The organism is Cupriavidus pauculus, from assembly GCF_003854935.1.
Lineage (GTDB): Bacteria > Pseudomonadota > Gammaproteobacteria > Burkholderiales > Burkholderiaceae > Cupriavidus > Cupriavidus pauculus_C.
This window is the reverse complement of the sequence record NZ_CP033969.1, coordinates 2,790,839-2,848,509: the sequence shown is the minus strand read 5'-3', so window position 1 is coordinate 2,848,509 and position 57,671 is coordinate 2,790,839. Positions and strand designations below refer to the sequence as shown.

Genomic DNA, 57,671 nt, shown 5'->3' with positions numbered 1-57,671 from the left:
TGCTATTACCGCCCTCGGAGCCGTTGCCACCTTCGGTGCCATTGCCGCCCTCTGAGCCGTTGCCACCCTCGGTGCCATTACCGCCCTCGGAGCCGTTGCCGCCCTCGGTGCCATTACCGCCCTCGGAGCCGTTGCCGCCCTCGGAGCCATTGCCGCCTTCGGTGCCATTGCCGCCTTCGGAGCCATTACCGCCCTCGGCGCCATTGCCGCCTTCGGTGCCATTACCGCCCTCGGAGCCATTACCACCTTCGGAGCCGTTGCCGCCTTCGGAGCCATTACCGCCCTCGGAGCCGTTACCACCTTCGGAGCCGTTACCACCTTCGGAGCCGTTACCGCCCTCGGAGCCGTTACCGCCTTCGGAGCCGTTGCCACCCTCGGAGCCATTGCCACCGTCGGAGCCGTTGCCACTCTCGGAGCCATTGCCACCCCCGGAGCCATTCCCACCCTCGGAGCCATTGCCACCCTCGGAGCCATTCCCACCCTCGGAGCCATTCCCACCCTCGGTCCCGTCATCCGGATCGTCGGCCCAGGCGTTGGTGTCGTCCAAGTTTGGCAGGTTCACCGTGCCGGCGCCGCGTTCGTTGACGATGGGGCGGTATCCGCCGACGCTGGTGCCGGTGTCCGAGCGGCCCTCGACGTTGATCGTCCCGTGCTGGCTGGCGGTCAGGATGGCGCTCGACTGCCGCGTGCCGAACTGCACCCCGTATCCGCTGCTGGATGTACCCGTGACATTGACGATGCGATTGCCGGAGACTGTGAGGCCGTTCCCGGCGATGTGCACGCCCGATCCTTGTATCGATGTACCGTGAATACTGCCCGTGCCGTTGCCATCGATGAAGAGCTGGGCCCCAGGCGCCACGTAGACCCCGGCGCCCCCGGTGGAGCGGCCGGTGATGTCCAGGATGCCATCGCCCATTTCGCCGTTGCTGTCGATGGCGACGTTGGTCATGATGGCCACGCCCGGGCCGAACTTCGCGCTGCCCTCCAGCGTCAGGCCGCCCACGTGGCGGATCGTGCCGCCGATGTAGACACCGGGGGTAAAGTTGCTGGATGATCGGGTCACGTCGCCCGCCGCGCTCAGGTGGCCGCCGGCGAGGTCGATGCTGCCGCCGTCGATGTGGACGCCGCCGTCCCGGTTGCCGATGCCGGCCCGGATGTCGAGATTCATATGGTGGCCGCTGGCCGTGATGTTGCCGGCCAGCAGGATGTCGCCATCGGCCAGCAGCGTCAGGTTGGCCGTGCGGCCGCCGGTCTTGACGATGTCGGCGCCGCGTTCCTGCGTGATGTTGCCCTTGACCGCGCCGGTGCCGGCGGTGGTGATCGTCACATCGGTGCCGCGGTTCAGGGCGTTGCTGATCGACGTGTTGCGGATGTTTGCCGTGCTGTTGGTTGTCCGAAACTCGTCCAGGTTGCCGGTATGGCCGGCATCCTCGCCCGTGCTGATCGTGATGTCCGTCGGGTCGATCAGCCACGCGCCGGCCTTGCCGTTGGGAGCGGTGGCGCTGATCGATCCGCGCACGTCCAGTCCGAGGCCGGACGTTTCGACAAAGCCGCCGTCGCCGTTGAGCGCGTCTGCCATGACGCTGGCGCCGTCGGCGACCTGTGTCAGGCTGGCGATCGTGACGCCGTCCTGGAGCAGGTTGGCCGTGGGTGTGCCGGACAGCTTGCCGAGGCTGTCGCCCCCAAGGATGACCTGACCGCCGGCGGCGTCGCCCGACGCGTCGATGGTGGCCTGGCCCAGCAGGCCCACGCGATGGCCGGCCAGCACCACGGTGCCGCCCCGGCCGCCCGGCGCGGTGTGCGAGGCGTCGATGCGGCCGGTCATGACCACGTCGCCGGTCTTGCCGGCGTCCGCCACGACCGTGCCGGCACGGATCACGCCGGACAGGTTCACCACGGTATTGAGCAGCGTGTCCTTGCCGCGCGCGGTAATCAGCACCGTGCCGTCCTGCGCGTGGATGTTGCCGCTGTTTTCCACCAGCGCGTTTGCGGTGGCGTCGTTGAGGACGAGGGAAATGCCCTGGCCGTTGTGCAGCGCCACCGTGGCGCTATCGCCGGCCGCCAGGACGATCTGACCGCCGTCGGCGGTGCGGATGTCTCCGGTATTCCGGACCTGATCGCCGACCAGGGTCACAAAACCCTGCGCGCGGATCGCGCCTTCATTGATGATGCCGGCGTGGGTGCCGGTGGCGCCCAGCACCAGCGAATTGCCGGCCATGAAGGCATTGGCGTCGATCGACTTGGTGGTGGCCAGCAGCGCGCCAACGTTGACCACGGCGCCCTTGCCGAACAGCACGCCGTTGGCGTTCTGGATCAGCACCTGGCCGTTGGCCAGCAGGGAACCATGGATATTGGAGGGCAGGCCGCCGATCACGCGGTTCAGCGCCTGGGCCTGCGCGTTGGGCTGGTTGAACTGGACCGTGTTGCCCTGGCCGACGTTGAAAGTGTTCCAGTCGATGACAGCACGCTGGCTGCCTTGATCGATGGTCATCGTATGGCCATTCGGCTGCGAGATCGTGGCCTGGCCGGCCACGACGTTGCCGTGCGTTGGCAGCGCCTGGGCGCGCGCCTCGCCGATGTCCCACGTCAGCAGTGCCAAGGCCACGGCCGTCATGGCCGAAACCACGCCCGGCGGCGCGCCGGAGGGGCTGTCGCCGCCCGCACCCGGTGCCTTGCCTTCGCCCCTGACGTTTTCCGCGACGGCGACAAGCATGCCAAGTCGCTTGCTGAAGATACGGCGATACCGATTCTTGTTCATATATATGTCACCCGACAAAGGTGTGACGTCGCGCGCCGCGTGGGCACGCCGCCCTGTGGCGGCGCCAACGGATTCCGAGGCTGAGCGTCGAACGTCGATGCATGGATGGCGGACGAGCCGCCCTAGCTCGGAATCGGGGCCACGTTCGCTAGCCGGGCCGCAGCGCCACGCGACTGTCGTGGCTGGCGGCGGGAAGGGGCTGCTTCGCTGTGTGGCGGTCGGGGATGACCGGGAAGAGGCTTCTGCGATTCCTTGGCGGCCAATGCTAAAAAGGCGGCCTGCCAGGGGAAATCGCAGAAACGCGAAATCACGGTTTACTTGCTGAAGGGCAAGGGAGGGGGACGGGGTGCCGGAGGATCGACACGCCTGCCTGGGAGAGCTGCGATGGCCGGGCAGGGCGGCGCGGCTGGTCTTCGTACCGGATGACCGTAAACGGCGATGTGCCGACGTCTTGCGACACCGGCACATCGGGTTACCACCGCTGTTATCTAGCCGGTGGTATCAGCGTACCGCGGCTCAGCTCGCGGGGCTGGCAGTGGCCGCGGCTTCGGGTGCCGTGCCGTTTTTCAGCCAGCCATGGCTCTTCACAACGTAGCGCTTGCCGTTCGGGGCACCGGCTTCGGTGTAGAAGAACTCGCGCGTCTCCATGTTCACCGCCAGATCGGCCTTGGTCTTGGTGACGGGGTCCTCGTAGACGAAGTGCTTGGTGCCGTTGGCGCCGTCCTGCAGGGTCAGGACCCGCTCGACCGTCCCGGTGCGTGTCTTCACCTGGACGATGGCAGTCGTGCCCTTCACCTCCACGGTGGCACCCGACATCAGCGCACCTTCCCACGCCTTGTCCTCATCGGACTCGACGGTCAGGGGCACCGGGGCATCGAGGTACCAGCTTGCGCCGGCCAGGTCGTCGATCACGTAGGCGAGGATACCGCCCGCGCCAACCGCGCCCAGGATCGCACCGGCCGTGGCACCCGAGTTGGAGCCACCCGAGCCCGAACCGCCTGAGCCGTCCGAACCACCGTCCGGCGTCTTGTCGCCGCCGTCGGAGCCGTTGCCACCGTTCGAGCCGTTACCGCCGTCGGAGCCATTGCCGTTGCCGTCGGGGCCGTTGCCGTTGCCGTCAGGTCCGTTGCCGTTACCGTCGGGACCGTTTCCGTTCCCATCGGGGCCGTTTCCGTTCCCATCGGGGCCGTTGCCATTGCCGTCCGGGCCGTTACCGTTTCCGTCCGGGCCATTGCCATTGCCGTCCGGGCCATTGCCGTTACCGTCGGGGCCATTGCCGTTACCGTCCGGGCCGTTGCCATTGCCGTCGGGACCGTTTCCGTTCCCATCGGGGCCGTTGCCGTTTCCGTCAGGGCCGTTGCCATTGCCGTCGGGACCGTTTCCGTTCCCATCGGGGCCGTTGCCGTTTCCGTCAGGGCCGTTGCCATTGCCATCGGGGCCATTGCCGTTCCCATCGGGGCCGTTGCCGTTTCCGTCAGGGCCATTGCCGTTGCCGTCGGGGCCATTGCCGTTCCCATCGGGGCCGTTGCCGTTACCGTCGGGACCGTTGCCGTTGCCGTCCGGGCCGTTACCGTTCCCATCGGGGCCGTTGCCATTGCCGTCCGGGCCGTTGCCGTTCCCGTCGGGACCGTTACCGTTCCCATCGGGGCCGTTGCCGTTTCCGTCCGGGCCGTTGCCGTTTCCGTCGGGACCGTTGCCGTTTCCGTCGGGACCGTTGCCGTTCCCATCCGGGCCGTTGCCGTTACCGTCGGGACCGTTGCCGTTACCGTCCGGGCCGTTGCCGTTCCCGTCCGGGCCGTTGCCGTTCCCATCGGGACCGTTACCGTTCCCATCGGGACCGTTGCCGTTACCGTCCGGGCCGTTACCGTTTCCGTCCGGGCCATTGCCATTGCCGTCCGGGCCATTGCCGTTACCGTCGGGACCGTTGCCGTTGCCGTCCGGGCCGTTGCCGTTTCCGTCCGGGCCATTGCCATTGCCGTCCGGGCCATTGCCGTTACCGTCGGGGCCATTGCCGTTACCGTCCGGGCCGTTGCCGTTACCGTCGGGACCGTTGCCGTTACCGTCGGGACCGTTGCCGTTACCGTCGGGACCGTTGCCGTTGCCGTCCGGGCCGTTACCGTTCCCATCGGGGCCGTTGCCATTGCCGTCCGGGCCGTTGCCGTTCCCGTCGGGACCGTTACCGTTCCCATCGGGGCCGTTGCCGTTTCCGTCCGGACCGTTGCCGTTTCCGTCGGGACCGTTGCCGTTCCCATCCGGGCCGTTGCCGTTACCGTCGGGACCGTTGCCGTTACCGTCCGGGCCGTTGCCGTTCCCATCGGGACCGTTGCCGTTACCGTCGGGACCGTTGCCGTTACCGTCCGGGCCGTTACCGTTTCCGTCCGGGCCATTGCCATTGCCGTCCGGGCCATTGCCGTTACCGTCGGGGCCATTGCCGTTACCGTCCGGGCCGTTGCCGTTACCGTCGGGACCGTTGCCGTTACCGTCGGGACCGTTGCCGTTGCCGTCCGGGCCGTTGCCGTTCCCATCGGGACCGTTGCCGTTCCCGTCGGGACCGTTGCCATTGCCGTCGGGACCGTTGCCGTTCCCATCGGGGCCATTGCCGTTACCGTCCGGGCCGTTGCCGTTCCCATCGGGGCCATTGCCATTGCCGTCCGGGCCATTACCGTTCCCGTCCGGGCCATTGCCGTTGCCGTCGGGGCCGTTGCCATTGCCGTCCGGGCCGTTACCGTTTCCGTCCGGGCCATTGCCGTTGCCGTCGGGGCCGTTGCCATTGCCGTCCGGGCCGTTGCCGTTCCCGTCGGGACCGTTGCCGTTACCGTCCGGGCCGTTGCCGTTCCCATCGGGGCCATTGCCATTGCCGTCCGGGCCGTTACCGTTTCCGTCCGGGCCATTGCCATTGCCGTCCGGGCCATTGCCGTTACCGTCGGGGCCATTGCCGTTACCGTCCGGGCCGTTGCCGTTACCGTCCGGGCCATTGCCGTTGCCGTCGGGGCCGTTGCCGTTACCGTCCGGGCCATTGCCGTTGCCGTCGGGGCCGTTGCCGTTCCCGTCGGGGCCGTTACCGTTGCCGTCCGGGCCATTGCCGTTGCCGTCGGGACCGTTGCCGTTCCCATCCGGGCCGTTGCCGTTACCGTCGGGACCGTTGCCGTTACCGTCCGGGCCGTTGCCGTTCCCATCGGGACCGTTGCCGTTACCGTCGGGACCGTTGCCGTTACCGTCCGGGCCATTGCCGTTACCGTCGGGGCCATTGCCGTTACCGTCCGGGCCGTTGCCGTTACCGTCGGGACCGTTGCCGTTGCCATCGGGACCGTTGCCATTGCCGTCCGGGCCGTTGCCGTTCCCGTCGGGACCGTTACCGTTGCCGTCGGGGCCGTTGCCGTTGCCGTCGGGGCCGTTGCCATTGCCGTCGGGACCGTTGCCGTTCCCATCGGGGCCGTTACCGTTCCCATCCGGGCCGTTGCCGTTACCGTCCGGGCCGTTGCCATTGCCGTCGGGGCCGTTACCGTTCCCATCGGGGCCGTTGCCATTGCCGTCGGGACCGTTGCCGTTCCCATCGGGGCCGTTACCGTTCCCATCCGGGCCGTTGCCGTTACCGTCAGGACCGTTGCCGTTACCGTCTGGGCCATTGCCGTTGCCGTCTGGGCCGTTGCCATTGCCGTCCGGGCCGTTACCATTCCCATCGGTGCCGTTGCCACCGCCGTTCGGCACGTATGGCCCGTCCAAGAGGTTGATATCACCGTTCTCCAGTTCCACCAGCCGGCCTTCGATCAGGTGATTGCGGCCTTCCGGCGCGTAGCCGATCAAGTTGCCGGTACCGTTTCCGCTTGCTGTGATCGTGCTGCCCGTTCCGACGCGCACCCCGGCGCCATACGTGCCGCTACCATTGGAGGTACCCGCAGCGTTCATGTTGGCGTTATCGGTGATGCTGACGTTGCCCTCGAAGTAGACCCCTTCGCGGTAACGGGAATTGCCGATAATCTCGGTCGTCGCGTTGCCTGACAAATTCAGCCCGCCATTGAACGCGATGCGCACGCCGGACCCGTTGACGGTGTCGGCGCGGGACGTGCCCGTAACGTTGATCCGAGCATCGTCAGTGGCGTTGATAACGGTCTGGACTCGCACACCGTCCTGGCTTCCCGAGTCGCCGGTCAAGTCGAGGGTAGCGTTGCCCGACATATTCAGGTTGCCTCGCCAAATCACCCCGCCAGTTCCTTCCCCCCGACCGTCGGCAGTCACCTTGCTGTTTCCAGACATGTTCCCGCTTCCGTCGACCACAGTCTCGGCCCAATTTCCAATCGTGCTATTGCCGCGCCCGCTGATATCAAGTGTCGCGTTATCGCTCAGGTCGTACCGGCTTCTGTAGAGCCAGACACCTGCCTCGCTGTTGGATGTGCCGTTAAGGTTGATCGCGGCATTGTCCGAAATGTTGAGTGAAGCTCCTGTGCCCCGGACGCCAAACGATCTGTTCGCGTTGCCCGCAACGTTGATGACGCCATTGCCGGAGGCCGACAAACTGAGGTTATCCAGGTGGACTCCGGAATACGAGTAACTCGTCGTATTGCCAGCTATGCTGACCGAGGCATTGTCGGTAACACTCAGTTTGCCGCGATGCATAATGCCGTCGAGGCTTGTGCTATCCCCGGTAAGGTCCAAGAACGAGTTTCCGGATATCTGAAGGTCGGCTCCTCTGTCGATATAAATACCAGACGCCGTACCGGAAGTGCCGTAGATAACGAGCGTGCCGCCTACTTGCGTCACGGTACCGTTCAGGTACACACCAGTGCTACCGCGGCTGAAGCCGGTGATGAAACCGCCGCCGATATTGGCCAGGTTGCCGTAGAAGACCACTCCGTTGCCAATAGAGGCGCTTGACGCATCCCCGTAAGTAATCAATCGTCCACCATTCAGATCGATGGTTCTGTTGCTTGCCTGGGTGACATTGCCATATCCGCCGCCCATCCCAGCGGTAAGGTTCAGGTTCAGCGCATCGGAGGTGGATGTGATATTGCCGTTGAGGGTAATCGATCCATTTGCCACCAGCGTGAGACTCGCCGCGCCGCCGCCGGTCTTTGTAATGTCGGCACCGGTGTTCTGCACGATGTTCCCGGTCGCCGTACCTGAGCTGCCCGTGGTGATCGTGACGTCGGTGCCTGCGTTCAGGGCGTCGTTGATGGACGTGTTGCGAACCGTGGCGGTGCTGCCCGTGGGCGTGAAGCCTCCCGAGACGCTACCGCTGTAGCCAGCATCGTTACCTGTGCCGATGGTGATGTTGGTCGGATCGATCAACCATTCGCCAGACTTGCCGTTCGGCGCTGAGGCAGTGATCGTGCCCTGGACGTTGAGGTCGTGGGCTGACGTCTCCACGAACCCACCGTCGCCATGCCGTGCACCGGCATCGACCCGGGCGTTGACACCCACCTGCGTGAAGTTGGCGAAGCCAGCACCGTCCTGCAGCAGCTTGCGAGCTTCCGTACCTTCGAGCTTGCCCAGCGAGTCACCACCAAGGATCACCTTGCCGCCGGCCGAGTCGCCCGAGGCGTCGATCGAGGCGCTGTCGAACAGGCCGACGCGGTCGCCAGCCAGTACCACCGTGCCGCCCTGGCCGCCATTGCGGTTCGAGGCGTCGATGCGGCCGGTCATGACCACGTCGCCGGTCTTGCCAGCATCGGCCACGACCGTGCCGGCGCGGACCACGCCGGACAGGTTCACCACCGTATTGAGCAGCGTGTCCTTGCCGCGCGCGGTAATGAGGACCGTGCCGTCTTGTGCATGGATGTTGCCGCTGTTTTCAGCCAGCGCGTTGGCGGTGGCGTCGTTGAGGACGAGGGAAATGCCCTGGCCGTTGTGCAGGGCCACCGTGGCGCTATCGCCAGCGGCCAGCAGGACTTGGCCGCCCGGGCCGGTCTTGATGTCGCCCGCGTTGCGGACCTGATCGCCCATGAAGGTCACGTAACCCTGGGCGTTGATGGAGCCTTCGTTGATGATGCCGGCCTGCGTGCCGGTGGCGCTCAGTGCCAGCGGGCTGCCGGCCATGAAGGCGTTGGAGTCGATGGATTTCGTCGTTGCGAGCAGCGAGCCGACGTTGACCACTGCGCCCCGGCCGAACAGCACGCCGTTGGCGTTCTGGATCAGCACCTGGCCGTTGGCGAGCAGCGAGCCGTGGATATTGGAGGGGAGGCCGCCGGTGACGCGGTTCAGCGCCTGGGCCTGTGCGTTGGGCTGGTTGAACTGGACCGTGTTGCCCTGGCCGATGCTGAAGCTGTTCCAGTCGATGACAGCGCGCTGGCTGCCCTGATTGATGGTCATCGTCGAGCCGTTGGGCTGCGAGATGGTGGCCTGACCGGCCACGACGTTGCCCTGGGTCGGCAGTCCTTGGGCACGGACTTCATCCATGTCCCAGGCAAACAGGGCGAGGGCGATGGCCGTCATCGCCGATACCACGCCCAGTTGGGGCGATGCCTCCGCAGCGGCGCCTTCCCCAGGCGCCTTGCCGCGGCTCTTCACATTTTCCGCTACGGCCACAAGCATGCCGAGATGCTTGCTGAATACGCGGCGATACCGATTCTTGTTCATGGTTGAAACCCAACAGAAGTTGCGACGTGACGCGGCTCGGCTCTGCCTTCAGTAAGGCGGCCGATGCAGGCGTCGTGCGTCAATTCATGGAACGCGAGTTGACCCGCTCTAGCTCGGGATCGGGGGGCGCGCTTACTTGAGTTGCCGCGCGGTCTGTGGTCGTACCGGGTCCCGCGATCTCCTTGATGGCAATGCTAGAAACCTGGGGAAGGGCGGGGAATCGTAGAAACACGAAACACGCAGCGGGGTTGCATGAGAATGTCGCAGCGTCGCGAAGCGACGGGGGTCTGCGCAGAGCCCGGTGAAATATTTCGTAGAACTACGATGACTCGGGAAGTGGAGTCGGGGGCCAACAGATTCTGATTGCCCCTCGGAAAAGGACGATGTGCCGACGTCTTTCGACACCGGCACATCGTTTTCCTACAGGCAGATGCTAGCTAGTAGCTTCTAGTTGAGAGCCCGCAATCAGCTTGCCGGAGCGGCAGCTTTTGAGGGCGTGCCGTTCTTCAGCCAGCCGTGGCTCTTCACGACGTATCGCTTGCCGTTCGGGGCACCGGCTTCGGTGTAGAAGAACTCGCGTGTCTCCATGTTCACCGCCAGATCGGCCTTGGTCTTGGTGACGGGGTCCTCGTAGACGAAGTGCTTGGTGCCGTTGGCGCCGTCCTGCAGGGTCAGGACCCGCTCGACCGTGCCGGTGCGTGTCTTCACCTGGACAATGGCAGTCGTGCCCTTCACCTCCACGGTGGCACCCGACATCAGCGCACCTCCCCACGCCTTGTCCTCGTCGGACTCGACGGTCAGGGGCACCGGGGCATCGAGGTACCAGCTTGCGTCGGCCAGGTCGTCGATCACGTAGGCAAGGATACCGCCTGCGCCAACCGCGCCCAGGATCGCACCGGCCGTGGCGCCCGAGTTGGAGCCACCCGAGCCCGAACCGCCTGAGCCGTCCGAACCACCGTCAGGCGTCTTGTCGCCGCCGTCGGAGCCGTTGCCACCGTTCGAGCCGTTACCACCGTCGGAGCCGTTGCCACCATCGGTGCCGTTGCCACCGTCAGTGCCATTGCCGCCGTCGGAGCCATTGCCACCGTCGGTGCCGTTGCCGCCGTCGGAGCCATTGCCACCATCGGAGCCGTTGCCACCGTCCGCGCCATTGCCACCGTCGGAGCCGTTGCCACCGTCGGAGCCGTTGCCACCGTCCGTGCCATTGCCACCGTCGGAGCCGTTGCCACCGTCGGAGCCGTTGCCACCGTCGGAGCCGTTGCCACCGTCGGAGCCGTTGCCACCGTCGGAGCCGTTGCCACCGTCGGAGCCGTTGCCACCGTCGGAGCCGTTGCCACCGTCGGAGCCGTTGCCACCGTCCGTGCCATTGCCACCGTCGGAGCCATTGCCGCCGTCGGTGCCGTTACCACCGTCGGAGCCGTTGCCACCGTCCGCGCCGTTACCGTCCGGGCCGTTGCCGTTGCCATCGGTAGGCGCGACGCGATCGCCGGTCAGGATGTGGATGGCACCGTTTCCGTTTACCCGCATGCGGCCTTCTAGCGCGTGGTCGCGGCCGTCGGGGGCGGCGCCCGTCAGGACGGCAGTACCGTTGCCGTTCACGGTAATGTTGCTGGTGGTGCCCACGCGCACGCCGATGCCCGCGTCACCGCCACCGCTGGAGGTGCCGGTAGCGTTCATGTAGGCGTTGTCGGTGATGTTGACGCCACCCTGGAAATGGACCCCTTCGCGGTACCGCGAATCGCCAGTGATGTCGGTCTTCACGTTTCCAGAGAGATTCAGGCTGGAGTTGGATGCGAAGCGCACGCCGGCTGAGGTGGCGGTGTTGGCGCGCGACGTGCCCGAAACGTTGATTCGAGCATCGTCAGTGGCGTTGATGACGGTTTGGATCAGTACGCCGTCCTGGGTATCCGACTGGCCGGTCATGTCGACGGTCGCGTTTCCCGACATATTCAACGTACCTTGCCAACGTACACCGGCGGCCTTGGGTCCGTCGCCGTTGACTGTCAGCTTGCTGTCTCCGGACATGGATCCTTGGCCAAGGATAGCCACGCCGGCCCATTCGGGATTCGTTCCGTTACCGCTGCCGCTGAGATTCAGCGTGGCGTTGTTCTGAAGGTCATACCGAAGTGTGTCGAACCATATGCCTGACTCGTTGTTCGATGTACCGGTGAGGTTCACCGCGCCGTTGTCCGAGATATTGATAGACGTCGGACCGCAGGCTCGAATACCTTCCGCGTAGTTGCCTACGCCGGTAATGTTGACGACCCCGTTGCCCGAGACCGAGATGCTGCTGGTCGCGTAATTGCCACCCAGGATCGTCACGGCTTGCGAGTCGATTCCTGAGCCCGTGGAGCGGCCTTCGATATCCAGCGAGGCGTTGTTGTTGACTGTAATCTTGAGCGTGTTGAGACGAATGCCCGAGTACAAATTGCCCGTCGTGTTGCCAATCAAGCTGACGGCGGCATCATCATTGAGGGTAAGAACGCCGCGGTGCATGATGCCGTCGTAGCCGCCACCGTCCCCATTGATGACCAGTTGCGAGCCTCCGGAGATCGTAAGGTTGGATCCGTTGTCAATATAGATGCCGGTCTGCGAGCGGGAACTGCCATAGATGGAGAGGCTGCCACCCACCTGCGTCAGGGCGGTGTTCATATACACGCCAATGCTGCCGGCGCTAAAGCCCGTAATGGTGCCGCCGCCGATATTTGCCAGGGTGCCGCTTATGTTGATGGCATGGCCGCTTGAGGCGCTTGTCGTGTCCCCGTACGCCGTTAACCGTCCGCCATTCAAGTCGATGGTTCTGCCGCTTGCTTGGAAAACGGTGCCATATCCGCCGCCCATCCCCGAGGTCAGATTCAGATTCAGCGCATCGGAGGTGGACGTGATATTGCCGTTGAGGGTAATCGATCTGTTTGCCACCAGCGTGAGATTCGCCGCGCCGCCGCCGGTCTTTGTAATGTCGGCACCGGCGCTCTGCACGATATTCCCGGCCGCCGTACCTGAGCTGGCCGTGGTGATCGTGACGTCGGTGCCTGCGTTCAGGGCGTCGTTGATGGACGTGTTGCGAACCGTGGCAGTGCTGCCCGTGGGCGTGAAGCCGCCCGAGACGCTACCGCTGTAGCCAGCATCGTTACCTGTGCCGATAGTGATATCGGTCGGATCGATCAACCATTCGCCAGACTTGCCGTTCGGCGTTGAGGCGGTCACCGTGCCTTGGACGTTGAGGTTGTGAGCCGAGGTTTCCACGAACCCGCCATCGCCATGCCGTGCACCGGCATCGACCCGCGCGTTAACGCCCACCTGCGTAAAGTTGGCGAAGCCAGCACCGTCCTGCAGCAGCTTGCGCGCTTCGGTGCCTTCCAGCTTGCCGAGCGAATCGCCACCAAGGATCACCTTGCCGCCAGCCGAGTCGCCCGAAGCGTCGATCGAGGCGCTGTCGAACAGGCCGACGCGGTCGCCGGCCAGTACCACCGTGCCGCCCTGGCCGCCGTTGCGGTTCGAGGCGTCGATGCTGCCGGTCATGACCACGTCGCCGGTCTTGCCGGCGTCGGCCACGACCGTGCCGGCGCGGACCACACCGGACAGGTTCACCACCGTGTTCAGCAGCGTGTCCTTGCCGCGCGCGGTAATGAGGACCGTGCCGTCTTGTGCATGGATGTTGCCGCTGTTTTCCGCCAGCGCGTTGGCGGTGGCGTCGTTGAGCACCAGCGAGATGCCCTGGCCGTTGTGCAGCGCGACCGTGGCGCTATCGCCAGCGGCCAGCAGGACTTGTCCGCCCGGGCCGGTCTTGATGTCGCCCGCGTTGCGGACCTGGTCGCCCATGAAGGTCACATAGCCTTGGGCGTTGATCGAACCTTCGTTGATGATGCCGGCCTGCGTGCCGGTGGCACTCAGTGCCAGCGGGCTGCCGGCCATGAAGGCGTTGGAGTCGATGGACTTGGTGGTGGCCAGCAGCGAGCCGACATTGACCACTGCGCCGCGTCCGAACAGCACGCCGTTGGCGTTCTGGATCAGCACCTGCCCGTTGGCGAGCAGCGAGCCGTGGATATTGGAGGGGAGCCCACCCGTGACGCGGTTCAGCGCCTGGGCCTGTGCGTTGGGCTGGTTGAACTGGACCGTGTTGCCCTGGCCGATGCTGAAGCTGTTCCAGTCGATGACAGCGCGCTGGCTGCCCTGATTGATCGTCATCGTCGAGCCGTTCGGCTGCGAGATGGTGGCCTGGCCAGCCACGACGTTGCCCTGGGTCGGCAGTCCTTGGGCACGGACCTCATCCATGTCCCAGGCAAACAGGGCGAGGGCGATGGCCGTCATCGCCGATACCACGCCCAGTTGGGGCGATGCCTCCGCGGCGCTGCCTTCACCCGGCGCCTTGCCGCGGCTCTTCACATTCTCCGCAACGGCCACAAGCATGCCGAGATGCTTGCTGAATACGCGGCGATACCGATTCTTGTTCATGGTTGAGAAACCCAACAGAAGTTGCAACGTGACGCGGCCCGGTTATGCCGCAGGAAGGCGCGGCCGAAGTGGGGTCATGCGTCAATTCATAAAGCGCGAGATGACTCGCTCTGGCTCGGGAATCCGGGGGGCGCGCTTGCTGAACATGCCGCGCGGGTTGTGGACGTACCTGGTCCCCGCGATTTCCTTGATGGCAATGCTAGGAATCTGGGTAGGGGCGGGGAATCGTAGAAATACGAAAGGTGCCTCCAAGTTGCGAGAAAAGACCTCGCCGTAGTCCACGGACAAGCTTCCGAACGACTCTCAGATGTACGAACTCGTAGAACTACGATGGAAATGGGAAGGGGAGGCGAAGAAGGGCGACGCCGACCGTCTCAGGAAACGGCCGACGCGCGTGCGCAAGGCGGGGAATGCAGAGCGCCCGGCAGAACCGGGCGCGGAACCGGACCGACGGGCGATCTGGTAATCAGACGATCAAGCGATCAGACGATCAAGCGATGGAACGTTCAGTAGGCGATCTTGGCGCTCAGGCTGATGGCGCGCGGATCGGCCGGCTGGATGTAGTTCTCGTACTGGAAGCCCCAATAGCGCTTGTTGGTCAGGTTGGTCAGCGCGGCGCGCAGCGTCAGGTCCTTGCCGGCCACGCGCGTGTTGTACGTGGCGCCGAGGTTGAACACCGTGTAGCCGCCCAGCGTGGCCGTGTTGGAGGCGTTGAGCTTGGTCGGGCCGGTGTACTTGCCATCCACGCCTACTTTCAGGCCCGGCACGAACGGTACGCGGTATGCCACGCGGCCGGTCAGCAGGAAGTTGGGCGCGCCCGCCACGCGGTTGCCGATGTTGGTGTCGCCCTCGGTGTACTCGCTATGCAGCAGCATCGTACTTCCGCCAATTTCCCACTGCGATCCGATGCGCGACGACGCGGCCAGTTCCAGGCCCTGGTAGACCGACTGGCCGTCCTGCACGAACGACGGCAGCACGCCGGCGCCGTTGTCGCGCGTGAATTCGCTGCGGCGCTCGATGCGGAACAGCGCGGCCGTGGCGTTCCACTTGCCCTGGTCGGTCTTCACGCCCACTTCGTACTGGCGGCTCTTGGCCGGGGTCAGGCCCTGGCCGGCATTGAGGTAGGTGCTGCCCACCACGCCGCCGCCGTCGAACGATTCCACGTAGCTGCCGTAGAACGTGGTAGACGCCCACGGCTTGTACATCAGCGCGGCCGTCGGCGAGACCAGGCCGTTCTTGGTGTAGCTGGTGTTGCCCACGCCGTTGGCGTTGTAGCTGTTCTGCTCGAAGTTGGTCACGCGCAGGCCGGCCAGCACCGACCACTGGTCGTTCAGGTGCATGGTGTCGCTGACGAACGCGGCCTTCTGCGTGGTATCGCCGGCGCGGTACTTCTGGAATGCGGTCTGGCTCCAGTAGACGCCCGTGTACGGGCCGTAGATGTTGCCGTCGGCCAGCGAGAAGTTGTTGTAAGCGTTGCTGCTGAAGCGGTCGATCTGCTTCTGCCAGCTCAGGCCGGCCACCAGTTCGTGGCGGAAGATGCCGGTGCGGAACTTGCCCTCGACCATCGTCGTCCAGTTGCTGAACTGCTGGCTTTCGGCGCCGTCGTAGCGCGAGCTGGTGTAGTCGCCCGATGCATCGGTCAGGAACAGCGTGGTCTCGTTGCGGCTGCGGGACTGCTTGCTGAAGCTGTAGCTGGTGCTGACCGTCCAGTCCGGGTTCAGGTTGTAGCGCAGGCCGGTCTGGTAGAACTGCAGATTCGAGTAGAAGTGCGTGTCCGGGCCGCCCAGCAGGCCGCCGCGGCCGCTGATGACGCCGGGAAGCTGGCCGTTGGTGATGCCGCCGGTATAGAACGACGGCGTGGCGCCCCACGTGTTGCGGTCCTGGTAGATGCCGTCGAACGTCCAGGTCAGGTCGCGCGTGATACGGGCGTCCAGGCCCAGCGACACCGAGTTGCGGTTCAGCCCGACGGCGTTGGACGGCTTGCCTTCCTCGTGCGTCAGGTTCAGGCGGTAGCCGAACATGTTGTCGGGGCCGGCGCGGCCGCCCACGTCCACGTGCTCGCTCCAGACGTGCGACGAACGGTAGCCCACTTCCACGCTGGCCGTGAACTGGTCGGTCGGACGCTTGGTGACGTAGTTGATGGTGCCGCCGGGGTTGCCAAAGCCGTACATGAAGCCGTTCGGGCCCTTCAGCAGCTCCACCTGCTCAAGCTGCTCGTAGGGCAGGGTCAGGCCATAGCTGATGAACGGCATGCCGTTGATCTTGTACGCGTTGCGCCAGTCCAGTTGCAGGCCGCGCACGGTGGTGTAGGCCGCCCAGGCGTTGTTGCCGTTGCTGTTGTCCGAGACCGAGGCGTCGTTGAAGAACACGTCGCCGATCTTGGCCACCTGGCGGTCGGCCATGTCCTCGCTGCCCACCACGGTCGTCGAGAACGGCGTGTCGAGCTGCGTGCGGCTGCCCAGCGCGCCGCCCGACGCCTTCTTCTGCAGTTGGGGGCCGACGTCGACATCCTGCCGCGCGCTCACGGTCACCGACGGCAGCGCCTGGTCGGCGGGCGCCGTCTGGGCCAGCACGGTGCCGCACAGCGGAAAACCGGCCAGCACGGCGGCACGGGCAAAAGCGGCGATGGGACGAACGCGCGAAGGCGCGGAAGGCCGGCGGCGGGCCGGCGACGGGCAGGACGTCATGACAGGAATGGCTCTTATTGGAAATGTAGACACAAATGCGAACGATTCGCATTTGTGTGGCAGGGCGGAATAATGCGGCCCCGGCCATTGAGGCGTCAAGCGCCGCGCGGGTCGGGCGCCGTTTCCAGGCCGTTTTGGTGTGTTATTTCCAACAGATGGCCGTGTCGATACGATTTCGACACATTGTTGCGGCGACGATCAACAATGCTTGAATGCGTCGATATGGCGTTAAAGCCACATCCACGCACAGATGCAAAGCCAACGACTACCGCGTCGGCGTCAGCGCCACCTCGATGGCATCCATCAGCTCCTGCAGCCGCAGCGGCTTGCCGCAGACCGCGTCGAAGCCCGATTCCATGGCGGCGCGGCGGTCCTGCTGCCGGGTGAACGCGGTCAGCGCCACGGCCGGCACGCGCGGCAGCACCTCCACGGCCTCGCGCACGCGGATCTCGCGGATCAGGTCGTTGCCGTCGCGGCCGGGCAGGCCGATGTCGCTGATGACGAGGTCGGGCACCGCCTGCTGCACGGCGTCCAGCGCCTCGTCGCAGTCGCGCGCCGTGCGCACCCGGGCGCCGTAGTCAACCAGGATGGCCGACAGCGCGGCGGCAGCGTCGGCGTCGTCTTCCACGATCAGCACGTCCAGCGCCGTCAGCGGCACCGACTGCTTGAGCGCCGGCTTTTCCTGGGCCGGCAGCATTTCGGCCGGCGCGGTCGGCATCAGCGGGATCACTACCTCGAAGGTGGCGCCCAGGCCCACGCCGGCGCTGGACGCCTGCACGGTGCCGCCATGCATCTCGGCCAGGTGCTTGACGATGGCCAGCCCCAGGCCCAGCCCGCCGTGCTTGCGCCGGTTGGCGTCCTCGCTCTGGGTAAAGCGGTCGAACAGCAGCGGCAGGAATTCCTGCGGAATGCCGCGGCCGTTGTCGATCACGCGCAGATGCAGGTTGTCGGCGTCCGACGACAGCTCGATCTGCACCGTGCCGTCCTCGGGCGAGAACTTGATTGCGTTGGACACCAGGTTCCACAGGATCTGCTGAAAGCGCGCGGCGTCCAGCCAGGCGGACATCGCCACGGTCGGCGCCAGCCGCAGGTCCAGCGTCACGTGGCGCTCGGCGGCCTGGGTCTGCATCGTGTCCACGGCGCTGCGCACCAGCTCGGGCAGGTTCACGCGCTCGCGTTCCAGCTTCATCTTGCCGACGTTCAGCATCGACACGTCGACCAGGTCGGCCACCAGCCGCCGCTGGATGGCGATGTTGCGCTCCACGGCGGCCAGCCCGCGGCGGCCTTCCTCGGAGTCGATATGGCGCGCCAGCACGTGGGTCCAGACGGAAATCACGTTGAGCGGGTTGCGCAGTTCGTGCGACAGGATGGCGATGAAGTCGTCCTTCATCCGGTTCAGCCGCTCCACGGCGGCCCGCGCGGCCTGTTCGCGCTCGATCAACTGCTCGCGCTGGCGTTCCAGGTTGACGTGGTCGGTGATGTTCGACACCACGGCCACCTTCACGCCGGTTTCCAGCACGGCGGAGATGCTCCATTCCAGGTGCATGGTCTCGCCGCGCGCGTCGCGCAGCGGGAACGTGCCCTGCCAGCCGGTCTGGCCCGTGTGGCCGGTGGCCTCGGCCACCTTCTCGCGGAACTCGGGCGGGGCGAACGCGGCCACGGGCTGGCCCACCAGCTCGGCCTCGGGCCGCCCCAGCATGGTCAGCATGGCCGGGTTGACGTCGACGAACCGCCCGGCCAGGTCCAGCGTGCAGATACCGCCGATGGCCTGGTGGTAGATCGCGCGGAAGCGGGCCTCGCTCTCGCGCATGGACCGCTCGGCCGCGCTGGCGCGCAGCAGCGACGCGATGGTAGCCACCAGCACGCCCGGCTCGGCCGGATGGATCAGGTAGGCGCTGGCGCCGGCGTCCAGCCCGCGCACCTTGTCGTAGTCGGCCACGTAGGTGGCGGACAGGTGCACCACGGGCACGGTGGCCGTCTCGGGCCGGCTGCGCAGCGAGCGGCAGACCTGGAAGCCGTCGATGTCGGGCAGGTTCACGTCCAAGACCACAGCCGACACGCTCAGGTCGGCCCGCTGCAGCGCCTCCTGGCCGCTCTCGGCCTCGATGGTGCGATAGCCGGCCGCCGTCAGCACGCGCACCGTGGCGTAGCGCGTGACCGGGTTGTCGTCCACCACCAGCACCAGCGGGCTGGCCTGGGGGGCGGGGCGGGTGTCGCGATGGTCATCCGGCATGGTGGTCTCCGGCGGCTGCCGCCGGCCGCGCCGGCAGTTCCAGGTCGGCGGCCGGGAACGTGGTGGGCAGCGTCACGAAGAAGCGCGATCCCACGCCCACCTGGCTCTCGAAGCCCACGTGGCCGCCCAGCAGTTCGGCCAGCCGCTTGGACAGCGCCAGGCCCAGGCCCGATCCCCGGTAGCGCCGCTGCAGCGGCGAATCGATCTGCACGAAATCCTGGAACACCTCGCAGTGAGATTCTGGCGGGATGCCGATGCCGGTATCGCGCACCGAGAACGTGATCGTGCCCGGCGCCTCGCAGGTGGCCGCGATGCGCACCTCGCCGCTGGGCGTGAACTTCAGCGCGTTGGAGATGTAGTTGCGCAGGATCTGCGACACCTTGCGGTCGTCGCTGAACAGCTTCGGCACGCCGTGCGGCTCCTCGAAGATCAGCGACACGTCGGGGTTGGTCAGCACGGGCTTGAACATGCCGCGCAGCGCGTCGAACAGCGCGACCATGTCGAACCAGGCGGGCGACACGTCCACGCGGCCCGCTTCCAGCCGGGCCAGGTCCAGCAGGTCGTTGACCATCTCGGCAAACTCGGCCGCCGTGTCGCGCACGAACTTGACCTGTTTTTCCTGCTCGGCCGTGAGCGGGCCGTCCACGCGGTCCATCAGCAGCCGCGTGATGCTCTGGATGGACACGATCGGGGTGCGGAACTCGTGGCTCATGTAGGCCAGGAAGCGGCTCTTCAGCTCGGTGGCCTGGCGTAGCTGCTCGGCCTGCATGTCGAGTTCGGAATAGAGCGCCACCACGCCCCGGTTGGTTTCCTCGATCTCGGCGCGCAGCGCCAGCACTTCCTGGTCGCGCGCGTCCAGCGCGGCGCGCAGCGCGGCGATGTCGTCCGGGGTGGCGCGCTGGGCGGGGTCGGAGGCGGGCATGTCTGGCATGGCGGGGAGGTTGTCTGGCAGCGTATCTGAAACGGTCATGGTCAGCGCTCCGCCCGGCGCACCACCACCACGGTGGCGTCGTCGCGGCCGCGGCTGAACTTCCACAGGACGAAGGCGGCCACGATGGCCGGGTCGCGCTGCAGCAGGGTGGGGTCGTCGAACTGCCAGCGCGACTGGATGCCGTCGGAGTGCAGCACCACCAGCGCGTGCTGCGGCCATTCCATTTCCTGCTCCTGCACGGCGCGCACGTGCAGGCCGGCCGTGCCGTTCTGGCTGATCAGCGTGCGGTCGCCGATGCCGGAGATCACGCGGCCGAGGATGTTGCCCGCGCCGGCAAAGCGCACGCGGTGGCTGTTGCGGTCGAGCCGGTAGGCGCCCACGGCGGCCCCGCGCGTGCCGCGCAGCGCGGCGTGGGCGCGTTCCACGTAGGCGCCCGGCGCGGCGCCGTGCCGGACGTCGAACAGGGTCAGCGCGGCCATGGCGGCGTCGGCGGCGTCGGGGCCGTGGCCCAGCCCGTCCACGACCACCACGTCGGCGCGGTCATCCTGCACGGCCACGCTCCAGCCGTCGCCGCTGACGCGCTCGCCCGGCGCGGCCAGGCAGACCGCGCCCACGGCAAAGCCGCCGTTGGGACGGCGCGGGCGGTCGCCGGGCTCGCGGTCGCGGTAGAAGCGGGCCAGGATCAGGCTGCCGTCGCCGGCGCGCGTATGGACGTCGAAGTCGTCGGCCATGCGGCGCACCGCGCCCAGGCCCTGGCCGGCGCTGCCAGCCGTGGAAAACCCGTCGCGCATGCACGCTTGCAGGTCGGCCATGCCGGGGCCGTCGTCGATCGACAGCAGCTCGATGGCCAGCGTGCCGGCCAGCTCGCGCGCGGCCAGCAGCAGGCGCCCGCCCGTGGCGTGGCGCAGCAGGTTGTTGCCCAACTCGTTGACGGCCAGCGCCAGCTTGCCGGCCTGCGTGGCGTCGAAACCCAGGCGGGTGGCCATCTCGGCGGCATGCCGCCGGGCCTCGCCCACGCGGCTGGGGTCGCCCATCGGCACGGCCAGGTGCGGCCCGTGGTTCCTACTTCCACCGAGTGATGCTGACACAGGTTCCCTCGCCAACTTGAGTCCGGATCTGGAAGTCGTTGACCAGCCGGCGCGCGCCGGACAGGCCCATGCCCAGCCCGCCGCCCGAGGTCCACCCGTCGACGAGCGCCTGCTCGACGTCGGGAATGCCCGGGCCCCGGTCCTCGAAATGCAGGCGCAGCCCGCGCCGCATGCCCTCGGTCAGCAGCTCCCAGCGCATTTCGCCGCCGCCGCCGTACACCATCGTGTTGCGGGCCAGCTCGCTGGCCGCCGTAATCATCTTAGTCTGCTCCACCAGCGAGAACTTCAGCTGCGACGTCAGGGTGCGCACCACGGCGCGGGCCTGGACGATGTCGCGTTCGTCGCGGATGGGGGCGCTACCGGTCTGGGCAAGGTCGGTCGTCACGTCAGGCCACCTGCGCGGCGGCATCCAGCATCGCCATCCCGCGCTCCACGTTGAGCGCGGTCTTCACGCCGCCGAGCGACAGGCCCAGCTCTACCAGCGTGATGGCCACGGCGGGGCGGATGCCGACCACGACCGTGGTGGCGCCGAGAATACGGCTGATGTCCGAGATGCTCACCAGCATGCGGCCGATGAACGAGTCGACCATTTCCAGCGCCGAGACGTCGATCAGCACGCCGTGCGCGCCGGATTTCTCGACCATCGTCGCCAGGTCTTCCTGAAGCTGCAGGGCCGTCTGGTCCTGCATGTCGATCTGGATGGTCACGAGCAGGTTCTTGCCCATCCGCAAGATTGGAATGCGTTCCATGGCAGGGGTGGCGGCGATCAGTTGGCGTTGCGGGACACGATGTGACCGGACATGCGCATGGCGGTGCCCAGCGCGTCGGCCAGCGTCGATTTGGTGATGATTCCCTGCAGGTCGATGCCCAGGTGCACGATGGTCTGCGCAATCTGCGGCCGGATGCCGCTGATGATGCTCTCCGCGCCCATCAGGCGGATGGCCGTGACGGTCTTCATCAGGTGCTGGGCCACCAGCGTGTCCACGGTGGGCACGCCGGTGATGTCGATGATGGCCAGCGCCGAGCCGGTTTCCACCAGCCGTTCGAGCAGCGTTTCCATCACGATCTGGGCGCGGCTGCTGTCCAGCGTGCCGATCACGGGCACCGCCAGCACGCCGTCCCAGAGCTTGATCACGGGCGTGGACAGCTCCATCAGCTCGTGCTGCTGGCGCACGATGATGTCCTCGCGCGTCTTCTGGTAGGTGGAAACGGTCCACTGCGCCATGCGGTCGGCCAGCGACGACATCAGCCAGATCACGTCGATCTGGCCTTCCACGCCGCTCGACTGGCGCTGCAGCGCGTCGAAGATGGGCCGCTTGAGCGCCAGCACGAAGCCGCTCGTCACGTCGGCCGTCTCGCCCTGTGCCGCGCGGTTGCGCGACAGCGCGGCCAGCGCCTCGCGCAGTTCGGTCCAGGCGCCGGCGCTGAAGTTGCCCGGTTCGCCGTTCGCCCGCAGCCCGGCGTCCAGGGCGCGGAGGATGCCCTGCTGTTCGATCGCCACGTTCTGCGTCAGGCCGCGGCCTTCGGCATAGATGTGGTACTCCTCGGTCCAGCCACGCATGATGGTGTCTTGTTCCTGACGCAGGAGGTCGGCAAGACGCTGGTTTTCGGTGCGCATGGGCAGTTGCTCAGATGGGTTGGCTCGGATGGATGGAATATGGCCGACGCAAGGACCGCGCCGGCCGGAGATGAATCTCCCCATTCTAGGAGAGATTGATAGCTCACACTATCGGCGGGCGGCTGATTGACGGCGGATCAAAATTAAGCATATTGCGATGTCGATAGTAACCGGCGCCGGCCCGGCTGTGAGAAACCGCCGACACCGGAACGGGATTGGCCCGGCTGCCGCGTCCGGCCGGCGCGCCCTAGGCTGGGAGCATCGGGCAGGACACGGTGTTCGGGGGAGGGGCGAGCTTGGACTGGTTGGACGTACTGCAATGGCCGGCGATGGCCATCACGGTGCTGGCGACATGGCTGGTCGGCAGCGAGTCGGCGGGCCGCCGCAAGGCCGGGTTCTGGTGCTTCCTGGTCAGCAACGCGATGTGGGTGGGCTGGGGCTGGCACACCGGCGCCTGGGCGCTGGTGGTGCTGCAGTTTGCGCTGGCGGTGCTGAACATCCGCGGCCAGGCCAAGGCGGACAAGGCCGAGCGCGCCCGGCAGGGCGGCAAGGCGGACCGGGAGGGCGCGCCGGGCTAGCCGGCTGGTCGGGAACATGGCGGAGATGGCTTCAGACCTGATCGTGGCAAGGCCGGAGGGGCTGTACTGCCCGCCCGGCGACTTCTATATCGATCCCTGGCGGCCGGTGGCGCGCGCCGTCATCACCCACGCCCATTCGGACCACGCCCGGTTTGGCCACGGCAGCTACCTGTGCGCCGCGCCCGGCCGGGGCGTGCTGCTGGCCCGGCTGCCCGGCATCACGCTGGACACGCTGCCGTACGGCCAGCGCATTACCCACCACGGCGTCACGCTGAGCCTGCATCCGGCCGGCCATGTGCTGGGATCGGCGCAGGTGCGGCTCGAACACGGCGGGCGGGTCTGGGTGGCGTCCGGCGACTACAAGGTCGAGTTCGACGGCACCTGCGACGCGTTCGAGCCCGTGCGCTGCGACACCTTCATCACCGAAAGCACGTTCGGCCTGCCGATCTACCGCTGGCAGCGCCAGGCCACGCTGATGGCCGAGGTCTTCGACTGGTGGCAGGCCAACGCGGCAGCCGGGCGTGCCAGCGTGCTCTATTGCTATGCGTTCGGCAAGGCGCAGCGGCTGCTGCACGGGCTGCTGCGCCACGCCGGGGCGGACCTGGCCATGCCGGGCTCCATCGTGCTGCACGGGGCGATGACCAGCCTGACACGCGCTTATGCCGACGCCGGCGTGGCGCTGCCGCCCACCATGACCACGGCCGATCTGCCCGCGCGCAGCCCGGCCCTGCGGCGCGCGCTGGTCGTGGCGCCGCCGTCGGCCCAGCGCTCCACCTGGCTGCGCCGCTTTGGCGATGCGTCCGACGCCTTTGCCAGCGGCTGGATGCAGTTGCGCGGCACCCGGCGCCGCCGGGGCGTGGATCGCGGCTTCGCGCTGTCCGACCATGCCGACTGGCCGGGCCTGCTGTCGGCCATCGGCGCCACCGGCGCCCAGCGCGTGATCGTGACGCACGGCAACGTGCCCGTGATGGTCCGCTACCTGTGCGAGCAGGGGCTGGACGCCCAGGGCTTTCGCACCGAATTCGGCGATGACGACGACGCCACCGGCGCCGCCGCCGAGCCGATGGAGCAGCGCGAGCCAAGCCAGTCGAGCCAGCCGGAGGCCGGGGAGGGCGCGGCATGAAGGCGTTTGCCGACCTGTACAGCGAACTGGACGGCACCACGTCCAGCAAGGCCAAGCTGGCCGCGCTGGCCGCCTATTTCCACCGGGCGCCGCCAGCCGATGCGGCCTGGGCCGTCTACTTCCTGGCCGGTGGCAAGCCGCGCCAGATCGTGCCCGTGGCCGCGCTGCGCGAGCTGGCCCAGCGCGCCGCGGCGCTGCCCGAATGGCTGTTCGAGGAAAGCTACCAGGCCGTGGGCGACCTGGCCGAGACCATCGCGCTGCTGCTGCCCGATGCCGAGCATGTCGATACGGCCGGGCTGGCCGAATGGGTCGAGCAGCGCCTGCTGCCGCTGCGCGGCCAGCCGCCCGACGTGCAGGCGGCGGCGCTGGACGCGCTGTGGCGGCCGCTGGACGCGCGCGGCCGGCTGGTGCTGTTCAAGCTGATCACGGGCAGCTTCCGCGTGGGGGTGTCGAAGCTGCTGGTCACGCGCGCGCTGGGCGAAGTGGCCGGCATCGATCCCAAGCGCGTGGCCGAGCGGCTGGTCGGCTACACCGACATTGCCCTGCGGCCCACGCCCGAGCGGTTCCAGGCGCTGGTGGCGCCGGACACCGGCGAGGGCGCCACGCTGCCGCGCGGCGGCCAGCCGTACCCGTTCTTCCTGGCCCATCCGCTGCAGGCCCCGGTCGATGAATTCGACACGCTGCTGGGCGCGCCGGGCCGCTGGCTGGTGGAATGGAAGTGGGACGGCATCCGCGCGCAGATGGTGCGGCGCCAGGGCCAGTCGTGGCTCTGGTCGCGCGGCGAGGAACTGATTACCGACCGCTTTCCGGAACTGGCCGAAGCCGCCGGCACGCTGCCCGAGGGCACCGTGATCGACGGCGAGATCATCGTCTGGATTGACGGCCGCGTGCAGCCGTTTGGCCTGCTGCAGCAACGGATTGGCCGCAAGACCGTGGGCGCCCGGCTGCTGCGTGACGCGCCGGCCATCCTGATGGCCTACGACCTGCTGGAATGGCAGGGCGAGGACTGGCGCGCCCGCCCGCAGGCCGAGCGCCGCGCGCAACTGGAGCGCGTGGTGGCCGCGCACATCCACCCCGCGCTGGAACTGAGCCCGCTGGTAGAGGCCGACGACTGGCCGCACTTCGCCCGGCTGCGCGAGACCTCGCGCGAGCTGGGCGTGGAAGGCTTCATGCTCAAGGCCGCCGACGCCGCCTACGGGGCCGGCCGCACGCGCGACGTCGGCATCTGGTGGAAGTGGAAGATCGACCCCTATACCGTCGACGCCGTGCTGATCTACGCCCAGCGCGGCCACGGCCGGCGCGCCAGCCTGTACACCGATTTCACGTTCGCGGTCTGGAACGCGCCGCCCGGCACGCCGGACCGCGCGCTGGTGCCGTTCGCCAAGGCGTACTCGGGGCTGACCGATGCCGAGATGCGCGAGGTGGACGCCATCGTGCGGCGCACCACCGTGGAATCGTTCGGCCCGGTGCGCAGCGTCACGCCGACGCAGGTCTTCGAGCTGGGCTTCGAAGGCATCGGGCGCAGCGGCCGGCACAAGAGCGGCATCGCGGTGCGTTTTCCGCGGATGCTGCGCTGGCGCACCGACAAGCCCGTGGAAGAGGCCGACACGCTGGCCACGCTGGAAGCGATGCTGCCGCCGGCCCCAGCCAAGGACGCCGCATGACCCCCCGCAAGCCTGCCCGCCCGGCGGCGGACCCGTCTTTCACGCCGGCGCCGCCCGTCGCGGAATCGCTGCCGGCGTTGTTCGCGGCCCGCAACTGGGAACCGTTCGCGTTCCAGCGCGAAGTCTGGGACGCCATCGTCCGTGGCCAGAGCGGGCTGCTGCACGCCACCACCGGCACCGGCAAGACCTACGCCGCCTGGCTGGGCGCCTTGCTGGCCTTTGCCGAGCCGCCGGCCCGCGCCGGCGCCGCGCCGCCCGGGCTGACCGTGCTGTGGCTGACGCCGATGCGTGCGCTGGCCGCCGATACCACGCGCGCGCTGCAGGCACCGCTGGCCGAACTGGGACTCGACTGGACCGTGCAGCTTCGCACCGGCGACACGGGCAGCAGCGAGCGCGCCGCGCAGGCGCGCCGGCTGCCGACCGCGCTGGTCACCACGCCCGAGAGCCTGTCGCTGCTGCTGACCCGCGCCGATGCCCGCGAGACGCTGGGCCGCGTGCGGCTGGTGGTCGTCGACGAATGGCACGAACTGATCGGCAGCAAGCGCGGCGTGCAGGTGCAGTTGGCGCTGGCGCGGCTGCACCGCTGGCAGCCCGACCTGCGCGTCTGGGGGCTGTCGGCCACGCTTGGCAACCTGGACCATGCGCGCGACGTGCTGCTGGCCGGCGTGCCCGAGGCCAGGCGGACGCTGGTGCACGGCCACACGCCCAAGACGCTGATCGTCGATACGCTGCTGCCGGACCGCGCCGGGCGCTTTCCGTGGGCCGGGCATCTTGGCCTGTCGATGCTGCCGCACGTGGTGCGCGAGCTGGACGAGAGCAGCACCACGCTGGTATTCCTGAACACGCGCTCGCAGGCCGAACTCTGGTACCAGGCGCTGCTGGACGCGCGGCCGGAATGGGCCGGCCAGATCGCGCTGCACCATGGCTCGCTGGACCGGGCCGTGCGCGAGTGGGTCGAAGTCAATCTCAAGAACGGCGCGCTGCGGGCCGTGGTCTGCACGTCCAGCCTGGACCTGGGCGTCGACTTCCTGCCGGTGGAGCGCGTGCTGCAGATCGGCTCGCCCAAGGGCGTGGCGCGGCTGCTGCAGCGGGCCGGGCGGTCGGGCCACGCGCCGGGCCGGGCGTCGCGCGTGACCGTGGTGCCGACCCACAGCCTGGAACTGGTCGAAGCGGTGGCGGCCCGCCGCGCCATCGAGGCCGGGCGGATCGAGGCGCGCGAATCGCCCGACAAGCCGCTCGACGTGCTGGTGCAGCACCTGGTGACCGTGGCGCTGGGCGGCGGCTTTGCGGCCGACGCGCTGCTGGACGAGGTGCGCCAGACCTGGGCCTACCGCGCGCTGACCGACGACGAATGGCGCTGGTGCCTGGATTTCGTGCGGCAGGGCGGACCGACGCTGTCGGCCTATCCCGACTACCGCCGCGCCATGCCCGACGACGACGGCATCTGGCGCGTGCCTGACGCGCGGCTGGCGCGGCGCCATCGCATGAGCGTGGGGACCATCGTCAGCGATGCGTCGATGCAGGTGCGGTTCTGGACGCGGGCGGGCAGCGGCGGGGCGTCGCTGGGCACGGTGGAGGAAGGCTTCATCGCGCGGCTGGCCCCGGGCGACTGCTTCCTGTTCGGCGGCCGGCTGCTGGAACTGGTGCGCGTGCAGGAGATGACGGCGTTCGTGCGCCGCGCCACGGGCAAGCGGGCGTCGGTGCCGCGCTGGAACGGCGGTAAGATGCCGCTGTCGACCGAGCTGGCCGAGGCCGTCGTCGCCACGCTCGACGACGTGCAGGCGGGCCGGCTGGACCCCGCGAGCACGCCGGAGCTGCCGCTGATCGCGCCCATCGTCGAACTGCAGGGGCGCTGGTCGGCGCTGCCATCGCCCCGCACGCTGCTGGCCGAGACGCTGCACTCGCGCGAGGGATGGCACCTGTTCCTGTACCCGTTCGCGGGGCGGTCGGTCCACCTGGGGCTGGGCAGCCTGCTGGCGTGGCGGCTGGGGCAGAAGGTGCCGGCGACGTTCTCGGTGGCGGTCAATGACTATGGGCTGGAACTGCTGGCGTCGGCGCCGCTGGACTGGGGCCGCTGGCTGCCCGAGGTGCTGGCCGAGGAACAGCAGCGCGACCTGGCGGCCGACGTGCTGGGCAGCCTCAACGCGGGCGAGCTGTCGCTGCGGCGTTTCCGGGAAATCGCCCGCGTGGCGGGGCTGATCTTCCAGGGCTATCCGGGCGCGCACCACAGCGCGCGGCAGTTGCAGGCATCGTCGAGCCTGTTCTACGAGGTGTTCCGCAAGCACGATCCGGACAACCTGCTGCTGGGCCAGGCCGAGCGCGAGGTGCTGATGCAGGAACTGGACGCCCACCGGCTGGCCGATACGCTGGCGCGGCTGGCGGCGCTGGAACTGGACCTGCGCCCGCTGCGGCGGCCGTCGCCGCTGTCGTTCCCACTGATCGTCGAGTTCCTGCGCGAGAAACTGAGCACCGAGAAGCTGGCCGACCGTATCGCCCGGATGCTGGCCGACCTGGAGCAGGCCGCCGCCGAGCCCGAGGCGGGCAAGTATCGCGGCCCGATGCATGACGTGGACGCCGCAACCGTGGCCGACACCGCGAAATTCGGCATGGCCGACCACGCCGGCCCGGCCGGGCCGCGCCGGCCGCGTCGCCCGCGCAAGCCGTCGAAACCGCTGCCGCTGCTATGACCCCGGAAGACGCAGGCGCCCAGGCCGTGCGGCTGGCCGGCGAGACGCTGTGGCTGCTGCCCGAGCACGCGGTCTGGTGGCCGGACGCCGCGATGCTGATGCTGGCCGACGTCCACATCGGCAAGGCCGCATCATTCCGCGCGCTCGGCCAGCCCGTGCCGCACGGCACCACGGCCGACAACCTGCGCCGGCTGCTGGACCTGACGCGCCAGTACCCGGTCCGCGACCTGGTCTTCCTGGGCGATTTCCTGCACGCCCGCGCCGCCCGCACGGCCGCCGTGGTGCTGGCCCTGCACGACTGGCGCCGCGCGCTGCCGACGCGGGTCCGCTGCACGCTGGTGCGCGGCAACCACGACACCCATGCTGGCGATCCGCCCGAAGGACTCGGCTTCGAGGTGGTCAGCGAACCGCTGATGGCCCCACCGTTCGCGCTGTGCCACGAACCGGACGCCCGGGCCGACGGGTACGTGCTGGCCGGCCACTTGCACCCGGCGTGCGTACTGCGCGGCCGCGGCAGCGACGTGCTGCGGCTGCCATGCTTCGTGGTCGGCGCTACGCGGATGATCCTGCCAGCGTTCGGCGCGTTCACCGGCCACGCGACAGTGCGCGCGGGGCAGGGGGAACGGATCTACGTAGTGGGCGATGGCCGGGTGTGGGGGTTGCCGGGGGGGTGATGGTGGGGCTGCGGCTGGATTTGCTGCTGTCTTGCTGCCCTCTCCAGCGTTGCGGGAGAGGGGTCGGGGGAGAGGGCTGGGCGGTTCAAATTGCGACTTGTCGGCAAGCAGAGCTTCGATGCCCTCTCCCCCAGCCCCTCTCCCGCAGGCGGGAGAGGGGAGACCACCGTCGCGGGAATTCGCCTTAACGCTCGATATCCCGCTGTCTTTCTCCCCTCTCCCGCGTTGCGGGAGAGGGGTCGGGGGAGAGGGCCGGGCGGTTCAAATTGCGACTTGTCGGCAAGCAGAGCTTCAACGCCCTCTCCCCCAGCCCCTCTCCCGCAGGCGGGAGAGGGGAGACAACAATCGCTGGCGTCAGGCATCGAGCTCGATGTCCCGCTGTCTTGAGACATCAATCGCCGGCATCAGGCTTAGCGCTCGATATCCCGCTGTCTTGCTCCCCTCTCCCGCGTTGCGGGAGAGGGGTCGGGGGAGAGGGCCGGGCGGTGCAAATTGCCCAGCCCGTCATCCGCCCCATCTCAATCCCCCATCATCACCTTCAGCAGCAAGTCCAGCTCCACCGGTTTCACCAGGTGCACGTCGAAGCCGGCGGCCTTGGTTTGTTCGCGGTCGGAGGCCTGGCCGAAGCCGGTCAGGGCGACGTAGCGGGTGTTGGCCAAGGCGGGCATGCCGCGCAGCGCGTGGATGACCGCGAAGCCGTCCATGCCGGGCATGGCCAGGTCGATCAGTGCCACGTCGGGGCGGACGCGGGCGGCGGCGTGGATGGCTTCCATGCCGTCGTAGGCGATGGTCACTTCGTGGCCGGACATTTCCAGCAGGATCGACATGCTGTCGGCGGCGTCGCGGTTGTCGTCCACCAGCAGCACGCGGCGCTTGCGGCCGGTGTGGACGCCGTCGCCGTCGCCCGTGGCCGGTGTTTCCGACGTGGCCGCCAGCGGCAGCCGCACCGTGAACGCGGCGCCCAGGCCGGGGCCCTCGCTGGTGGCGGCGATGGAGCCGCCGTGCATTTCCACGAGCGACCGGCACAGCGACAGCCCGATGCCCAGCCCGCCCTGCGCGGTGCTGCCGGGGCGGTCTTCCTGCACGAACAGGTTGAAGATCGATTCCAGCGCCGTGGGCGAGATGCCGCGGCCGCGGTCGATCACCTGGATCACCAGCGTGCGCATCCGGATCGACGCCGACACGGCGATCTGCGAGCCCGGCTGCGAGAACTTCGACGCATTGAGCAGCAGGTTCTGCATCACCTGGCTCAGCCGCGTGCGGTCGGCGTAGAGCGGCATGGGCGAGGCGTCGGTGGTCACGCTGACGGTCTGGGCCTTGGTGGCCAGCGCCGGCTCGGACGCCTCGATGCCCAGCGCGATGATCTCGCGCGCGTCCACCGACTCCAGCCGCAGGTCGATCTTGCCGGCGGCGATGCGGCCCACGTCCAGCAGGTCGTCGACGAGCCGGGTCAGGTGCGACATCTGCCGCTCCACCAGCCCCACGCTTTTCTGCATGGCCTCGGGGTCGTCGGCGCGCATCTGCATCACGGTCAGCGCGTTGCGGATCGGCGCCAGCGGATTGCGCAGTTCGTGCGAAAGCGTTGCCAGGAATTCGTTCATGCGCCGTTCCGATTGTTCCAGTTCCTCCAGCCGCTTGCGTTCGCTCATGTCGCGCGTGACCTTGGCGTAGCCGCGGAGCTGCCGGGATTCGTCATAGACGGCCGTGATCGTCACGTTGGCCCAGTACAGCGAGCCGTCCTTGCGCATGCGCCAGCCTTCGTCCTCGATGCGGCCCCGCTCGCGGGCGATGACCAGCTCGCGCCCGGGCTTGTCGGCGGCCACGTCGTCGGGCGGGTAGAACACCGAGAAATGCTGCCCGACGATCTCGTCGCGCCGGTAGCCGTTGATATACGACGCGCCCGCGTTCCAGCTCATGATGTGGCCGGCGGGGTCGAGCATGAAGATGGCGTAGTCCTTGACGCTGTCCACAAGCAGGCGCAGGGTTTCCTCGCTCTGGCGCAGCGCCTCGGCCGCGCGGCGCCGCTCGGTCATGTCGCGCGTGATCTTGCCGAAGCCGATCAGGTTGCCGTGCTCGTCGCGCAGCGCGGTGATGATGACGTTGGCCCAGAACTGGGTGCCGTCCTTGCGCACGCGCCAGCCTTCGTCCTCGAAGCGGCCCAGCCGCGCGGCGGCTTCGAGCTCCACGGCCGGCCAGTTGCGGGCGTTGGCCTCGTCGGTATAGAAACGCGAGAAATGCTGGCCGATGATCTCGTCGCGCTGGTAGCCCTTGATGCGGGCGGCACCGGCGTTCCAGCTTGCCACGTGGCCGGTGGCGTCGAGCGAGAAGATGGCGTAGTCGCTGATCGTTTCGACCAGCGTGCGGTAGGAGGCGGCATCGTCGCCAATGCCGCGCTGCGGCATGGGAGAGCGGGCAGAGCGGGACATGATCGGGTGTGCTGGCATGTCTCTGTGTGAGTTGCCGCAAGGATAACCCGATTGGCGTCGTACGAACGCTGCGGATGACAAATGTGTGGCGAATCGGCGGTCCGGCCAGGGGGGCGGGCGACAACTGGACGGTGCGGGCCGCCAGTCGGATAAAAGCTGACAGACCGGCGGCGGCCGTTGGGTTAGACTCCCACGATTCACTTCCCGGCAGCCGCGGTTCGCCCGTCCGGCGACGAGCGGCCGGGAGCCGCGCCCCCAGGAGACGCCCTGCATGTATGCCGAGTCCGCGCTTGACCGCCATCCGATCGACGTCTCCGGCGAGGCCGCCCCGGCTGGCGCCATTCCCGCGCCCCCGGCGGCCGCCGCGCCGGCCCCGCGCGACCTGCGCCGCGTGCCCATCCATCCCGATCACTGGTACCCGCTGGCCTGGTCCCGCGAACTGAAGGCCGGCCGCGCGCTGGGCGTGCGGTTTGCCGGCGACCCAATCGTGCTGGTACGCACCGCCACGGGCAAGGTGTTCGCGCTGGAAGACCGCTGCGCGCACCGCCAGGTGCCGCTGCATGCGGGCGTGGTGGACGGCGAGTCGATCCGATGCTGCTACCACGGCTGGACGTACGACTGCTCGGGCCGCTGCATCGACGTGCCGTACCTGGGCAAGGAACGCCTGCCCAACGGCGTGCGCGCCTATCCGTGCGAGGAACGCGCCGGCCTGATCTTCGTGTTCCCCGGCAACCCGGCGCTGGCCGATCCCCAGGCGCTGCCCGCGTTCGCATCGGTCGCGGACAAGCAGTACAAGACCCGCCGCCTGGGCCGCGAGGTCAAGTGTCACTATTCATTCATGCACGAGAACCTGATGGACATGAACCATCAGTTTCTGCATCGCAAGCAGATGGGGATGATGCGCGCGCGGTCGCTGGGCCGGCGGCGCGGCGAGGATTTCGTCGAGGTCGACTATGTGTTCGAGCGCGAGCGCGGCAAGCAGCCGGTGGGCGAGGCGCTGGTGTTCGGCAAGGACGGCGGCCAGAACAACAAGGACGTGATGACCGTGCGCACGAGCTACCCGTACCAGACGCTGCAGATCCGCTCGGGGTCGGGCACGCTGGTGATGGACCTGTGGATCACCTACGTGCCGCTGGACGCGGCGCAGCGCACCAATCGCACGTTTGGCCTGCTGTCGATCCGCCGCCCCGGCGTGCCGTTCGCGCTGGACCTGGCGTGGCCGCTGCTGGTCTGGTTCACCGAGCGGATCTTCAAGGAAGACCGCGAGATCGTGGAAATGGAGCAGGCCGCCCACGACAGCCAGGGCGAGGACCGCAACCACGAGGTCTTCCCGGTCATCAAGGACCTGCGCGACCTGCTGCGCGAGCGGGGCGCCCGCACCGTGATCCCGATCCAGCCGGTGGCGGCCGGGCAGCCCTGACACCCCGGGGCGCCCGCGCCGCCGTGGGCGTCAGGCTTCGGCCGTCTGGGCCAGCGTGGGGTAGTCGGTGTAGCCCTGGGCGCTGCCGCCGTACATCGTGGCCGGATTGACGTCGTTCAGCGCCGCGCCCTGGCGCAGCCGCTCCACGAGGTCAGGATTGGCGATGTAGGCACGGCCAAAGGCCACCGCATCGGCATCGCCCGAGGCCAGCACGGCCTGCGCGGCGTCCTGGTCGAACCCGTCGTTGGCGATGATCGCCCCGCCAAACGCGCGCTTGAGCTGCGGCAGCAGCGCGCCGTCTCCCCGCGTCTCCCGCACGAACAGGAACCCCAGCCCGCGCTGGCCCAGCGCCCGGGCCACGTAGCCGAAGGTCTCGGCCGGCTGGCTGTCGGCCATCGAATGGCTCGGCGAGCGCGGCGCCAGATGCACGCCCACGCGGTTCGGGCTCCACACGGCCGTGACCGCATCGGCCACTTCCAGCAGAATCCGGGCGCGGTTCTCGGTCGAGCCGCCATAGGCGTCGGTGCGGACGTTGCTGCCGTCCTGCAGGAACTGGTCGAGCAGGTAGCCGTTGGCCGCGTGGATCGTCACGCCATCAAAGCCGGCCGCCTTGGCATTGGCCGCCGCCCGGCCAAAATCGGCCACCACCTGGGCGATTTCTTCCACGGTCAGCGCGCGCGGCACCACGAACGGGCGCTGCGGGCGCAGCAGGCTGACGTTGCCGCCGGCCGCGATGGGGCTGGGCGCCACCGGCGTGCGGCCGTCGAGCAGGCTCGGGTCGGAAATGCGACCCACGTGCCACAACTGGGCCACGATCCGGCCGCCCGCGCGATGCACGGCGTCGGTGACGACCTTCCAGCCGGCCACCTGTTCGTCGGTCCACAGACCCGGCACGTTCTCGTAGCCGACGCCGTCGGGCGACACCGGCACCCCTTCGGAAATCAGCAGCCCGGCGCTGGCGCGCTGGGCGTAATACTCGGCCATCAGCGCGTTGGGTACGTGCACGGGCGCGGCGGCGCGCAGGCGCGTCAGCGGCGCCATCACGATACGGTTGGGCAGATGCAGGTCGCCAATCTGAAGCGGATCGAACAGGGTGGTCATAAGCTTATTCGGTTGGGCTATAAAGCTATCAAAATGCAAGTATCGAAAGCATAGCAGCGGGCGCTACCATGGCAATGGTGGTTTTGGTACAAGTCAGTTGTTGGCACTGGAACAATCACGGGAGAGCGCATGACGCATGTCACGCAGGCGGCGCCCGGCTGGCTAGGCCGGCCGCTGGCGATGTTGTTTGCGATGCTGATGGCCGCGTGCACGGGGCTGCCGCAGCGGCCCACGCTGGCACCGGAGACGGCGCTGCAGGACACCGGCGACACAGTGCTGGCACGCGGGCTGGCCCCGACGCTGGCCGAGCATCCGGGCCAGTCAGTGTTCTACCCGCTGCTGGCCGGCACCGACGCGCTGGCCATGCGCATCGCGCTGGCGCGCACGGCCCAGCGCAGCCTGGACATCCAGTACTACATCTTCGACGCCGACAACACGGGCCTCACGCTGCTGGCCGAGATCATGGCCGCGGCAGACCGGGGCGTGCGCGTGCGGGTGCTGCTCGACGACATCCACACCGGCGGGCAGGACAAGGCGCTGTCGGCCGTGGACGCCCATCCAAACGTCGAGGTGCGGCTGTTCAACCCGTTTGCCAGCCGGGGGCTGCGGCTGTTCGAGTACGTGACCGATTTCCGGCGCATCGACCGGCGCATGCACAACAAGTCGATGACGGCCGACAATCAGCTCACCATCGTCGGCGGACGCAATATCGGCGACCAGTACTACGGCGCGGCCGATACCGATTTCACCGACCTGGACCTGCTGGCGGGCGGGCCGGTGGTGCCGCAGGTATCGGGCGTGTTCGACGATTTCTGGAACAGCGAGGCCGTGTACCCGCTGTCGGCCCTGGCCACGCCGCTGTCCGGCGCCGAGGCGGCCACGCAGCAGCAGAAGCTGCGCACCTACCTGGACGAGCACGCCGTGGCGATGCGCGCCACGCCCTACGGCAAGTCGGTGCTGGAAACCGGCATCGTCCAGTTGATCCGCGAGAACCGCCTGACCGCATACCGCGGCCAGGCCACGGTAATCGCCGACCGCGCGGCCAAGGTACTGCACCCGCCCGAGGACGACTCGACCCACGCGATTCCCCAACTGGTCAGGTTCCTGGAGGGCGCCCAGCACGACCTGACGCTGATTTCGCCGTACTTCGTGCCGCCCAAGTCGGCCATGACGTGGCTGATCGGCATGCAGCAGCGCGGCGTGCAGGTGCGGATCCTGACCAATTCCTACGGCGCCACCGACGTCACCGCGGTCCACGCCGGCTACGCGCCCAAGCGCCGCGCGCTGCTCAAGGCGGGCGTCATCCTCTACGAGCTGAAGCCAACCGCCTACGCGGAACTGGCCAAGGAAAAAAAGCGCCACGGCCCGGGCGGCAGCAGCCGCGCCAGCCTGCACGCCAAGACCTATATGGTCGACCGGCACCAGTTGTTCATCGGCTCCCTGAACCTGGACCCGCGCTCCGCCCGGCTCAACACCGAGATGGGCATCGTCGTGGACAGCCGCGAACTGTGCGACATGCTGGGGCAGGGCGTGGACGACGCGCTGCTCGACGCGGCCTACCAGGTGGTGCTGGCCGACGACGGCGAGTCACTGCAATGGGTGACACGCGAAGGCGGGGTGCTGCGCACCTACGACCGCGAACCCGACATGAACGCCTGGGACAAGTTTAAGCAGGGCGTGCTAAGGATATTGCCGGTGGAGGAGGAGCTTTGACGGGACGCTGATGTTTTGCTCCCCTCTCCCGCGAGCGGGAGAGGGGTTGGGGGTGAGGGCAGGCGGTTCAAATTGCGGCCTGTCGGCAAGCAGAGCCTCAATGCCCTCTCCCCCGGCCCCTCTCCCACGTTGTGGGAGAGGGGAGAAAACCATCGCTGGCGTCAGGCTGCAGTGCCACCAAGCGGTCGAGGTCGAGCCGAAGCTGAGGTCTTGCTCCCCTCTCCCGCGAGCGGGAGAGGGGTTGGGGGAGAGGGCCGGCGGTCAAATTGCGACCTGTCGGCAAGCAGAGCCTCAATGCCCTCTCCCCCGGCCCCTCTCCCACGTTGTGGGAGAGGGGAGAAAACCAGTGGCATGACATTCGCCGGCGGCGTTTTTTTACTCCCCTCTCCCGCATGCGGGAGAGGGGTTGGGGGAGAGGGCAGGCGGTTCAAATTGCGACCTGTCGGCAAGCAGAGCCTCAATGCCCTCTCCCCCGGCCCCTCTCCCACGTTGTGGGAGAGGGGAGAAAACCGGCGGCATGACATTTGCCGGCGGCGTTTTTTTGCTCCCCTCTCCCGCATGCGGGAGAGGGGTTGGGGGTGAGGGCCGGCGGTTCAAATTGCGACCTGTCGGCAAGCAGCGCCTCAATGCCCTCACCCCCGGCCCCTCTCCCACGTTGTGGGAGAGGGGAGAAAACCGGCGGCATGACACACGCCACCGGCCTTCTCTCTCCCCAACAAGCCACCCCTCACCGATGCAGCAGTTCCCGGAATCCGGCGATCAGGCGGTGCATGTCGGCGGCGGTCAGTGCGCCCATTGTCGAGATGCGGAACAGTTGCGACGACAGCCCGCCCTGGCCGGCGTAGATGATGAAGCCGCGCGCCTTCAGGCCGTCGTGCAGTTGTTCGTAGGTCACGCCGGCGGGCAGCTTGTACGCGCGCAGCACCACCGATGACTGGGCGGCAGGCCACAGTGCCTCGATGCCCAGCGCGGCCAGGCCGGTGCGGACTTCCTCGGCCAGCGCGGCGTAGCGCTGGTGGCGCGCCTGCCAGCCGCCTTCGTCCTGGTGCTCGCGCAGCGCCTCCACCAGCGCGTAGAACGCATGCACCGACGGCGTGAACGGCGTGTTGCGCTGGTCCTGCTGGCGGGCGTAGCGGGCGATATCCAGGTAGTACGTGCGGCTGACCGCGTTGGCCAGCGCCGCGCGGCGCACGATGACGAACGCCGCGCCCGGCACGCCGTGCAGGCATTTGTTGGCCGTGGCGGCCACCGCGTCGATGTGGCCGCCGAAGTCGATGGCCTCGGCGCCGAAGCTGCTCACCGTATCGGCCAGCAGCCGCACGCCGCGCGCCTGGCACAGCCGGTCGATGGCGGGCAGGTCGTTCAGGCGGCCCGTGGTGGTCTCGTGGTGGATCACCGCCAGGTGCGTGATGGCCGGGTCGGCCGCCAGCGCCGCGTCGATGCGGGCCAGGTCGGGCGCCTCCATCCACTCGTGCTTCACCACCGTGTGCGGGATCTGGTACTGCGTGGCGATCTGGGCGATGCGCTCGCCATAGACGCCGTTCTGCACGATCAGCAGCTTGCCCTGCGCCGGCACCAGGCCGGCGATCATGCTTTCCAGCGCGGCCGTGCCGGAGCCGGTCATCAGCACCGCCGTCCAGACGGACGGGTCCAGCCCGTAGATGTCGATCAGCCGCGCGCGCGCTTCGTCCTGCAGGTCGAAGAACTCGCTTTCGCGGTGGCACAGGTCGGTTTGCAGCAGGCTCTGGCGGACGCGCTCGGACAGCGTCACCGGGCCGGGATTCAGAAGCAGCATGCGATTGGTCTCAAGCGTGATTCAGGCGTGGTTGGCGTTGCCCTGGTCGGCGCCGATCTGGCGCGCCAGGCGCGTCTTGACCTGCACCGGCGTCACCGACGGGCGGGGCAGGTCGTCCGGCGATCCGGGGCGCGTGCGCAGGCAGACGAAGGCGGGCCCCGACGTGGCCGTGGCCGCCTGGGCCAGCACCGTGTCCAGCAGGTCCAGGCTGTCGCCCTCGACGGCCGACGCATAGCCGCAGGCCGCCGCCACGCCGGCGAACGACACGTTGTGCGACACCGTCGCCTGGCCGCCCGTGGAATCGTGCGCATTGTTGTCCAGCAGCACGTGCGTGAGGTTGGCCGGCCCGTAGGCGCCCAGCGTGGCGAACACGCCCATGCGCATCAGCGCCGCGCCGTCGCCGTCCACGGCCACCACGCGCAGGTCCGGCCGCGCCAGCGCCAGGCCAAGCGCGAACGGCGTCAGGCAGCCCATCGAACCCACCATGTAGAGCTGGTTCGGCCGGTCATCGAGCGCGTACAGCTCACGGCCGCAGAAGCCCGTGGACGCCAGCACCACGGTCGAATCGACCGGCGTATGGGCGATGACCCGCTGCAGCGCCTGCTGGCGGCTCGGCAGCGTCGCCGCGCCGGTGCCGGCGTCGCGCGGCACCGCCTTCGGGCGGGCCACCGGCGGCGTCTGCGACGTCAGCGGGTAGGGCGCCACGCTGCCTTTCTGCATGACCAGCGCGTACGGCCGGCCGGTGGCGTCCATGTGGGCGATGGCCCGGTCGAGCGCCGGGCCCACGGCCTCGGCGTCGGTCGGAAACAGTTCCCACGGGATCTGCATCGTGTCCAGCATCTGCGGGGTGACCGGCCCCATCAGCGCGTGCTGGGGCTCGTCGGCGGCGCCGCCGGGCTGGCCGCGCCACGTCACGATCAGCAGTTGCGGCAGCCGGAACGTGTAGGTCAGCGACGTCAGCGGGCTCACGGCGTTGCCGAGCCCCGAGTTCTGCATCATCGTGATGCCGCGCACGCCGTTGCGCGCGCCCTGCGTCACGCCGGCGATGAACGCCACGGCGTCGCCCTCGTTGGCGGCCGACACGTAGTGCAGCGACGGGTCCTGTACCACGTAGTTGATGAACGGCGTCAGGTACGAGCAGGGCACGCCCGCGTACCACTGGAAACCGCGCTCGCGCGCGGCTTCCACGAACTGGACCGCCTCGATCATTGCGCGGCCTCGCCGCCGCCCACCGCGAACGGCGTCTGGCCGTGCGCGAAGTCGCCGGCCCGGCGGAAGTCGTCCAGGTCGTTCACACCGCGCCAGTGGCCGTGCACGTACTTGACCTCCACCTGCTCGCCGGCCGCGACCAGCGCGTTGAGCAGGTCGGGGATGTCGAGCTTGTCGAAGTCCGGCCGCTCGCGCAGTTCGGCCAGCAGCTTCTGCAGGCGCGCGCGGCCTTCGCCGCGCACGTTCATCAGGCCGATCCAGCGGCCGTGCGGCGCGTCGCCTGCCGGCACGTCGTCAGAAATCTTCTTGAGCACGATCTTCTGGCCGAACAGGTCGCGGTCGTCGGCGGCCGAGCACCACGCAAAGTCGCGCACGCTCTGGTTCGACGGCGTGGACTCGGACGAATCCACCACCACGCTGAACGGCGCGTCGGTTTCCAGCAGGTCGCGCAGGATGTAGCTGCGGAACAGCAGGTCGCCGTAGGCGATGACCGTGTCGTGCTGCAGCGCGTCGGCGGCGGCGGCCAGCGACGCCAGCTCGCCGGTCTCGGCATGGCGCTCGTTGCGCACCAGGTGGATGCCGGCCGCGTCGATGGCCTCGGCCTTGTAGCCGCCCACCACGGTGATGTCGTTGATGCCCTGGTTCTTGAAGCCGTCCACCAGCCAGCGCAGCAGCGGCTTGCCGGCCACCGGCAGCATGACCTTGGGCTTGTCCTCGGTCAGCGCCTCCAGGCCCTTGCCACGGCCCGCGGCCAGCACCACGGCCGACCCCGGCGCCTGGCCGCCGGTCAGGTAGATCTTCTCGGCCGCCGAATACTCGTCGGCATCCTGCAGGCGGAAGATCTCGTTGACCGTGGCGATGCGGTCTTCCACGTTGACCAGCGTCTGGTTCTCGTAGATGTCCTTCGCCACGGCCTGCATGCCGGACGCCGCCACGCGGATCAGGTGGTTGGCCCAGATGATCAGGCTGATGCCGGCACGGCGGAACACGTCGGTCGGCGTGCTGTAGTACTTGGTCGGCACGATCACCAGCGGGCAGCGGTTGCCCCATTCGCGCGCGAACGTGACGATCTCGTCGGCCTTCGACAGCTTGCTGTGGATCAGGATCGCGTCGGCGCCAGCCTGGTGGTACGCCTCGGCGCGGCGCAGTGCCTCTTCCATGCCCCAGCCGGCGATCAGCGCTTCCACGCGGGCGACGATCGAGAAATCGTCGTCCGCCTGCGAATCCTTGCCGGCCTTGATCTTGCCGCAGAACTCGTCGATGTCGGCCAGCGGCTGCTGCTCGCCGCCGATGAAGCTGTTGGTCTTCGGGAAGATCTTGTCTTCGATGCAGACGCCGGCAATGCCGCGCTGCTCCAGCTTGCGCACCAGGCGGCGCACGTTGTTGAAGTTGCCGTAGCCGGTGTCGCCGTCCAGCAGGATCGGCAGGTCGCTGGCGTCGGCCATGAACTCAAGGTTGTCCACCACCTGGGTCCAGCTTGCCTCGTTGTTGTCGCGCACGCCGAACTGGGCAGAGATGGCCAGGCCCGAGGCCCAGATGCCCTTGAAGCCGGCCTCGCGCACGATCCGCGCGGACAGGCCGTTGTGGGCTTCCATGATGAATTCGAGTTCGTCGGACAGCAGCATCCGGCGCAGGCGCGCGGCGCGCGACAGCGGGGCGGAGGTGGCGGAGCCGAGCAGGTTCGGGTCGATGGCGTTCATTGTGCGATTCCTACAGGCAGAAGTTGGGGCAGGACTTCTTCGGCGGCGCGAGCCACGTCGCCGGGAAAATCGATTTCGATCCAGGGCGCGCCGGTCACGTCGGCGGTGTCGAACACGTGCGACCGCTCCAGCAGCAGGTCACGGACGGCTTCCTCGTGCGGCATGTTGGCGCGGCCCGAGTCCACGTAGCCCTGGACGATGGCGGCCAGGCGGCGGGCGCAGTCTTCGCGGAAGCGGAAGAAGCCCACCGATTCGCCGATGGTGTCGTATTCCAGGTCGGCCATGAGCTGCTTGCGCAGCTCCACGGGCACGCCGTCGCGCAGGCAGAGCTTGACGGGCTCGTCGCCGGCCTCGAAGTCGCGGTCGATCAGCAGCCGGTTGGCGGTCTCGCCGGCCACCAGCTTGGTCATGATGCGCTCGTCGTAGAGCACGTCGGCGTCCATCAGCAGCACGTCGCCGCCGCGCGTCATGGCGTCGGCCACGGTGTGCACGGTCAGCACGCTGCCCAGGTCGTAGCGCGGGTTGATGACGATTTCCAGATCGCGGCCCAGGCGGGCCAGTTCTTCCTTGACCTGGTCCGGCTCGAAGCCCAGCGCCAGCACCACCTCGGTCACGCCGGCGGCGTCCAGCAGGCGCAGGTGACGTTCCAGCAGCGTCAGGCCGTCAAAGCGCAACAGGCACTTGGGAAACTGCTTGCCCGGCTGTTGCTGGAGTCGCAGGCCCAGGCCCGCGGCAAGAATGATTGCTCGCATCAGGTTGTTCTCGTGATTTGTGGAAGAGCCGCTAGCCCCTGTCCGCCGACAGGGCCGTTGCGGCGCGACGGCGCTGGAACTTCCGTTCGCTGAAATGCAGGTACACCAGTCCGGGGATGCCAAGCACCAGCTCGCGCACGCGCTTGGCCAGCGACAGCGCCAGCGCGGCGTCCGGCGGCAGGCCCACCAGCGGGCCCAGCAGCAGGTAGCCGCCTTCCTGCGCGCCGAGCGAGCCCGGAATCGCAAACGCGGCGCCCCGGATGGCCTGGCCCACGCTTTCCAGCAGCAGCGCCTCGTGCCAGTTCACCGGATGCCCCAGGAAATGGAGGATCAGCCAGACCTCGCCCGTGCCGGCAATCCAGCCCAGCAGGTTAAGCGCGAAGCTGGCCGCGACCTTCTTGCGGTCGCGGTAGAGTTCCCGAATCGCACTGTCGACGGCATCGGCCCGCAGCGCCAGCCCGGCCCAGCGGCCCGGTTTGGCGCCCGGGGCGTCGGCATCGGCCTGGCGCTTGCCGAACAGCTTCTGGCCAATACGCATGACGCGGCCGAACATGCCGCGCCGCTGCAGCACGCAGAAGCCCAGCACGCAGGCGCCCAGCACGGCGGTGATGGCGATGACGGGGGTACGGTATTCGGACAGGTCGTCGTGGGCGCCGAACACGGCAATGCCGAGCAGCGCGAACAGCATCTGGGACAGCGCCTGGGTGGTGGTGCTGACCGTGATGGCCGCCGCCGCGTCGCGCATGCGCGCGCCCCGGTGGGCCAGGTAGCGCACCATCAGCACCGGGCCGCCGATCTGGCCGGCCGGCAGCAGGCTGTTGACGGCCTCGCCGGTCCAGCGCGCCTTGAGCGCGCTGCAGAACGACCCGTGGCGGGTCTTGCGGTCCAGCAGCACGGCAATGGCCCCGGCGTCCAGCGCCAGCGGCAGCAGGTGGAACGCGGCCACCACGGCCAGGCCCCAGCCGGCGGACATCAGCGTGGTGGTCACCGCGCCAAAGCCCTGCCACGCGAGCAGGCCGACAAACAGCGCCGCGCCTACCGACAGAAGGATGAAAGCTGCACGATTCACGCGGGGCCTGCTGACTTCCTGCCCAGCAGGCGCCGGAACACCTGCCGGAAGCCGAAGTACGCCACGGCGTCCTTCATGTTGGAGATCAGGCGCAGCCATGGCCGCATGCCCGGATCGGTCACGTACTCGAACGTCAGCGAGACGCGGATCTCGTTGGGGCCGGCCGGCGTGATGCGGTGGCGCAGCTTGTCGCCGTCGAACAGCACGATGCCGCCCGGCGGGATCTGGACCGAGCCCGGCTCGTCGGGCACGGCGGGGTTGCGCGTGTGGAGTTCGTAGTCCAGCCGGCAGGACGATTCGTCCAGCACGCCGATCAACAGCGTGTAGCGCCGGCCATCGTAATAGGACGTGTCGTAGTGCCAGCCGATATGGTCGCCCGGCCGCGTGTAGTAATAGAGCGCGTAGGCGTGGGGGTCGGACTCGGGGCAGACCTGGAGCTTGTCGCCGGTCACCTGTTCCAGCCAGCCGATCAGCGACTTCGAGCGGTACAGGTCGGCGATGAAAGGCGCCTTCTCGTCGATCGTGTGCCGGCTGACGCTGCCGCCCTGCTTGTGGCCGGGCAGGTAGTTGCGGTTCAGGCCCGACTGCAGCGCGCGGGCCAGCGCCACCAGTTGCGCGGTCTCGTCGGGGCCCAGGAAGCTGTCCAGGTAGAGGAAGGCGCCCTGGCGCTCGAAATCCTGGCGCAGCGCCGGGGTATCGAGCCGCGCCACCACGCCGGCCACGGCGGCGTCCGGGCGTCGCGCGGCCGGACGGGTGGCGGCGGGCTCGGCGTCGCGCGGTGCGGCGGGCGCGATGGCGATGTCGCCGGTAACTTGCTCTGGCATGTGGCTGCCTCAGTGATCAGGGGTAGTTGCGACGGGCTGCGGGCGCCGCATGACGCGCCAGTAATCGATGATGACCAGGACGGCAAACAGCGGGGCGCCGATGGAGGCCGCCGTCAGGAACGGGCCGATGCCGTCCGTCAGCGTCACCAGCGGCAGCAGGTACAGCACGTCCTCGGTCTCGAAGCCGCCGGCCGAAGCCTGCTTCGTGCCACTTTTTCCAACCCGCGATTCTATACGCATGCGCAGGAAGAAGATCAGCGCCACGGCCAGCCCGGCAATCGTGCCGCGCAGCACGGGGCCGAATGCCTCGGGCGCCGGGCCGGTGGCGGCCACGGCCATGCCAAAGCCGATGAACAGCAGGACGGTGATCAGCGCGTCGCTGGCCAGGTCGTAAAAGTGGCCGATCTTGCTCGATTTGCCGCTGATCCGCGCCAATTCGCCGTCGGTATGGTCGACGAAGTTGGACAGCACCACCAGCAGCGCGCCCCAGTTCGACCACGCGTAGCCGCCCTGGGCAATGCAGGCGATGCCGGCCACGCCGATCAGCAGGCGCAGCGTGGTCAGGTGGTTCGGGGTGACACGGGTATTCTTGAGCGGCCGTACCAGATGGCGGGCCAGGCGGGCATCCCAGGTGGACGGCAGGGGCGGTTCATCCGGGTATTTGGGGGATTTCGGGTTCATCCGTCAAAACAGGGCAGGGAGGGGCGGCGTGAGCACTTGGGCGCGCCAGGCGATGCGCAACACTACGCCTACGACGCCCGAATGACAAGTTCGCCAGAATACGCCCTTTCCCGCACCGCTGCAGCAGGCCAGGCCCCGGCGCGGTCACGTGGCGGGCCCCGGGGCGCGCAGCTTCGGATCGGTCCGATTGTGCCGCATTCGTCAGATCGGTTTAGATCGGCTACCGAAAAGATTGAATATCCGGCGCCACGCCGGCGCGCGAGCATAGGGCTTTTCGACTTGCCGGAGATGCCGCCATGGCCCGCCTTCGTCCGACCTGGTTCCGCACGCTGATTGCCACCGCCGCCCTGACCACCCTAACCACGCTGGCCGCCATGCCGCCCGCGCTGGCCGCCAGCCAGCCGGCGTCCGCGCCGCAGGCCAAGCTGCCGCCGGGCCCGGTGGCCGGGGCCAACATGCCGCTCAGCTATGTGAAGAACGTGGCCAAGGTGGCCTATATCTGGGGCTGGCCGATGGTGAACATCCACAACCGGCACCTGGTGTTCTCCAAGGTGCCGGAAAACGGCCTGGGCGACGGGGTGCTGCCCGTGGCGCCGCTGAACCGGCTGACCATGCTGACCGACTACATCAAGCCGGAAGAACGCGCGGTGGCCACGCCGAACCAGGACGTGGCGTACGGCTTCGGCATCCTGTCGCTGGCCAAGGAGCCGGCGGTGTTCCAGGTGCCGGACTTCGGCAACCGGTTCTGGGTCTACCAGCTAGGCGACCAGCGCACGGACACGCTGGGCGGCGTGGGGCGGATGTATGGCACCAAGCCGGGCTTCTATATGGTGGTGGGGCCGGACTGGAAGGGCAAGGTGCCGAAGGGCATCCGGGGCGTGTACCGGTCGCCGACCAATATCGCCTACATCATCCCGCGCGCGTTCCTGGACGACACCGCGCAGGACCGCGCCGCCATCCGTCCGCTGGTCAGCCAGATCGTGGCGTATCCGTTGTCCGAGTACGACGGCAAGGTGAAGACCAAGGACTGGACCAAGCTGCCGAATCTTTCCGACCCGGCCGGCGGCAAGCAGGGCAGCGGCGGCGAGACGCAGTGGGTCAAGCCCGAGGCGTTTTTCAAGGAACTGCCGATCATCCTGAAGGAAGTGCCGCCCCAGCGCGGCGAGGAAGCGTTGTACGCGTGGTTCCAGTCGCTGCTGGACGCGGCCGCCAAGGACCCGGCCGTTGCCGACGCGCTGACGCAGGCCGCAGTCGAGGCCGACAAGGAAATGATGCCGGAGATGCACCGCTACGCGAACGCGGGGGTGACGGTGGGCAATGGCTGGGTGGCGCCGATGAATGGCGCGGAGTTCGGCACCGACTACTACAGCCGCGCGGCAGCGGCCAAGGCTAATATCTTCGTCAATCCGCGACGCGAATCGGCGTACTTCGGCCAGGAATTCGATGCCGCCAAAGGCCGGCTGAACGGCGCCAATGCCTATACGATCACATTCCCGAAGGGCGGGCTGCCGCCCGTGAACGGCTTCTGGTCGCTGACGCTCTACGACGCCGCGCACTTCTTCGCGCCCAACGAGATCAACCGCTTCTCGCTGGGCACCAAGAACAAGGACCTCGTCTACAACCCGGACGGCTCGCTGACGCTCTACGTCCAGAACAAGAAGCCGGCCGCGGACAAGGTGGCCAACTGGCTGCCCGCCCCGACCGGCGACTTCGAACTGTTCATCCGCGCCTACTGGCCGAAGGCTGAAATCCTGCAGAACACGTGGTCGCCGCCGCCGGTGCAGAAGGTCAGCGCGAACTGATGGCGGGGGCCGTCGCCGGGCGCGACGGCCATCGCGGCATCAGGAACCGACCTTGAGCTGGCCGCCGCGGCCCAGGCCGCCCTTGACTTCCTGCGCCTTGTAGTTGCGCAGCGAGACGACCATGTTGTTGTAGGCGTCCATGAACGCGGCCACGGTGGCCTTGCCTTCCGGGGTCCGCGAGAAGCCGCCCAGGCCGCCCGCCGCACCGCCGCCGAACGCGCCCACGGCGGCGCCGAAGTTGGTCGCCGTGGCGTTGCCTTCCGAGATCGACAGTTGCACGCCCGAGCGGATGTCGAACATCGTCAGCGTCACGACCGACGCCTTGCTCTGCATCGCACCGCCCACCAGCGCACCGACGCTGCCGAACAGGCTGCCCACGCCGGCGGCCAGTTGGCCCGTGGAATCGTTGTCGATGATGATGGCCGGCTCCATGTAGTAGTCGGCGGCCACGCGCTGGCCCTTCTGCTGGCGCGAGCCGGCGCGGAATTCGCCCGAGTTGCGCTGCTTGTCGGTGATGTTCGACAGCTTGCTCTCGGTGCGGTTGTTGCCGACCGACGTGATCACGAAGCAGTTGGACTGCTGCACGGCCAGGCGGATCAGCGGCTCGATCGTCGTGATCTTGGTGGCGGCGCCAAAGCTGGCGTACCACTCCTTGCCCCGGCCGTCATCGACGGCCAGCGTGCCCAGCGGCTTGTCGCAGCGCTCCAGCGACGGGTTGGCGTTCACGCTGGCGGCACCGCCGGCCGCGCCGGTGGCGGCGGTGGGCGCCGTGCCGGTGCTGATGTGGCCACCGGCCGGGTTGGCACAGCCGGCCAGAACGAAAGACGTGGCCAGTACAGCCACGCTCAAAGCAGTCATCTTGGGCATGAAGTCGCGTCCTGTTGACGGAAAGGGATGGGAAGGGAATCGGTCGGGCAGGGCAGCCAGCGAGCGGCCGGGAGCCGCCCATGAGCCGCCCGTCAACGGGCCGGGTCTAGCGCTGGTACCAGCCGGACGGGCCCCATACCCAGTAGTACGGGTAGGTGGTGTACCAGGCGAACCATTGCTTGCGATAGGCGTCGCGCACCTGGTAGGCGGCCTGTTCGTCGCGCTTGGCGGCCTGTGCCTGCGGAATCAGGTCGCGCGCTTCCTTGCTGCCCTTGGCGGCGGCACGGGTCAGCCACGCCTCGGCCTCGGCCGGGTCCGGACCCATTTCCTCGAAACCCATCAGGTACAGGCGGCCCAGCGCCAACTGGGCTTCGGCGTGGCCGTTGTCGCCGGCCTTGCGCAGCCATTCCAGCGCCTGGTAGCTGTTGCGTTCCACGCCGTCGCCGCGCAGCAGGCGCAGGCCCAGGTCATAGGCGGCATTGGGATTGCGCGCGGCCACGTCGGCCAGCGCCTGCATGCGGCGCTCGGCCTCGGCGTCCACGGGCGATGTCTGGAACGTCGCCACGCGCCGGTCCTGCTCGGCACAGGTATTGCCCTGGCACAGGCGCACGGTCTGCGAGCGCGGCGCAAGCTGATCGGCAGCCGACTGCGATGCGCAGCCGGTCAGCGCGGCCATGGCCGCGAATGCCAAAGGAACCAGACGATTCATTCCCCACCCCGTCGAAAGTCGTTTTTTCTTGTCGTTCTGCAGCTTTTGCTGCTTCTGCTAAATCTGGGCTTTTGTAAGTAAAGCTTGCAGATTGTAACAGTATTGTATGGAGCGTTTGCAACACTTGATCGGCGATTTGGGAGCCGGGTGTTGCGTCTGCCGCACGTTTTTGGGGCGCCAGATGGCAAAAAAGCCACACCCCGAGGGATGCGGCACGTCTCGTCTCACCGCGAAGCAATGGGACCGGCCACGCGGTCAGCCGGGCATGGCAGGGGCGCCCGTCATTCGTTTTTTTCATGGGGAGAAAGGGTCAGGCCGAGCACGACCAGCGCGCTCTGAAGCTCATCGGCCAGCGCGCGGTCGGGCACGTCGTCAAGCCCGGCGAGCGTCGCGCCGATCCACGGGAGCCACCCATCGGGCGGGGCTATGGCATGGCCGGCCTGGCTTCTGGCCCGGAAGTGGCGCGCCACCCCGCTCAGCACGCGCCGGACGGGTTTGCGAACGGGCGGCGGCAGCGCTGGCAGCGCGCGCTGCAGGGTCAGCGCGCAGTAGCCGACCTGGAGTTCGGTAAAGCCGTCCGACGCCAGCCGGCCGCCGCTAGCGCCCAGGCGCGGCATCAACTGGCCGAGCCGGTCGAACATCCGCGCGCCCACGTGGCCGTGGCGGTCGGCGGCGCGCCATGTGGCGGCGCGCGCCAGGTCGTCCCAGCTTGCGCGGATCAGCCGCTGCGCGGCCACGTGGGCGCCGAATGGCCGCGCCAGCATCGCCCAGACCGGCGCGAACAGCATCGCCGCCGCGTTGGCCAGGCTGGTGTTGAACAGGCCGATGAAATTGGCGTCGTAGACCGCCTGCACGTTGGCGAATGACGCCGTGTTGACCGACAGCAGCATCGCCATCAGGTGGAAGCCGGGCCGCGTGATCAGCACGCCGATGCCCAGGTAGGGCACGGCAAGCATGCCGGCCAGCGCCTCGAAGGTCTGCGCGTGCGGCACCACCAGAAACAGGTAGCCCGACGAGATCAGCAGGCAGACCGCCGACCATCGCACGTACGATCGGGCGACCGGCCGGGGCGCGTCGATGGTCGCGAAGAAGCAGCAAGCGATGGCGGCCACCGCCACCGGCCCGCCGCCGTCTTCCCAGCCCGAGAAGATCCAGAGCAGCCCCGCGCAGAACACGGCCAGCCCGGCCGAGGCGGCGCCGAATGCGAGCATCACGTGGTCATGGCCCGCGCTAACCGGTTCGTCCGGTTCCGGGACCGGCGCTGATAGCCGGGCGTTGTCGATGCCGTCCTGCCACGCCGCGCAGGCGCGCATCAGCATGTCGCGCCGGGCGTCGAGGTGCCGGGCCGCGCGTTCGAGTTCGGCACGGGGCAGCGGCGGCGCGTCACACCGCAGCGCGCGCCGCACGACTTCCAGGCCCGACAGCACCGGCATCAGCCGCGACATGCTGGCACGCAGCGCCCGCGCGTGAGCCACCGCGTGGCGGCTTTCGGTATCGAACGACAGGTGGACGATCAACTGGTCGAGCGCCAGCATGTCGGCGGCCAGCCGGTGGCGGCTGGCCAGCGCGTGGGGATGGCCGGCGGCGATATCGGCGGCCCACGTGGCGGCATCGGCCAGCCAGACGCCAGCCCGCTCGCGCAGCGCCGGGGCCACCTTGGCCGGCAGCACGATGGCGCCGACCAGGCTGGCGCAGACGATGCCGATCACGATTTCCTCGATGCGGGCCACGGCAATGTCGAAGATGTCGGCCGGCTGCATCACGGCCGGCAGCGCGACAATCGGCAGCGTATAGGCGGCCAGCAGGAACACGTAGCTGCGCGGCGACCGCTGCAGCAGCGACAGGTAGACCAGCCCCGTAATCCACAGCGCGACGGCGCCGGTCAGCACGATGGGCATGTTCACAAGCTGCGGCACCGTGGCCACCGCCGCCGCCGCGCCCAGCACCGTGCCGGCCACGCGATAGGCGGCCTTGGAGCGCGTGGCGCCCGTGAGCGGGTGGGACACGAAGTAGACCGTCGCCATCGCCCAGTACGGACGCGGCAGGCCAAACCAGAGGGCGATATAGAGCGCCAGCATCGCGGCGGCAAAAGCCTTCAGCGAGAACAGCCACTGTCGGGTATGCGGCCAGCTAGCCATGTTCTTGGGCGCCGGCGGGACCGGCGGGGTGGGGGCGTTGGACGAGCAGTGTAGTCGCCTGCCGTCGATTCCGATCATGATTTAAAATTCCGCGTCTCAGTCGGAATATTCATGGAAAAGCCATGCCCATCGACATCCGCGCGCTGCGCTACTTCGTCGAAACCGCGCGCCTGAAGAGCTTTACCCAGGCGGCGGCGTCGCTCTACGTCACCCAGTCCACCATCAGCAAGATGGTCAAGCAGCTGGAGGACGAGGTGGGCCAGCCGCTGCTGATCCGCGAAGGCAAGTCGGTGCGGCTGACCGATGTGGGCCGGGTCGTGTACGACCGGGGACAGGAGGCGCTCGGCGTGGTCCACCGGCTGACGCTGGAGGTGCAGGATTTGTCGTCGCTCGGGCGCGGCCAGTTGACCGTGGGGATTCCGCCGATGGTCAACCTGTTCTTCTCGCCGGCGGTCAGCGCGTTCCGCAAGCGCTATCCGAACATCCAGCTGACGCTGTCGGAGCATGGCGGGCAGGTGGTGGAGCAGCACGTGGCGAACGGCGAGCTGGAAGTGGGCGCCACGGTGCTGCCCGGCGACAGCGGGCTGGCGCTGGAGGCGCGCCAGTTCGCCAAGTATCCGATCTGGGCAGTCGGCCCGCATCGTGCCGCATGGGCCAGCGGGCGCACGGTCACGCTGGAGGCGCTGCGCGACGAGCCGCTGGTGCTGCTGACCGACGAGTTCTCGCTGACGCGCAAGCTGCGGCAGGCATTCCGGGACGCCCGCATCGAGCCGCGCGTGGTGGCGCAGAGCGGGCACTGGGACTTCCTGGCATCGATGGCCGCCGCCGGACTGGGCACCACGTTCCTGCCCGAGCCGCTGCTGTCACGGCTGGAAGCGCGCGACAAGCTCGCCGTGGCCCGCCTGGCCGAGCCGACGATGGACTGGGTACTGGCCCACATCTGGCCACCCGGCCGCTACCTGTCGCACGCCGCCCGCGCGTGGCTGGATGTCTGCGAGGAGGTGATGGGGTAGGGGCTTTTTCGGGGATTTTTAGCTCCCCTCTCCCGCCTGCGGGAGAGGGGTTGGGGGAGAGGGCCGGCCGTTCAAATTGCGACCTGTCGGCAAGCAGAGCCTCAATGCCCTCTCCCCCGGCCCCTCTCCCACGTTGTGGGAGAGGGGAGAAAACCATCGGAACCGGGGCCGACAAAGCGTGGCAAATATAACGCCACCCCCTCACCGCGCCCGCAGCGCATCCACGATATTCAGCCGCGATGCCCGCAGCGCGGGCAGGAAGCCGCCGATCAGGCCCATGGCCATCGAGAACAGCAGGGTCTTGATGATGATGGCCGGCGTCAGCACGAAGCGGAACGACAGGTCGGCGAAGGTCTGGAAATTGGTGGTGGAGAACGACGCGAACTGCATCAGCGACGCGCAGAGCAAGCCGGCGATGCCGCCTACCAGCCCCAGCAGCACCGCCTCGATCAGGAAGGCCATCAGCACGTTGGCGCGCTGGAAGCCCAGCGCGCGCAGCGTGCCGATCTCGCCGACGCGGTTGGCCACGGACGCGTACATGGTGATCATCGCGCCGATCATGGCGGCCACCGAGAAGATCGTCGTCAGCGTCAGGCCCAGGATGTTGATGAACGCCGACAGCGCCCGGGACTGGTCGCTGTAGAACTGCTGCTCGCGCTTGGCTTCGTTGGCCAGCCGGGGGTCGACGTCGATGTCGGCGCGGAAGCGGTCGAAGGCGTCGGTGTTGGCCAGCCGCAGCACCATCGACGAATAGCCGGTGCGGCGGAACGATTGCATCAACTGGTCCACGTCGCCCCAGATCTCGGAGTCGAAACCGCTGCCGCCCGCGTCGAAATGGCCGACCACGGTCCAGTCGCGCTGGGCAAAGCGCAGGCGGTCGCCGATGCGCACGTTGCCGTAGCCCTTGGCGATGCTGCTGCCGACGATGATCTCGGACGAGCCGGGCTTGAACACGCGGCCCTCGGTCAGCCGCACCTGCGGGCGCAGCGGCACGCCCAGCGGCGACACGCCGCGGATCACCACGTTCGACGGCGTGGCCTGGCCGGTCTTGGTCAGCGATATCAGCACCACGGCCTCGCGGGAGGCCATCGGGCGGCCTTCGGGCGTCAGCGCGATCGACGGGTACATTTCCAGCGCGGCCGCCTGGTCGCGCGAGATGGCGCTCTGGATCTCGGTCTCGGCGCCCTTGCGGATGACCACGACGTTATCGCGCTCGCCGGTGGTCACCAGCGTCTGCTTGAGGCCCGCGTCGAGCATCAGCATCGTCGCAAAGACGAACACGACCAGCGCCAGCCCGCCGGCCGTCAGCGCCGTGGTCAGGCGCCGGGCCCAGACGTTGCGGGCGATGTAGTGGAGCGGAATGACCATGGCGTTCCGTCAGCCGATGGCCCGCAGGCCCTCGACGATGCGCACGCGCGCCGCCTGCACGGCCGGCACGATGGCGGCGGCCACGCCCACCACCAGCGCGCAGCCGGCCTGCATCGCCATGGTCTCGTGCGAGACCGTGAAGACCGGGAACACGCCGCCCACGGCCTGCTTGAAGAAGCGCGCCGCCGGGGGTGTCAGCAGCATGCCCAGCGCACCGCCAAACGCGCTGATGATCATCGATTCGCCAAACACCAGCAACGACAGGAAGCCGGGGCCGAAGCCCAGCGCCTTGAGCGTGGCGTACTCGGTGATCCGCTCGCGGGCGCTCATCGCCATGGCGTTGGCCATCACGGCCATCACGATGACGATCACCACGTACGACACCACGCGGATCGCCGCGATGATCTGGTTCGACATCGCCACGAAGCCAAGCTGGAACGCCTGCTCGGTCTCGGTCAGCGTCTCGGCCAGCGAGTTCTTGAAGACGTTGTCCACGGCGCGCGAGATGGCGGCGGCGTTGTCCGGGTTGTCCACGCCCAGCACGAACACGCCCACCTGGTCGGCCTGGCGGGGGTTCTTCTTGCGGACGGTCTCGTTCAGGTAGTCCCAGTGGAACACCATCTGGCGCGTGATGGTGCTCTCGTCGCGGCCTTCCATGATGCCGCGCACCACGAAGTCCCACGTGCCGGCGTAGATCGTGCCCTTGATCGGGATGACGTCGCCCACCTTGAAGCCGTACTGGTCAGCCAGCTGGCGGCCCACCAGCGCGCCGCGGCGGTCGCGCTGGTAGTCGGCGCGCTGCTCGGGCGGGACGATGAATTCGGGGTACAGGTCGAGATAGTTGTCGGACACGGCGAACTGGGCAAAGAAGTTCTTCGGGTCGCGGTAGACGCCGCCGAACCAGTTGGAGCGGGCCACCTGGGTGACGCCGTCGACGCCCTTGATCCGGTACTCGTAGTTCAGCGGCAGCGCAAAGGTCAGCGAGATCGCGTTGCGGGTCACCAGCCGCGCGTTCGACGCGGCCGAGGCGCCGGCGTACCAGGCATCGACCACGGTCTGCAGCAGGCCGTAGGCCAGCACGGCAATCACCAGGCCCAGCACGGTCAGCGCCGTGCGCAGCTTGTGGCGCATGGCGTTGCGGGCGATCAGCTTGGGCAGGTACATGGCGGGGACGTCAGCGGCGCGGCTCGGTCTGGATCAGTTCACCTTTCTCAAGGTGGACCAGCGACTTGGCGGCCTCGGCCGCGTGGGCGTCGTGCGTGACCATGATGATGGTCTTGCCGACGTCAGCGTTGAGCCGTTGCAGCATCGCCAGGATCTCGGTGGCCGACGTGCGGTCCAGGTCGCCGGTGGGTTCGTCGGCCACGATCAGCGTGGGGTCGGTGATCAGCGCGCGGGCAATGGCCACGCGCTGCTGCTGGCCGCCGGACAGTTCGGTGGGATAGTGGTCCATCCGGTCGGCCAGGCCGACCATGCCGAGCACCATTTCCACGCGCTCGCGGCGCTCGGCGCGGGTCAGGCGCGTGAGCATCAGCGGCAGTTCCACGTTCTCGTAGGCCGTCAGCACCGGCATCAGGTTGTAGAACTGGAAGATGAAACCGACGTGGGCCGCACGCCAGTCGGCCAGCGACGACTCGGGCAGGGTCGAGATATCCACCCCGTCCACCAGCAGCTCGCCGCTGTCGGGCCGGTCGATGCCGGCAATCAGGTTCAGCAGCGTGCTCTTGCCGGAGCCCGATGGGCCCATCAGCGCGATGAAGTCGCCGGCGGCGATGTCGAGCGAGATATCGGACAGCACCGGCACGGTCTGCGCGCCGCGCTGGTACGACTTGGCCAGGTGGCGGATCGAGACGAGCGGGGTAGGGGCCGCTCCGGCGGCGTGGGCTTCGGCCATGGCTTACTTCTTGGCGACGGTGACGCGGGCGCCGTCGGCCAGCTTGTCGCCGGGGGCCAGCACCACGGTGTCGCCGGGCTTGACGCCCTGCACGGCCACCAGTTCGCCGACCTTGGCACCGCGCGTGACTGGCACCTGGCGGGCCTTGCCGTCGGCCACCACGAACACCACCGGCTTGCCGTCGCGCTCGACCACGGCCGACGGCTGCACGGCGGTCAGCGGCTTGTTGTCCTCGGGCGGCACGGGCTTGGACAGGAACGCGATCTTGGCGCTCATGTCGGGCAGCACGCGCGCGTCGCGGTCGACAAAACGCACCTTGACCAGCACGGTGGCCTTGGAGCGGTCCACGGTTGGCACGATGCGCGACACGCGCCCGGCCATGCGCAGGTTCGGCAGCGCGTCCAGCAGGATTTCGCAGGGCTGCTCGACGGTGATCTTTGCGATGTTGGACTCGGCGACGTCGGCCTCCACCTCCAGCGTGTCCATGTCGGCAATCGTCACGATGGCGCCCTTGGTGTCGGCGGCGGCCGAGAACGGCGTGATGTTGTCGCCGACGTTGGCGTGCTTGATCAGCACCACGCCGTCGAACGGGGCGCGGATCACAGTCTGCTCGACCGAGACCTCGGCCGCCCGGGCGTTGGCCTTGGCCGACGTGATCGACGCCTGCGAGTTGTTGATCGACGCCCGCGCCTTGTTGAAGCGGGCCAGATCGGCGTCGTACTGCTGCCGGGAGATGGCCTTGGGCTCCAGCAGCATCTCCGACCGCTTCAGGTTGACCTCGGCATCGCGCAGTTCGGCCTGCTGGAGCTGCAGGTTGGCCTCGGCCACCTGCACCTGGGCGCGCGCCTGGGCGGCCGATGCCTCCACGTCGCGGCTTTCCACGCGGGCGATGATTTCGTCCTTTTTGACGCGCGAGCCTTCCAGCACGCCCAGCCATTCCAGCCGGCCCTGCGCCTTCGATGCCACGGCCGCCTTGCGCTGCGGCACCACGTAGCCGGTGGCGTTCAGCAGCGTGTAGTTCTGGGACGGATAGGCCGCGGAAACGGTGGTGGTTTCCACCGGCTGCGGGCCGGCCAGCCGGGCGCCGATGCCGATGGCCGCCAGCAGGATCACCGCGATGACCGCGTAGCGCACCCAGCGGCGGCGCCGGCGGGGCGCGGGCGCCATGGCGCTGCGGTCGATTTTCAGCTTGCTCAGGTCTTGATCGGCCAATTTGGGAACCGTTCGGTGGCGGTATGCACGAAAAGGCTCCCAGTATAGCGACTGGCCGCGGCGCTCAGGCGGGGCTAGAGGAGCTTGCCGGGATTCATGATGCCGCTGGGGTCGAACACCTGCTTGATGGCGCGCATCAGCCGCAGTTCGAGCGGGTCCTTGAGCGCCAGGAAGGCGTCGCGCTTGAGCTGGCCGACGCCGTGCTCGGCGCTGATGCTGCCGTCGTAGCGCGCCACTTCGTCCATCACCTCGTCGCTGACCGGCTTGCCTTCGCCCAGCGCCCATTTGGGGTCGGCTCCCAGCGGGCGCGACAGGTTGTAGTGCAGGTTGCCGTCGCCGAAATGGCCGAAGATGAACGGGCGGATGCCGGGGTGCCGGGCCTGCAGCCGGGCCTCCATCGACGCCATGAAGTCGGGAATCCGCTCGATCGGCAGCGATACGTCATGCTTCAGGTGCAGGCCGTCGGCGCGCTGGGCCTCGGAAATCTCTTCGCGCAGCCGCCACAGGCCCTGCAACTGGGCCAGCGACGCCGACACCGCCGCGTCCAGGCACAGCCCCTGTTCCAGCGCCTCGCCAATCACCGATTCCAGCAGCGCGTTGAGCACGTCTTCCGACGCCGTATCGGCGATTTCCAGCAGCACATAGGCCGGATAGCGCTCTGCAAACGGCGCCTGGACATTTTCGGCATGGGTCAGCACGAGGTCCAGGCAGGCACCGGTGAAGAACTCGTAGGCCTGCAACCGCGCCCCGCAGCGCGCGAACAGCAGCGAATAGAGTTCCAGCGCCTGCCGCGACGACTCCACGGCGGCCAGCACCACGGCGCGGGAATCGGCGCGCGGCGACAGGCGCAGCGCGGCGGCCGTGATGATGCCCAGCGTGCCTTCCGATCCGATCAGCAGTTGCTTGAGGTCGTAGCCGGTGTTGTCCTTGCGCAGCGTGCGCAGCCCGTGAAAGATCTCGCCGTTCGGCAGCACCGCTTCCACGCCCAGTACCAGCTCGCGCGTCATGCCGTAGCGCACGACGTTGACGCCGCCGGCGTTGGTCGCCAGATTGCCGCCGATCTGGCACGAATCCTCGGCCGCCAGCGACAGCGGGAACAGCCGGTCGTTTTCCTCGGCGGCGCGGCGCAGGTTGCCCAGGATGCAGCCGGCTTCGGCCACCATCGTGTTGGCAATCGTGTCGATCGAGCGAATCTTGTCCATGCGGTCCAGGCTGATCACGACGTTGGCCTGGCTGGCGTCGGGCGCGGCCCCGCCGCACAGGCCGGTATTGCCGCCGCGCGGCACCACGGGGACGCCGGCCTGCTGGCACAGCGCCAGCGCCTGGGCCACCTGTTCGGTGCTGCGCGGGCGCACCACGGCCTGCGCCTGGCCCTTGTAGAGACCGCGCCAGTCGGACAGCCAGGGCGCCACGGCGTCAGCGGCGGTGGCGACGATTTCGGGACCGAGGGCCTCGGTCAGGCGCTGGGCGAAGGGCGAGATGGACATCGTATTGCCTCTGAAACGGTAGGGAGACGGGGATTCAGGACTGGCGCAGCGGCAGGCCCAGGCGGCCGGCCGCGTTGCGCAGGTGTTCGGTGGCGCGCTGGCGGGCCAGATCGGCGTCGCGGGCGCGGATGGCGTCGAAGATCGCCACGTGTTCGCCGTGGACCCGGCCCGGCAGCCCCGGCTGGCGGCTGGAGTTGACGCGGGCGGTCCGCACGGCCTGGTGGAGCTGCAGGTTCATGTACTGCAGCAACTGCTGGTAATAGGGATTGTGGGTCGCCGTGGCGATGGCGATATGGAACTGGATGTCGGGCTCCACGCCAAGCTCGGCATCGTCCAGCCGCGCGGCAATGGCATCGAGCAGGGCGCCCATGCGCTGGAGGTCGGCGTCGGTCCGGTGGCGGGCCGCCATGGCTGCCGCCGCGCTCTCCAGGTCGATCCGCAACTCGAAGATCGCCGCCAGGTCCGTTGCATCGGCATGGCCGGCCAGCCGGAACCCGCTGTCGCTGACGCGCGAGCGGACGGTACTGCCCAGCCCCTGCCGGCTCTCGATCATGCCCTGCGACCGCAGATGCTCGGTCACCTCGCGGATCACGGCCGCGCTGACGCCGTAACGCTCGGCAAGCTGCTTGCCGGTAGGCAGCCGGGCGCCGACGGGAAACGTGCCGTCGGCAATCTCGCCACGCAGCTGCTGGATGACGCGCTCGGTCAGGGTGATGGGCCGTGTCTGCATAGGCCAGCACCTTACGCTTTTCTGGTTATATGAAAACTAGGGGTAAACGCTTAGATCGAAGGGGGCACCAAGGCGCAAGGCGCGCTCAGAGCTTGCCTTCCAGCGATTTCCGTTCGCGCCACATCTCCTGCACGAACGGGTCGGTGATGCCGTACAGGCCGTGGCCCTTACGCATGATGAGGTTGGTGGCCATCAGTTCGTTGACTACGGGCTGGGCCTCTTCGACCTTGACCTCGCGCCCGATGGCCTGGGAGTAGGCGGCGGCCGCGTCGGCCGAGAACAGGCCCCGGGCGTCGCCCTTGGCCGTGGCGATGCGGTCGAAGATGGCCGTCGCCAGGCCGCCCAACTGTTCCAGCTTCATCAGTTCGATATCGGCGGCGGCCGAGCGCAGCGTGTTGGCGATGACCGGCAGGTGCTCGTCGGGATTGCTGCCGTCGGGCAGGTGGAAATGCAGCTGGCGCAGCGCCTTGATCATCTCCTCGGGCCGGTTGCCGAGCGTGTGGAACGCCTGGATGGCCACGTCGAGCGAGGGCAGGGACGTAAAGCCCTCGGCGGCCAGCCGTTCCAGCAGGTAGGCCACGTAATCCTTGTCCAGCACCGGGTAGGCCACCGACGTGGCGCCCGTGAACGCCTGGTTGCGCCGGGCCGTCAGTTCGCCGACCAGCGCGCGGTGGGACCCGGTGCCGACGAAC

38 protein-coding genes (2 of these 38 running past the window's edge) are annotated in these 57,671 nt (G+C 68.3%); 9 read left to right on the top strand and 29 right to left on the bottom strand.

Annotation, left to right across the window (positions count from 1 at the left end; genetic code table 11):
* From EHF44_RS14560 to EHF44_RS14515, 10 genes are all read right to left on the bottom strand, one after another.
* A protein-coding gene (locus tag EHF44_RS14560; protein ID WP_253699854.1) for a filamentous hemagglutinin N-terminal domain-containing protein crosses the window boundary here: on the bottom strand, window positions 1-2,713 show its beginning. 2,717 nt of this gene lie to the left of the window's left edge; only the first 2,713 of its 5,430 coding nucleotides appear in the window; it begins with the start codon at window positions 2,711-2,713; the stop codon falls past the left edge of the window.
* A gap of 561 nt (window positions 2,714-3,274) precedes the next feature.
* Window positions 3,275-9,331, bottom strand: a complete 6,057-nt coding sequence (locus tag EHF44_RS14555; RefSeq protein WP_124685111.1) for a filamentous hemagglutinin N-terminal domain-containing protein — start codon at window positions 9,329-9,331, stop codon at window positions 3,275-3,277.
* Window positions 9,332-9,796: 465 nt separating this feature from the next.
* A complete protein-coding gene (locus EHF44_RS14550; RefSeq protein WP_124684314.1) occupies window positions 9,797-13,786 on the bottom strand; it encodes a two-partner secretion domain-containing protein in 3,990 nt (1,329 codons plus the stop codon).
* A 506-nt stretch (window positions 13,787-14,292) separates the two neighbouring features.
* Complete coding sequence (locus EHF44_RS14545) at window positions 14,293-16,473, bottom strand: TonB-dependent siderophore receptor (protein ID WP_124684313.1); 2,181 nt, start codon at window positions 16,471-16,473, stop codon at window positions 14,293-14,295.
* Window positions 16,474-16,738: 265 nt separating this feature from the next.
* Window positions 16,739-18,706, bottom strand: coding sequence for a hybrid sensor histidine kinase/response regulator (locus tag EHF44_RS14540; RefSeq protein WP_124684312.1), 1,968 nt, complete (start codon window positions 18,704-18,706; stop codon window positions 16,739-16,741).
* Window positions 18,696-19,628: a sensor histidine kinase gene (locus EHF44_RS14535; RefSeq protein ID WP_216643983.1), complete on the bottom strand. Its 933-nt coding sequence runs from the start codon at window positions 19,626-19,628 to the stop codon at window positions 18,696-18,698. The genes EHF44_RS14540 and EHF44_RS14535 overlap by 11 nt, the downstream gene beginning before the upstream one ends.
* A gap of 50 nt (window positions 19,629-19,678) precedes the next feature.
* Window positions 19,679-20,725, bottom strand: a complete 1,047-nt coding sequence (locus EHF44_RS14530; protein WP_253699852.1) for an ATP-binding SpoIIE family protein phosphatase — start codon at window positions 20,723-20,725, stop codon at window positions 19,679-19,681.
* Complete coding sequence (locus EHF44_RS14525; RefSeq protein ID WP_253699850.1) at window positions 20,700-21,110, bottom strand: anti-sigma regulatory factor; 411 nt, start codon at window positions 21,108-21,110, stop codon at window positions 20,700-20,702. The genes EHF44_RS14530 and EHF44_RS14525 overlap by 26 nt, the downstream gene beginning before the upstream one ends.
* A gap of 1 nt (window position 21,111) precedes the next feature.
* Window positions 21,112-21,474, bottom strand: a complete 363-nt coding sequence (locus EHF44_RS14520; protein WP_124684310.1) for an STAS domain-containing protein — start codon at window positions 21,472-21,474, stop codon at window positions 21,112-21,114.
* A gap of 17 nt (window positions 21,475-21,491) precedes the next feature.
* Entirely contained in the window at window positions 21,492-22,343 is an 852-nt protein-coding gene (locus EHF44_RS14515) for an STAS domain-containing protein (RefSeq protein ID WP_124684309.1), read from the bottom strand.
* 296 nt (window positions 22,344-22,639) lie between these two features.
* Here EHF44_RS14515 and EHF44_RS14510 point away from each other — a divergent pair, with 296 nt between their 5' ends.
* From EHF44_RS14510 to pdeM, 5 genes are read left to right on the top strand one after another with little or no spacing between them, the layout of a single operon-like run.
* A complete protein-coding gene (locus EHF44_RS14510; protein WP_124684308.1) occupies window positions 22,640-22,921 on the top strand; it encodes a hypothetical protein in 282 nt (93 codons plus the stop codon).
* A 16-nt stretch (window positions 22,922-22,937) separates the two neighbouring features.
* Window positions 22,938-24,044 carry a ligase-associated DNA damage response exonuclease gene (locus EHF44_RS14505; protein ID WP_124684307.1) on the top strand — a complete coding sequence of 369 codons (1,107 nt, stop codon included), beginning with the start codon at window positions 22,938-22,940 and terminating at the stop codon, window positions 24,042-24,044.
* Window positions 24,041-25,708 (top strand): ATP-dependent DNA ligase, encoded by a 1,668-nt coding sequence (locus EHF44_RS14500; protein ID WP_124684306.1) that lies wholly within the window; start codon window positions 24,041-24,043, stop codon window positions 25,706-25,708. Before EHF44_RS14505 ends, EHF44_RS14500 begins: the two co-directional genes overlap by 4 nt.
* Complete coding sequence (locus tag EHF44_RS14495; RefSeq protein WP_124684305.1) at window positions 25,705-28,395, top strand: ligase-associated DNA damage response DEXH box helicase; 2,691 nt, start codon at window positions 25,705-25,707, stop codon at window positions 28,393-28,395. Before EHF44_RS14500 ends, EHF44_RS14495 begins: the two co-directional genes overlap by 4 nt.
* Window positions 28,392-29,069: a ligase-associated DNA damage response endonuclease PdeM gene (gene pdeM / locus EHF44_RS14490; RefSeq protein ID WP_124684304.1), complete on the top strand. Its 678-nt coding sequence runs from the start codon at window positions 28,392-28,394 to the stop codon at window positions 29,067-29,069. The genes EHF44_RS14495 and pdeM overlap by 4 nt, the downstream gene beginning before the upstream one ends.
* 518 nt (window positions 29,070-29,587) lie before the next feature.
* On the opposite strand, the gene EHF44_RS14480 is transcribed toward pdeM, so the two are convergent.
* A complete protein-coding gene (locus tag EHF44_RS14480) occupies window positions 29,588-31,495 on the bottom strand; it encodes a PAS domain-containing hybrid sensor histidine kinase/response regulator (protein WP_253699848.1) in 1,908 nt (635 codons plus the stop codon).
* Window positions 31,496-31,766: 271 nt separating this feature from the next.
* On the opposite strand from EHF44_RS14480, the gene EHF44_RS14475 reads away from it, so the two are divergent.
* Window positions 31,767-32,915, top strand: coding sequence for an aromatic ring-hydroxylating oxygenase subunit alpha (locus EHF44_RS14475; RefSeq protein WP_124684302.1), 1,149 nt, complete (start codon window positions 31,767-31,769; stop codon window positions 32,913-32,915).
* A 30-nt stretch (window positions 32,916-32,945) separates the two neighbouring features.
* Here EHF44_RS14475 and EHF44_RS14470 read toward each other — a convergent pair whose 3' ends face one another.
* Window positions 32,946-34,016: an alkene reductase gene (locus tag EHF44_RS14470; protein WP_124684301.1), complete on the bottom strand. Its 1,071-nt coding sequence runs from the start codon at window positions 34,014-34,016 to the stop codon at window positions 32,946-32,948.
* A gap of 129 nt (window positions 34,017-34,145) precedes the next feature.
* On the opposite strand from EHF44_RS14470, the gene EHF44_RS14465 reads away from it, so the two are divergent.
* Entirely contained in the window at window positions 34,146-35,729 is a 1,584-nt protein-coding gene (locus tag EHF44_RS14465) for a phospholipase D family protein (RefSeq protein WP_124684300.1), read from the top strand.
* 727 nt (window positions 35,730-36,456) lie between these two features.
* On the opposite strand, the gene EHF44_RS14455 is transcribed toward EHF44_RS14465, so the two are convergent.
* Genes EHF44_RS14455 through EHF44_RS14425 form a run of 7 tightly spaced genes read right to left on the bottom strand, consistent with a single transcriptional unit; the run spans window position 36,457 to window position 43,759 of the window.
* The gene (locus EHF44_RS14455; RefSeq protein ID WP_124684298.1) at window positions 36,457-37,524 is read right to left on the bottom strand and encodes a 2-aminoethylphosphonate aminotransferase; all 1,068 of its coding nucleotides are present in this window, start codon (window positions 37,522-37,524) and stop codon (window positions 36,457-36,459) included.
* Window positions 37,525-37,545: 21 nt separating this feature from the next.
* On the bottom strand, window positions 37,546-38,733 hold the full coding sequence (gene aepY / locus EHF44_RS14450) for a phosphonopyruvate decarboxylase (protein WP_124684297.1): 1,188 nt from the start codon (window positions 38,731-38,733) through the stop codon (window positions 37,546-37,548).
* On the bottom strand, window positions 38,730-40,433 hold the full coding sequence (gene aepX / locus EHF44_RS14445; RefSeq protein WP_124684296.1) for a phosphoenolpyruvate mutase: 1,704 nt from the start codon (window positions 40,431-40,433) through the stop codon (window positions 38,730-38,732). Before aepX ends, aepY begins: the two co-directional genes overlap by 4 nt.
* On the bottom strand, window positions 40,430-41,185 hold the full coding sequence (locus EHF44_RS14440; protein WP_124684295.1) for an NTP transferase domain-containing protein: 756 nt from the start codon (window positions 41,183-41,185) through the stop codon (window positions 40,430-40,432). Before EHF44_RS14440 ends, aepX begins: the two co-directional genes overlap by 4 nt.
* A 31-nt stretch (window positions 41,186-41,216) precedes the next feature.
* The gene (locus tag EHF44_RS14435) at window positions 41,217-42,254 is read right to left on the bottom strand and encodes a lysylphosphatidylglycerol synthase domain-containing protein (RefSeq protein WP_124684294.1); all 1,038 of its coding nucleotides are present in this window, start codon (window positions 42,252-42,254) and stop codon (window positions 41,217-41,219) included.
* Window positions 42,251-43,078: a HalD/BesD family halogenase gene (locus EHF44_RS14430; RefSeq protein WP_124684293.1), complete on the bottom strand. Its 828-nt coding sequence runs from the start codon at window positions 43,076-43,078 to the stop codon at window positions 42,251-42,253. The genes EHF44_RS14435 and EHF44_RS14430 overlap by 4 nt, the downstream gene beginning before the upstream one ends.
* Before the next feature lie 9 nt (window positions 43,079-43,087).
* A complete protein-coding gene (locus EHF44_RS14425) occupies window positions 43,088-43,759 on the bottom strand; it encodes a CDP-alcohol phosphatidyltransferase family protein (protein WP_124684292.1) in 672 nt (223 codons plus the stop codon).
* Between the two features lie 296 nt (window positions 43,760-44,055).
* Here EHF44_RS14425 and EHF44_RS14420 point away from each other — a divergent pair, with 296 nt between their 5' ends.
* The gene (locus EHF44_RS14420; protein WP_124684291.1) at window positions 44,056-45,561 is read left to right on the top strand and encodes a DUF1254 domain-containing protein; all 1,506 of its coding nucleotides are present in this window, start codon (window positions 44,056-44,058) and stop codon (window positions 45,559-45,561) included.
* 39 nt (window positions 45,562-45,600) lie between these two features.
* Here the strand turns inward: EHF44_RS14420 and EHF44_RS14415 are convergent, their stop codons facing one another.
* From EHF44_RS14415 to EHF44_RS14405, 3 genes are all read right to left on the bottom strand, one after another.
* Window positions 45,601-46,428 carry a hypothetical protein gene (locus EHF44_RS14415; protein WP_124684290.1) on the bottom strand — a complete coding sequence of 276 codons (828 nt, stop codon included), beginning with the start codon at window positions 46,426-46,428 and terminating at the stop codon, window positions 45,601-45,603.
* A gap of 106 nt (window positions 46,429-46,534) precedes the next feature.
* A complete protein-coding gene (locus EHF44_RS14410) occupies window positions 46,535-47,137 on the bottom strand; it encodes a tetratricopeptide repeat protein (protein WP_124684289.1) in 603 nt (200 codons plus the stop codon).
* 281 nt (window positions 47,138-47,418) lie between these two features.
* On the bottom strand, window positions 47,419-49,275 hold the full coding sequence (locus EHF44_RS14405; protein ID WP_124684288.1) for an FUSC family protein: 1,857 nt from the start codon (window positions 49,273-49,275) through the stop codon (window positions 47,419-47,421).
* Window positions 49,276-49,397: 122 nt separating this feature from the next.
* Here EHF44_RS14405 and EHF44_RS14400 point away from each other — a divergent pair, with 122 nt between their 5' ends.
* Entirely contained in the window at window positions 49,398-50,288 is an 891-nt protein-coding gene (locus EHF44_RS14400; RefSeq protein WP_124684287.1) for a LysR family transcriptional regulator, read from the top strand.
* Between the two features lie 201 nt (window positions 50,289-50,489).
* On the opposite strand, the gene EHF44_RS14395 is transcribed toward EHF44_RS14400, so the two are convergent.
* From EHF44_RS14395 to EHF44_RS14365, 7 genes are all read right to left on the bottom strand, one after another.
* Window positions 50,490-51,656: an ABC transporter permease gene (locus EHF44_RS14395; protein WP_124684286.1), complete on the bottom strand. Its 1,167-nt coding sequence runs from the start codon at window positions 51,654-51,656 to the stop codon at window positions 50,490-50,492.
* Window positions 51,657-51,665: 9 nt separating this feature from the next.
* The gene (locus EHF44_RS14390) at window positions 51,666-52,820 is read right to left on the bottom strand and encodes an ABC transporter permease (protein ID WP_124684285.1); all 1,155 of its coding nucleotides are present in this window, start codon (window positions 52,818-52,820) and stop codon (window positions 51,666-51,668) included.
* Between the two features lie 10 nt (window positions 52,821-52,830).
* A complete protein-coding gene (locus EHF44_RS14385) occupies window positions 52,831-53,550 on the bottom strand; it encodes an ABC transporter ATP-binding protein (protein WP_124684284.1) in 720 nt (239 codons plus the stop codon).
* A 3-nt stretch (window positions 53,551-53,553) separates the two neighbouring features.
* Window positions 53,554-54,762, bottom strand: coding sequence for an efflux RND transporter periplasmic adaptor subunit (locus EHF44_RS14380; protein WP_124684283.1), 1,209 nt, complete (start codon window positions 54,760-54,762; stop codon window positions 53,554-53,556).
* 74 nt (window positions 54,763-54,836) lie between these two features.
* Window positions 54,837-56,249: an FAD-binding oxidoreductase gene (locus EHF44_RS14375; RefSeq protein ID WP_124684282.1), complete on the bottom strand. Its 1,413-nt coding sequence runs from the start codon at window positions 56,247-56,249 to the stop codon at window positions 54,837-54,839.
* A gap of 34 nt (window positions 56,250-56,283) precedes the next feature.
* A complete protein-coding gene (locus EHF44_RS14370; protein WP_124684281.1) occupies window positions 56,284-56,979 on the bottom strand; it encodes a FadR/GntR family transcriptional regulator in 696 nt (231 codons plus the stop codon).
* 85 nt (window positions 56,980-57,064) lie between these two features.
* A protein-coding gene (locus EHF44_RS14365; RefSeq protein ID WP_124684280.1) for an ATP-binding protein crosses the window boundary here: on the bottom strand, window positions 57,065-57,671 show its 3' portion. Its footprint extends 557 nt past the window's final position; the window shows 607 of its 1,164 coding nt (coding positions 558-1,164); the start codon falls outside the window, past its right edge — the gene reads right to left on this strand; the stop codon is at window positions 57,065-57,067.

Excerpts from the sequence above, each read along its gene's own strand:
- EHF44_RS14410 (WP_124684289.1), bottom strand. The coding sequence starts at position 47,137 with ATGAATCGTCTGGTTCCTTTGGCATTCGCGGCCATGGCCGCGCTGACC.
- EHF44_RS14415 (WP_124684290.1), bottom strand. The coding sequence starts at position 46,428 with ATGCCCAAGATGACTGCTTTGAGCGTGGCTGTACTGGCCACGTCTTTC.
- EHF44_RS14400 (WP_124684287.1), top strand. The coding sequence starts at position 49,398 with ATGCCCATCGACATCCGCGCGCTGCGCTACTTCGTCGAAACCGCGCGC.
- EHF44_RS14370 (WP_124684281.1), bottom strand. The coding sequence starts at position 56,979 with ATGCAGACACGGCCCATCACCCTGACCGAGCGCGTCATCCAGCAGCTG.
- EHF44_RS14425 (WP_124684292.1), bottom strand. The coding sequence starts at position 43,759 with ATGAACCCGAAATCCCCCAAATACCCGGATGAACCGCCCCTGCCGTCC.
- EHF44_RS14455 (WP_124684298.1), bottom strand. The coding sequence starts at position 37,524 with ATGCTGCTTCTGAATCCCGGCCCGGTGACGCTGTCCGAGCGCGTCCGC.
- EHF44_RS14520 (WP_124684310.1), bottom strand. The coding sequence starts at position 21,474 with ATGGAACGCATTCCAATCTTGCGGATGGGCAAGAACCTGCTCGTGACC.
- EHF44_RS14480 (WP_253699848.1), bottom strand. The coding sequence starts at position 31,495 with ATGTCCCGCTCTGCCCGCTCTCCCATGCCGCAGCGCGGCATTGGCGAC.
- EHF44_RS14470 (WP_124684301.1), bottom strand. The coding sequence starts at position 34,016 with ATGACCACCCTGTTCGATCCGCTTCAGATTGGCGACCTGCATCTGCCC.
- aepY (WP_124684297.1), bottom strand. The coding sequence starts at position 38,733 with ATGATCGAGGCGGTCCAGTTCGTGGAAGCCGCGCGCGAGCGCGGTTTC.
- EHF44_RS14430 (WP_124684293.1), bottom strand. The coding sequence starts at position 43,078 with ATGCCAGAGCAAGTTACCGGCGACATCGCCATCGCGCCCGCCGCACCG.
- EHF44_RS14495 (WP_124684305.1), top strand. The coding sequence starts at position 25,705 with ATGACCCCCCGCAAGCCTGCCCGCCCGGCGGCGGACCCGTCTTTCACG.
- EHF44_RS14375 (WP_124684282.1), bottom strand. The coding sequence starts at position 56,249 with ATGTCCATCTCGCCCTTCGCCCAGCGCCTGACCGAGGCCCTCGGTCCC.
- EHF44_RS14545 (WP_124684313.1), bottom strand. The coding sequence starts at position 16,473 with ATGACGTCCTGCCCGTCGCCGGCCCGCCGCCGGCCTTCCGCGCCTTCG.
- EHF44_RS14540 (WP_124684312.1), bottom strand. The coding sequence starts at position 18,706 with ATGCCGGATGACCATCGCGACACCCGCCCCGCCCCCCAGGCCAGCCCG.
- EHF44_RS14500 (WP_124684306.1), top strand. The coding sequence starts at position 24,041 with ATGAAGGCGTTTGCCGACCTGTACAGCGAACTGGACGGCACCACGTCC.
- EHF44_RS14420 (WP_124684291.1), top strand. The coding sequence starts at position 44,056 with ATGGCCCGCCTTCGTCCGACCTGGTTCCGCACGCTGATTGCCACCGCC.
- EHF44_RS14405 (WP_124684288.1), bottom strand. The coding sequence starts at position 49,275 with ATGGCTAGCTGGCCGCATACCCGACAGTGGCTGTTCTCGCTGAAGGCT.
- EHF44_RS14390 (WP_124684285.1), bottom strand. The coding sequence starts at position 52,820 with ATGTACCTGCCCAAGCTGATCGCCCGCAACGCCATGCGCCACAAGCTG.
- EHF44_RS14505 (WP_124684307.1), top strand. The coding sequence starts at position 22,938 with ATGGCGGAGATGGCTTCAGACCTGATCGTGGCAAGGCCGGAGGGGCTG.
- EHF44_RS14465 (WP_124684300.1), top strand. The coding sequence starts at position 34,146 with ATGACGCATGTCACGCAGGCGGCGCCCGGCTGGCTAGGCCGGCCGCTG.
- EHF44_RS14555 (WP_124685111.1), bottom strand. The coding sequence starts at position 9,331 with ATGAACAAGAATCGGTATCGCCGCGTATTCAGCAAGCATCTCGGCATG.
- EHF44_RS14515 (WP_124684309.1), bottom strand. The coding sequence starts at position 22,343 with ATGCGCACCGAAAACCAGCGTCTTGCCGACCTCCTGCGTCAGGAACAA.
- pdeM (WP_124684304.1), top strand. The coding sequence starts at position 28,392 with ATGACCCCGGAAGACGCAGGCGCCCAGGCCGTGCGGCTGGCCGGCGAG.
- EHF44_RS14385 (WP_124684284.1), bottom strand. The coding sequence starts at position 53,550 with ATGGCCGAAGCCCACGCCGCCGGAGCGGCCCCTACCCCGCTCGTCTCG.
- aepX (WP_124684296.1), bottom strand. The coding sequence starts at position 40,433 with ATGAACGCCATCGACCCGAACCTGCTCGGCTCCGCCACCTCCGCCCCG.
- EHF44_RS14475 (WP_124684302.1), top strand. The coding sequence starts at position 31,767 with ATGTATGCCGAGTCCGCGCTTGACCGCCATCCGATCGACGTCTCCGGC.
- EHF44_RS14550 (WP_124684314.1), bottom strand. The coding sequence starts at position 13,786 with ATGAACAAGAATCGGTATCGCCGCGTATTCAGCAAGCATCTCGGCATG.
- EHF44_RS14440 (WP_124684295.1), bottom strand. The coding sequence starts at position 41,185 with ATGCGAGCAATCATTCTTGCCGCGGGCCTGGGCCTGCGACTCCAGCAA.
- EHF44_RS14535 (WP_216643983.1), bottom strand. The coding sequence starts at position 19,628 with ATGCCCGCCTCCGACCCCGCCCAGCGCGCCACCCCGGACGACATCGCC.
- EHF44_RS14395 (WP_124684286.1), bottom strand. The coding sequence starts at position 51,656 with ATGGTCATTCCGCTCCACTACATCGCCCGCAACGTCTGGGCCCGGCGC.